General features: G+C 60.9%; 49 protein-coding genes (1 of these 49 running past the window's edge). 21 read left to right on the top strand and 28 right to left on the bottom strand.

Annotated elements, in window-relative coordinates; all coding sequences use genetic code 11:
• The 8 genes from QQL64_RS00870 to QQL64_RS00835 form a co-directional block, all read right to left on the bottom strand.
• Positions 1-2,168: the 5' portion of a TonB-dependent receptor gene (locus QQL64_RS00870; protein ID WP_284395126.1), read on the bottom strand. 856 nt of this gene lie to the left of the window's left edge; the window shows 2,168 of its 3,024 coding nt (coding positions 1-2,168); its start codon is at positions 2,166-2,168; the stop codon falls past the left edge of the window.
• Positions 2,169-2,496: 328 nt separating this feature from the next.
• Positions 2,497-5,088 (bottom strand): protease pro-enzyme activation domain-containing protein, encoded by a 2,592-nt coding sequence (locus QQL64_RS00865; RefSeq protein WP_284395125.1) that lies wholly within the window; start codon positions 5,086-5,088, stop codon positions 2,497-2,499.
• Between the two features lie 272 nt (positions 5,089-5,360).
• Entirely contained in the window at positions 5,361-6,368 is a 1,008-nt protein-coding gene (locus QQL64_RS00860) for a FecR family protein (RefSeq protein ID WP_284395124.1), read from the bottom strand.
• Between the two features lie 5 nt (positions 6,369-6,373).
• Positions 6,374-6,967 (bottom strand): RNA polymerase sigma factor, encoded by a 594-nt coding sequence (locus QQL64_RS00855; protein WP_284395123.1) that lies wholly within the window; start codon positions 6,965-6,967, stop codon positions 6,374-6,376.
• 217 nt (positions 6,968-7,184) lie between these two features.
• Positions 7,185-9,542 (bottom strand): isoamylase, encoded by a 2,358-nt coding sequence (locus QQL64_RS00850; RefSeq protein WP_284395122.1) that lies wholly within the window; start codon positions 9,540-9,542, stop codon positions 7,185-7,187.
• Between the two features lie 448 nt (positions 9,543-9,990).
• Complete coding sequence (locus QQL64_RS00845) at positions 9,991-10,626, bottom strand: DUF4142 domain-containing protein (protein ID WP_284395120.1); 636 nt, start codon at positions 10,624-10,626, stop codon at positions 9,991-9,993.
• Positions 10,627-10,893: 267 nt separating this feature from the next.
• Positions 10,894-12,513 carry an esterase/lipase family protein gene (locus tag QQL64_RS00840; RefSeq protein ID WP_284395119.1) on the bottom strand — a complete coding sequence of 540 codons (1,620 nt, stop codon included), beginning with the start codon at positions 12,511-12,513 and terminating at the stop codon, positions 10,894-10,896.
• A 324-nt stretch (positions 12,514-12,837) separates the two neighbouring features.
• The gene (locus QQL64_RS00835; RefSeq protein WP_284395118.1) at positions 12,838-14,262 is read right to left on the bottom strand and encodes an aldehyde dehydrogenase family protein; all 1,425 of its coding nucleotides are present in this window, start codon (positions 14,260-14,262) and stop codon (positions 12,838-12,840) included.
• A gap of 101 nt (positions 14,263-14,363) precedes the next feature.
• On the opposite strand from QQL64_RS00835, the gene QQL64_RS00830 reads away from it, so the two are divergent.
• Positions 14,364-15,257 carry a LysR family transcriptional regulator gene (locus tag QQL64_RS00830; protein WP_284395117.1) on the top strand — a complete coding sequence of 298 codons (894 nt, stop codon included), beginning with the start codon at positions 14,364-14,366 and terminating at the stop codon, positions 15,255-15,257.
• A 63-nt stretch (positions 15,258-15,320) separates the two neighbouring features.
• On the opposite strand, the gene QQL64_RS00825 is transcribed toward QQL64_RS00830, so the two are convergent.
• The 3 genes from QQL64_RS00825 to QQL64_RS00815 all read right to left on the bottom strand — a co-directional run bounded on the left by QQL64_RS00825 (position 15,321) and on the right by QQL64_RS00815 (position 17,621).
• Positions 15,321-15,974, bottom strand: coding sequence for a glutathione S-transferase family protein (locus QQL64_RS00825; protein ID WP_284395116.1), 654 nt, complete (start codon positions 15,972-15,974; stop codon positions 15,321-15,323).
• 251 nt (positions 15,975-16,225) lie between these two features.
• Positions 16,226-16,816, bottom strand: coding sequence for an NADPH-dependent F420 reductase (locus QQL64_RS00820; protein WP_284395114.1), 591 nt, complete (start codon positions 16,814-16,816; stop codon positions 16,226-16,228).
• Positions 16,817-16,886: 70 nt separating this feature from the next.
• Complete coding sequence (locus tag QQL64_RS00815) at positions 16,887-17,621, bottom strand: SDR family NAD(P)-dependent oxidoreductase (RefSeq protein ID WP_284395112.1); 735 nt, start codon at positions 17,619-17,621, stop codon at positions 16,887-16,889.
• A 153-nt stretch (positions 17,622-17,774) separates the two neighbouring features.
• On the opposite strand from QQL64_RS00815, the gene QQL64_RS00810 reads away from it, so the two are divergent.
• Positions 17,775-18,377 carry a TetR/AcrR family transcriptional regulator gene (locus QQL64_RS00810; RefSeq protein WP_284395111.1) on the top strand — a complete coding sequence of 201 codons (603 nt, stop codon included), beginning with the start codon at positions 17,775-17,777 and terminating at the stop codon, positions 18,375-18,377.
• 108 nt (positions 18,378-18,485) lie between these two features.
• On the opposite strand, the gene QQL64_RS00805 is transcribed toward QQL64_RS00810, so the two are convergent.
• Positions 18,486-18,935: a winged helix-turn-helix transcriptional regulator gene (locus tag QQL64_RS00805; protein ID WP_199535839.1), complete on the bottom strand. Its 450-nt coding sequence runs from the start codon at positions 18,933-18,935 to the stop codon at positions 18,486-18,488.
• Between the two features lie 161 nt (positions 18,936-19,096).
• Here QQL64_RS00805 and QQL64_RS00800 point away from each other — a divergent pair, with 161 nt between their 5' ends.
• From QQL64_RS00800 to QQL64_RS00785, 4 genes are all read left to right on the top strand, one after another.
• Entirely contained in the window at positions 19,097-20,398 is a 1,302-nt protein-coding gene (locus QQL64_RS00800) for a hypothetical protein (protein ID WP_284395108.1), read from the top strand.
• Positions 20,399-20,657: 259 nt separating this feature from the next.
• On the top strand, positions 20,658-21,698 hold the full coding sequence (locus QQL64_RS00795) for a two-component system sensor histidine kinase NtrB (RefSeq protein ID WP_284395106.1): 1,041 nt from the start codon (positions 20,658-20,660) through the stop codon (positions 21,696-21,698).
• The gene (gene ntrC / locus QQL64_RS00790; protein WP_284395105.1) at positions 21,691-23,085 is read left to right on the top strand and encodes a nitrogen regulation protein NR(I); all 1,395 of its coding nucleotides are present in this window, start codon (positions 21,691-21,693) and stop codon (positions 23,083-23,085) included. Before QQL64_RS00795 ends, ntrC begins: the two co-directional genes overlap by 8 nt.
• Positions 23,086-23,176: 91 nt before the next feature.
• Positions 23,177-23,560: a GNAT family N-acetyltransferase gene (locus QQL64_RS00785; protein WP_404600972.1), complete on the top strand. Its 384-nt coding sequence runs from the start codon at positions 23,177-23,179 to the stop codon at positions 23,558-23,560.
• Between the two features lie 4 nt (positions 23,561-23,564).
• Here QQL64_RS00785 and QQL64_RS00780 read toward each other — a convergent pair whose 3' ends face one another.
• Entirely contained in the window at positions 23,565-26,051 is a 2,487-nt protein-coding gene (locus QQL64_RS00780) for a sensor domain-containing protein (protein ID WP_284395103.1), read from the bottom strand.
• A 102-nt stretch (positions 26,052-26,153) separates the two neighbouring features.
• A complete protein-coding gene (locus tag QQL64_RS00775; protein WP_404600971.1) occupies positions 26,154-27,335 on the bottom strand; it encodes a hypothetical protein in 1,182 nt (393 codons plus the stop codon).
• A gap of 86 nt (positions 27,336-27,421) precedes the next feature.
• On the opposite strand from QQL64_RS00775, the gene QQL64_RS00770 reads away from it, so the two are divergent.
• Positions 27,422-28,705 (top strand): acetyl-CoA C-acetyltransferase, encoded by a 1,284-nt coding sequence (locus tag QQL64_RS00770; protein WP_284395099.1) that lies wholly within the window; start codon positions 27,422-27,424, stop codon positions 28,703-28,705.
• A gap of 3 nt (positions 28,706-28,708) precedes the next feature.
• On the opposite strand, the gene QQL64_RS00765 is transcribed toward QQL64_RS00770, so the two are convergent.
• The 5 genes from QQL64_RS00765 to QQL64_RS00745 form a co-directional block, all read right to left on the bottom strand.
• The gene (locus QQL64_RS00765) at positions 28,709-30,604 is read right to left on the bottom strand and encodes a phospholipase D-like domain-containing protein (protein ID WP_284395305.1); all 1,896 of its coding nucleotides are present in this window, start codon (positions 30,602-30,604) and stop codon (positions 28,709-28,711) included.
• Positions 30,605-30,624: 20 nt separating this feature from the next.
• Complete coding sequence (locus QQL64_RS00760; protein WP_284395097.1) at positions 30,625-31,188, bottom strand: YceI family protein; 564 nt, start codon at positions 31,186-31,188, stop codon at positions 30,625-30,627.
• Positions 31,185-31,658 (bottom strand): SixA phosphatase family protein, encoded by a 474-nt coding sequence (locus tag QQL64_RS00755; RefSeq protein WP_284395095.1) that lies wholly within the window; start codon positions 31,656-31,658, stop codon positions 31,185-31,187. The genes QQL64_RS00760 and QQL64_RS00755 overlap by 4 nt, the downstream gene beginning before the upstream one ends.
• An 8-nt stretch (positions 31,659-31,666) precedes the next feature.
• Complete coding sequence (locus tag QQL64_RS00750) at positions 31,667-32,299, bottom strand: nucleotide-binding protein (protein ID WP_284395093.1); 633 nt, start codon at positions 32,297-32,299, stop codon at positions 31,667-31,669.
• 94 nt (positions 32,300-32,393) lie between these two features.
• Positions 32,394-33,419, bottom strand: a complete 1,026-nt coding sequence (locus QQL64_RS00745; protein WP_284395091.1) for a hypothetical protein — start codon at positions 33,417-33,419, stop codon at positions 32,394-32,396.
• A 163-nt stretch (positions 33,420-33,582) separates the two neighbouring features.
• On the opposite strand from QQL64_RS00745, the gene QQL64_RS00740 reads away from it, so the two are divergent.
• Positions 33,583-33,765: an antitermination protein NusB gene (locus QQL64_RS00740; protein ID WP_284395303.1), complete on the top strand. Its 183-nt coding sequence runs from the start codon at positions 33,583-33,585 to the stop codon at positions 33,763-33,765.
• 30 nt (positions 33,766-33,795) lie between these two features.
• Here QQL64_RS00740 and speE read toward each other — a convergent pair whose 3' ends face one another.
• Positions 33,796-34,647 carry a polyamine aminopropyltransferase gene (gene speE / locus QQL64_RS00735; protein WP_284395089.1) on the bottom strand — a complete coding sequence of 284 codons (852 nt, stop codon included), beginning with the start codon at positions 34,645-34,647 and terminating at the stop codon, positions 33,796-33,798.
• Positions 34,648-34,929: 282 nt separating this feature from the next.
• Here speE and speA point away from each other — a divergent pair, with 282 nt between their 5' ends.
• From speA to QQL64_RS00705, 6 genes are all read left to right on the top strand, one after another.
• The gene (gene speA / locus QQL64_RS00730; RefSeq protein ID WP_284395087.1) at positions 34,930-36,819 is read left to right on the top strand and encodes a biosynthetic arginine decarboxylase; all 1,890 of its coding nucleotides are present in this window, start codon (positions 34,930-34,932) and stop codon (positions 36,817-36,819) included.
• Between the two features lie 101 nt (positions 36,820-36,920).
• Complete coding sequence (locus tag QQL64_RS00725) at positions 36,921-37,721, top strand: 3-hydroxybutyrate dehydrogenase (protein ID WP_284395085.1); 801 nt, start codon at positions 36,921-36,923, stop codon at positions 37,719-37,721.
• Between the two features lie 77 nt (positions 37,722-37,798).
• Positions 37,799-38,545, top strand: coding sequence for an acetoacetate decarboxylase (locus QQL64_RS00720; RefSeq protein WP_284395083.1), 747 nt, complete (start codon positions 37,799-37,801; stop codon positions 38,543-38,545).
• A 9-nt stretch (positions 38,546-38,554) separates the two neighbouring features.
• Positions 38,555-39,772 (top strand): DUF3734 domain-containing protein, encoded by a 1,218-nt coding sequence (locus QQL64_RS00715; RefSeq protein ID WP_284395081.1) that lies wholly within the window; start codon positions 38,555-38,557, stop codon positions 39,770-39,772.
• A complete protein-coding gene (locus tag QQL64_RS00710; protein WP_284395079.1) occupies positions 39,769-40,647 on the top strand; it encodes an NAD(P)-dependent oxidoreductase in 879 nt (292 codons plus the stop codon). Before QQL64_RS00715 ends, QQL64_RS00710 begins: the two co-directional genes overlap by 4 nt.
• Before the next feature lie 136 nt (positions 40,648-40,783).
• Positions 40,784-41,101, top strand: a complete 318-nt coding sequence (locus QQL64_RS00705) for a hypothetical protein (protein WP_284395076.1) — start codon at positions 40,784-40,786, stop codon at positions 41,099-41,101.
• An 84-nt stretch (positions 41,102-41,185) separates the two neighbouring features.
• Here the strand turns inward: QQL64_RS00705 and QQL64_RS00700 are convergent, their stop codons facing one another.
• From QQL64_RS00700 to radC, 3 genes are all read right to left on the bottom strand, one after another.
• Complete coding sequence (locus QQL64_RS00700; protein WP_284395074.1) at positions 41,186-41,899, bottom strand: SPOR domain-containing protein; 714 nt, start codon at positions 41,897-41,899, stop codon at positions 41,186-41,188.
• On the bottom strand, positions 41,900-43,591 hold the full coding sequence (argS, locus tag QQL64_RS00695) for an arginine--tRNA ligase (RefSeq protein WP_284395073.1): 1,692 nt from the start codon (positions 43,589-43,591) through the stop codon (positions 41,900-41,902).
• Between the two features lie 497 nt (positions 43,592-44,088).
• Positions 44,089-44,760, bottom strand: a complete 672-nt coding sequence (gene radC, locus QQL64_RS00690; RefSeq protein ID WP_284395072.1) for a RadC family protein — start codon at positions 44,758-44,760, stop codon at positions 44,089-44,091.
• A gap of 100 nt (positions 44,761-44,860) precedes the next feature.
• On the opposite strand from radC, the gene coaBC reads away from it, so the two are divergent.
• The 3 genes from coaBC to QQL64_RS00675 are packed head-to-tail and all read left to right on the top strand — an operon-like array spanning position 44,861 to position 48,871.
• The gene (gene coaBC, locus QQL64_RS00685; RefSeq protein ID WP_284395070.1) at positions 44,861-46,066 is read left to right on the top strand and encodes a bifunctional phosphopantothenoylcysteine decarboxylase/phosphopantothenate--cysteine ligase CoaBC; all 1,206 of its coding nucleotides are present in this window, start codon (positions 44,861-44,863) and stop codon (positions 46,064-46,066) included.
• The gene (dut, locus tag QQL64_RS00680; RefSeq protein WP_284395069.1) at positions 46,063-46,518 is read left to right on the top strand and encodes a dUTP diphosphatase; all 456 of its coding nucleotides are present in this window, start codon (positions 46,063-46,065) and stop codon (positions 46,516-46,518) included. The genes coaBC and dut overlap by 4 nt, the downstream gene beginning before the upstream one ends.
• A gap of 19 nt (positions 46,519-46,537) precedes the next feature.
• On the top strand, positions 46,538-48,871 hold the full coding sequence (locus QQL64_RS00675; protein ID WP_284395068.1) for a phosphomannomutase/phosphoglucomutase: 2,334 nt from the start codon (positions 46,538-46,540) through the stop codon (positions 48,869-48,871).
• A gap of 24 nt (positions 48,872-48,895) precedes the next feature.
• Here the strand turns inward: QQL64_RS00675 and QQL64_RS00670 are convergent, their stop codons facing one another.
• From QQL64_RS00670 to QQL64_RS00660, 3 genes are all read right to left on the bottom strand, one after another.
• Complete coding sequence (locus QQL64_RS00670) at positions 48,896-49,549, bottom strand: DUF4124 domain-containing protein (protein ID WP_284395066.1); 654 nt, start codon at positions 49,547-49,549, stop codon at positions 48,896-48,898.
• Between the two features lie 96 nt (positions 49,550-49,645).
• Positions 49,646-50,293 (bottom strand): orotate phosphoribosyltransferase, encoded by a 648-nt coding sequence (gene pyrE, locus QQL64_RS00665; RefSeq protein WP_284395064.1) that lies wholly within the window; start codon positions 50,291-50,293, stop codon positions 49,646-49,648.
• 25 nt (positions 50,294-50,318) lie between these two features.
• Entirely contained in the window at positions 50,319-50,813 is a 495-nt protein-coding gene (locus tag QQL64_RS00660; RefSeq protein ID WP_284395062.1) for a GNAT family N-acetyltransferase, read from the bottom strand.
• A gap of 54 nt (positions 50,814-50,867) precedes the next feature.
• On the opposite strand from QQL64_RS00660, the gene QQL64_RS00655 reads away from it, so the two are divergent.
• From QQL64_RS00655 to QQL64_RS00645, 3 genes are all read left to right on the top strand, one after another.
• Positions 50,868-51,638, top strand: a complete 771-nt coding sequence (locus tag QQL64_RS00655) for an exodeoxyribonuclease III (RefSeq protein ID WP_284395060.1) — start codon at positions 50,868-50,870, stop codon at positions 51,636-51,638.
• Positions 51,628-52,923 carry an AmpG family muropeptide MFS transporter gene (locus QQL64_RS00650; RefSeq protein WP_284395059.1) on the top strand — a complete coding sequence of 432 codons (1,296 nt, stop codon included), beginning with the start codon at positions 51,628-51,630 and terminating at the stop codon, positions 52,921-52,923. The genes QQL64_RS00655 and QQL64_RS00650 overlap by 11 nt, the downstream gene beginning before the upstream one ends.
• A gap of 139 nt (positions 52,924-53,062) precedes the next feature.
• Positions 53,063-53,398 carry a hypothetical protein gene (locus QQL64_RS00645; protein ID WP_284395058.1) on the top strand — a complete coding sequence of 112 codons (336 nt, stop codon included), beginning with the start codon at positions 53,063-53,065 and terminating at the stop codon, positions 53,396-53,398.
• Here the strand turns inward: QQL64_RS00645 and QQL64_RS00640 are convergent.
• Both QQL64_RS00640 and QQL64_RS00635 read right to left on the bottom strand, forming a co-directional pair.
• Positions 53,371-54,498, bottom strand: coding sequence for an anhydro-N-acetylmuramic acid kinase (locus QQL64_RS00640; RefSeq protein WP_284395057.1), 1,128 nt, complete (start codon positions 54,496-54,498; stop codon positions 53,371-53,373). The two genes, QQL64_RS00645 and QQL64_RS00640, sit on opposite strands and share 28 nt — an antisense overlap.
• A gap of 8 nt (positions 54,499-54,506) precedes the next feature.
• Positions 54,507-55,952 carry an OapA family protein gene (locus QQL64_RS00635; protein WP_284395055.1) on the bottom strand — a complete coding sequence of 482 codons (1,446 nt, stop codon included), beginning with the start codon at positions 55,950-55,952 and terminating at the stop codon, positions 54,507-54,509.
• A gap of 210 nt (positions 55,953-56,162) precedes the next feature.
• Here QQL64_RS00635 and tyrS point away from each other — a divergent pair, with 210 nt between their 5' ends.
• Positions 56,163-57,374, top strand: a complete 1,212-nt coding sequence (gene tyrS / locus QQL64_RS00630) for a tyrosine--tRNA ligase (protein ID WP_284395054.1) — start codon at positions 56,163-56,165, stop codon at positions 57,372-57,374.
• Positions 57,375-57,671 lie beyond the last annotated feature (297 nt).

Here is a 57,671-nt window from a genome sequence, read left to right as displayed (position 1 = left end):
CCGCAGTTGGTGCTATGCGCCAGTGCGCACTGGTAGTAGTCGGTGATGGTGGTGTAGTAGTCGGTAGGCCCAAGAAATATGGACGACAGATCCGGCGCCTTGAACGCCGTAGTGCTGTTGCCGCGTAACAACAAGCTATCGATCGGTCGGTATTCGATGCCAGCCTTATAAGTGAACTTGTGATTGTTGCTGCCTTCATCCAATGCGTAATGGTCGTAGCGGCCGGATAGATCGATCGTCAGCAGCTTGAACAGCGGCAGGTTTAGTTCGAACGCCGAGGCAACATGTGAACGTTGCCCGCCGCCGCCGGTTTCGGCGTGCTCGAACACATCGCCTTGCGTAAATAGCGGATTGACCGGCTCGTACCATGCTTCGTTGCCTCCCTCGACCAGCGCGGCGACGCCGGCTTCGCCTCCGGGCAGATCAAACAGCGCCGCGTTGCTAACCGTGGCGCGGGTGTTGTTGATCCAGGTATTGCTAAATTCACCGACGCCTTGCGTGAAACTCGCATATTGCGCGGGCGTAATCGGCTGGAAGAACGCTTTGTAATTGGGGTTGTAAAGGTTGAGCTGGGTGGCGGGATCGACACCGACTACCGGTCCCAGCATGCCGTTGAAGAAATTGTCGATATTCGCCTTGATCGATAGCGGTTCCACCACTTTGGTGCGATCGCCGGAGCGCAGGTAATAGAGATCCCAGTTCCAACCCGAATCGCCCCATTGACCATTTGCGCCCACATCGACCTGATACAACAGGTCGTCCTGCCTGTACATCTGGCCCGCGGCACCGCCAGGCATTTCTTCGGGCGCAAAGAACTTTTCCGGATAAAGGAAATGGCCGGTACTGGCATCCTCGATCGCGCCTTGCGGCAAATCATCGGGAAACCACGCGGGAACGCCGGGAAACCATCGCTGCTGTTGCCAGTTCAGCAACGCATCGCTGTAGAGCCGGACATGTTCGTTGAACCTGTAGTCGAGCTTCAGCATGCCGTCGTAGTTGCGAGCCTGATTGCTGTACGTCGTATAGCCGTCCAGTTTGCGCGAGCCGCAGTACTGACCCGGCTGGCTCGGGTTTCCGCTTGTGGCCAGCGCGGTGCTGCCTCCAAAAAGGTTGCCGGCGCAGCCGGCGGGTGGATCGACATAACCCAACGGGTTGCCGGTATATGTCGTGATCGTGCCGTAATCGACAATGCCGGTTTGAACGCTCGGCGCTCCAACGCCACCGGGACCCGAGTTGCTGCCGACCGTCAATGGCCGCTGGTAGCCCCAGATCGGCGATGCGTTATCGAACTCGCCCGCAGCCAACACGTTCAGCCTGCCGAAGTCGTGACCGTACGCAAAGCTCACACGCTGGTTGGCACCGCCGCCGTCCGAAAAATGGCCGGTACGCACCGATACGTCGCCACCATCCATGTGCGACTTGGTAACGATATTGATGACACCGCCGATGGCCTGCGAGCCGTAGATCGACGAGGCGCCGCCCGGCATGACATCGATATGATCGATCATGGCGATCGGAATATTGGAGACACTGGTGAAATTGATGGTGCCGTTATATAGCCGTCCAAAATTGGCGACTGGCTTGCCATCCACCAGAATAAGAGTGAATTGCGGACCCAGACCGAACAGACTGACCGGCTGAGCTCCCTGGGTAAACGAGCCAGCCTCTTGTGGACCCTGTACGGATCCGGTTGCAAGCACGGAGTTCTGTAGGACCTCGGCGACGCTGTTGAAGCCGCGTTCTTTGATGTCCACAGCCGTGAGGGTGTACGTGGGCGTTGCAGTCTGAATGGCGGCATTGCCGATCAGCGAGCCACTGACATTGACTACATTAAGTGTCTTCGGGGTCTCTGAAACGTTTCTCGTCGCTGGCTCGACTGCGGCTTGATGAAAGACCGCCGACAACACCAGCACGAACGTCGAGTCATTCACGGTCTTCCACGTCAAACCCGTACCGACGAGCAGTTGTTTCAACGCGTCCGTAGGCGTGAAACGTCCGGATACCCCCTGGGTGGTCTTGCCGGCGGCCAGCTCCGGCGAATAGACGATTTGCACATCGCTCTGTGCGGCGAGCGCATCCAAGGCATTGCGAAGATTGCCAGCCCCAATCGCGTATAGCTGAGCTTTCGCGGTGGTCTCATCGGCACGTGCAGCGGGAAGACTGAGCATCAAGCCTGCGCCGCAAAATGCGATCGTCAGGGTATGTGCGCATGCCATGGCGTGGCGAAGCAGGAATCCTCGCACTCTGGAATCGCGCGCAGCATTGCGGCGCAAAGAAATCTGCGCAACCCATGCCGTTGAACGCCCCTGCATTCCTATCTTCCACCCCCATCTTTCTCTCGAACGTGTGGATCGCGGGTCAACCCGCATCCGGCACCTCGATCATAGGGCAAGGTGCGGTTTCAGAAAGCCCATAAAAAAAGCCCGGCCATAGAAAGCCGGGCTTTTGCCTTCCTTGGCACGCGTCCCTGCGCGCCGACAAACACGGGATACAGGCTTAGAAGGTCAGGCTCCAGTTGTTGAGCGTGCCGTAGTCGCCGTAGTACTGAGGATCGTTGTCGATGACCTTCAGTTTCCAGGTACCGTTGGCCGTCACCGAGGATGCATTGACCGTCCAGGTGGTGTTGATGTTGCCGTCATCGCCGTAATCGGGGTTCTGGAGCACGGCATAGGCACCGTTTGGCGCGACGATCTCGATCGTCAGGTCACCCGACCAGTTGTGCGTGATGTTGGCGTGCACCTTCAAGGTCGAGGGTGCGTTGCCCGGCTCGCCGGTCACCGCGATGCTGCTGGTGATGGTGGCGTTGTCGTTGATCACCACGGCCTTGTTGTTGCTGAATACGCCACCACCACCGCTGCTCGTCACTGTGACCGACGCCGTTTTGGTGTTGGTCGCACCGGTGTTGTCCGTCACCTTCAGCGATACCGTATAGGTACCGGCCGCCGCATAGGTGTGGCTGGGGCTGGCCGAGGTGGACGTGCTGCCGTCACCGAAGTTCCACGCGTCCGAGCTGATCGTGCCGCCCGTATCGGTGGAGCTGTTGGTGAAGTTCGCCGTCAGGCCGCTTACCGTGTCACCGAAATTGGCAACCGGATGACCCGATGGTGTGGGCGTCGGTGTTGGCGTTGGCGTTGGCGTCGGTGTTGGGGTGGGTGTCGGAGTAGGCGTGGGCGTTGGCGTGGGCGTCGGTGTTGGCGTGGGCGTCGGTGTTGGTGTTGGGGTTGGTGTCGGCGTCGGCGCACCACCCCAATACTTGGTGACATAGGCGTTGAACTTGCTGATGTCCAAGCTGCCCCAGCCCGTGGTGTTGTCGTAACCGGCGCCAGCGTTATAGCCGTAGCCGTTGTAACCGTTGTTGCCCGAGGTTACGTCATGCAGCGGCGACGCGTCCGTGGGGAAATATTTGTACATGTTCTGCGTCGGCAGACCCAACGAGTTGCTGTTGGCCGATTCGATACGCGCCCAGATGCCGACGAAGATCGGTGAGGCAAGGCTGGTACCGCCGTACTGCTGACCGGTCTGGCCATTGGCAACGATGATGGCGCCCGTCGACGAAGCCGCGTCGAATGCCACGTCAGGCAATTCGCGCTTGGTTACCGACGCACCGAGTGCCGTGGTCTGCCATGCCGGTGCCGCCTCGAACAGGCTGATGCCGCCGCCGGTGGCCCACAAACGTTCGTTGTTGTCGTTGTTGTTGGGATCGACGGCCGCCAGGCCTTCGTTCCACACCGTTTCGCCGGCCCACGTGGTGGTACCCGTGGTGCTAAGTGTGGTGCCACCCACGGCGACGACATTCGGCGACGTGGCCGGCTCGCTCACGCCGTAATGGCTCAGGTCGATCTGCACCGTGCCGCTGGAATTGGCGATGTAGCCGGGTGCACCTTCGGTCGGATCGCTCGACCACTGATACACGCCCGCGTCGCCGGCAGCGACCGAGAACGTCTGGCCTTGCGCAACCGCCTGAGCGAATACCTTGTCATCCGCCGCTTGGGTGCCGGAGCTGTTGGCCGCTGTTTCGTCTTCGCCCAGCGATACGTTGATGACCTTGGCGACATTGTCGGTCACCGCTTTGTTGTAGGCGGCGGTGATGGTGGCGTCCGTCAGCTGGCTGTCCTGGCTGTCGCCGTTGATGGCGGCGTAGAAAATCAGCTGCTTCACGCCACCGGAAACGGCGGTGATGTCCTGGCTGTCCAGCGCCCATTCGCCATCGTCGCCGTCACTGGCCAGTGTGCCGCTACCGCCTGCCACCGTTGCCGTATTGACCGTGGCCAGACCGGCATTCTTGGTGAAGGTATTCAAGTCCGCAATCGTCTGGGTCATATCGCCCCAGGTGATGATGCCGACCGTGGTGTTGGAAGCACTAGGCGTGCTGCCGACGTCGTAGATCTTCGGGAAATCCGTGGGCTGGTGTCCGACATTGCTGCCCGCCGCCTGCGGCTTGGCAACGTCGCTACTGATCTTGTGCGACATCACGTGCGGTTTGACGTAATCCTGCAGGCCGAGCACGCCGTCCACGATGCCGCCCAGTGCTGCTGGCACGGTGACATCGGAGGCATTGGCGAAGTGCTGCTTGCCCTTGAAACTGAAGGTCTTCATGTTGGCGTTGAACGCGGCATTGGCGTGAGCGGCATTGCCGTCAGCCGACACCAACATGTTGTTCGGCGCCACTTTGATGTTGGTGAAGCCGTTTGCTTTCAGATGCGCGACCACGGCCTGTACTTGCGCATCGGTCGGCGCGTACTGCGCCTTGAATTGAGCGGGCGTCAGGAAACGGTGATAGTTCGCGCTGCCCGGCTGATTCACTGCCTGCAGAAAGCTCTGCAACTGATCGACATTACGCAGATTCAAGCTGACTTCGATATGCAGCGGCTTGCTCTGTTCCAGCGGCATGATCTGCGAGGCATCGATCGACGGATGTCCCGTCATCACCAGCGTGGAAACATGCGCACTGCTGGTCTGAATGCCCGCATGCGTGCGCGTCGATACCCAGGTATTGCCGGCTTGCGCCGACATGGACGACAACGCCAGCGACAAAGCAGCTGGCAGCAGCAATTTACGACTCCCCGAAAAACGAATACTGCTCGACATTAGTGAACTCCCGTAAATTTGGGACAGACGACACCGATGCGGCCGTCTAAGCCCCATGTAGTAGTTATCACCGCACCCTCGTACGGCGTCTCGACTCACCAGGAATGTCTAGCGGCCCCCGAAGCTCCTCAGAGATTGACGCCCCCAACTGTCCCTGTACGTCAACCATGCTGCAGCGCCGCCATGCCATAAGACGGGTGCAGGCACAAAAACCCTACCCACGGGCGGTGTGAGGTGTCTTCTTTGCGTCGTGGTTGGCGAAATGCCGACAGCTAGCGATTGCGCAGCAACACAATCTGCGTGGCACTGAGGCGCTTGGCGTGGATCGGCCAGCCTTGCTGCAAAAGCTGCAGAAAGACCTGCTGATTGTTGGTGCGGAAGATGCCGCTGATGCGAATGTCTTGCAGCGACGGATCACCGATCTGTAGTTTGGTAGCGCTGTAGCGGTTCATCTCAGCGAGCAGATCGGGTAAGCGCCAATCGTGAATAAACAACTTGCCTTGCGTCCAGCCGCCCGCCATCTGCAGATCGATCGAATGCAGTGGCGAGATGCGACCCGTCTCGTCATACGCCAGACCTTGCCCGCCAATCAGCGATGCATTCTGCGGCGTGCCATGGGGTGATTCCGTGGCGATGGCGAGCTTGCCTTTAAGCAACGCGACGTCGGTACAGCCGTCGTTGATGCGTACCTGGAATTGCGTGCCGACGGCGGTCACCGTGCCATGCTGGGCATGCACGACAAATGGCCACGCGTGATTGCCTTGCACGGTAAATTGCGCTTGGCCGTGCAATAGATCCACGCGGCGCGTGCGCGCACTGTAGCGAACCACCACTTCGGTGTCGGTATCCAGCATGATGGTGGAACCGTCGTTCAGCGCTACGGTTTGTTGCTGGCCGGGCGTGGTGGTGTAGGTCATGCCGGCGGGATCGGCTGAGGTTCCCAGCCAGCGCGGTAAAACAATCACGGCGACCAGGATGGCCAAGCCCGCCGCCATCGCCGGCAAAAACCAGTATCGCCGCGCACGCGTTTCAGGCTCACGGCGCAGCGCCCGACTCGCGGCGGCCACGATGGCGGGGTTCTTTACCGCTTCCTTGCTCTGTCTCCACAGCAATTCGATTTCGCGATAAGCCGCCGCGTGGGCCGGGTCGGCGGCGCGCCAGCGTTCGAATTCGGCGCGTTCGTCGGCTGAACAACCGGATTCCAGAAGGTGCACAAACCAGTGCTCGGCCTCGTCATACGAGCCTAGCTTGGCGTTCTCGTCGGTGTTCCGCCTGTCCATGTTCATTAAAACGTGCCCGCCGACGATTCGCCTACCTTGTGCCGTAACTGGGCGAGGGCGGTAGCTAGGTGTTTCTCGACGGTCTTCACCGAAATGCCGCAGCGCTCGGCGATCTGCGCGTGGCTCATGTCGTGCACCCGCTTCAGCAGGTAGACGCGTTGGCACTTGGGCGGTAGTTCCAGGATGGCCCTGGTCAGGTGCGCTACCTGTTGCTCATACACCGCGCGCTGCTCCGGCGAGTGCCCTGTCGCGGCGATGTCCAACCCGTCGAGGGCAACGTGTTCTTTGCTGTGGTGGGTCAAGGCGACTCGAAACTGATCGTTCGCCACATTTACCGCAATCCGATAAAGCAGCTGTTTCCAAGCCGAAGGTGGCTCCGATTCGCGATAACGGAGCAGCTTGGTCATGCTCTCCTGCGCCGCGTCTTCGGCATCCTGCTCGGTGACCGTTCGCGCGCGCAGAAACTGCAGCAAACCGCGAAACTGGCTGCGAATAAAGGCATCGAAACTGTGCGTATTGGTGCGTACGTCGATGGCCGGGGTCTCCGGCAACGAAACGATCGACACACCCTCCCGCTTGTTCTCCATCCCCGATTTCACGCTGCCTAACCCTACGTCTGGCCGAATGTGGACCAAAAAGTCCCGGGGTGCAATCGTCTGGCATAGGCGAATGCCCCGTTTTGCAAGTCATTTGCGGGCAGAAAAGTCACTTGCGCCTTGCTGATGTCAGTTTGGCGCAAGCTAATTTGTCGGTTCGGATCAAGGAGGCGGAAATAGTTAAGCGATGAGACCCAACTACTTCCGCCGTCCATATTTGTCACTTCGAGATAAGCAGTAACAACGACTGTCCGCACTGGCCATACGTGGTGCCACCGCCACCAATCAACGTCTCGTTGCCCGGCGTAACAAAGGTATTGGCGCCGTCGTTCCAATTGCAGGTATCCGTAACGCGATACCAGTTTGTGCCGGTGGGCGGCGGCGGCAGGGTGAAGGTGACGCTACCGGACCAGCCGTTATAGGCGATGTACATCGAATTGGCGTCACCGAACGATGCACCATCGACGGTGTAGGCAATGGCGTAGTTGCTGGTGTTGTTCCAATAGCTGCTGGTAGCGACAGCGCCGCTGGGTTCGTACCAGACGACCTGGCTGGAGGTGTACCAGGTGACCGGACGCAATGCAGGGTGCGCAAGGCGGAATGCGATCAAGCGCTGTGCAAAGTTATAGAAGTTCGTCTGGTTGGTGTTCCAGCTGTAGTTCAACCAGTTGGCGGTGGAGTCGAGGTTGTACGCGTTGTTGTTGCATTGAAGCGTGCGCAAGTGTTCGTCGCCGCCCTGCATCATCGGCGTGCCTGCGGACAACATCACGAACGCCAGGCCGGTGCGCGCGGCGCGGCGCTGATCGTAAGCACTGCCCGTACCGGCCGACACGCCCTGATCCCAGCTGTAGTTGTTGCTGATGCCACCGTCGGACGGACCGTAAGGCCATGCCTGGCTGTTGTTGGAGCCGTTGCAGGAATAGACGTCGTTGAGCGTCAGGCCATCGTGGATGTCGATGAAGTTGGTGGAGTTCCACGGCGAGCGACCGCTGGCCTGGAAAAAGTTGGATGAGCCGGAGAAATCGTTCGCATCCTGACCGATGGAGATGGTCATGTTGCCGAGCTCATTCTGCGCCTGGCGCAAACTGTCGCGGAAGGTGCCGTTCCATTCGGACCAACCGGCGGGGAAGCCGCCCTGTTGGTAGTTGCCGGTGCCGCTCGCGGCCCACGGTTCGGCATAGAGGTCTACCCCGCTGCCGCCTGCAGCCGGACGCACGGTGAATTCATGGAGGATGCGATTGATCGCGACGTTCGAATCCGACGCGTCGAAGTTGAAGCCGCCGTTGGGACAGTTCGGTGCCGCGGCTTTCGCAGCGCCATTCAAGCAACTGTTGCCCAAGATGGGGCCTTCGTCGAAGCGAAAACCATCGACGCCCATCGTATTGTTCCAATAGGCGAGCGAATCGACGATCAGGTTCTGGGCGACGGTGTTGTATGTGTTGTAGTTGGCGCCGATGCCGGTGTTGTCGTAAAAGAGCTGATTGGTCGAGTCGAGCTCGTAGTAGGTCGCGTTGTCCAGGCCGCGCCAGGAAATCAGGGTCGCCGTGGTGGGGTCGGAACTGGTCCACAAACCACCTTCGGCAGTGTGGTTGTAGACCACATCCATGTACACCTTGATGCCGGCATTGTGGAAAGCCTGCACCATCGCCTGGAACTCGGCGGTCGGGCCGCCCGGCGCTTTGTTGTAGGCATAGTGGCGATCCGGCGCCAAGAAGTCTTCGGTCATGTAGCCCCAGTAATTCTGGTTGGCATCCGAATTCGGAACGACGTCGTTCGCGTCGTTCTGCGTTTCCTGGATAGGCAGAAATTCGACGGCGGTAACGCCAAGGCTTGCGAGATAACTCGCCTTGAGTCCGGCGCCGTAATAAGTGCCCTGATACTGCGTAGCAATGCTCGGGTCCTGTTTGGTGAAGCCGCGAACATTCACTTCGTAAATGACATCATCCTTCTGCGCGCGAGTCGGCTTGGTGCCGGTGCTTTGCCCGCTAGGCGCCAAGACGATGCCCTTAGGTGCATAAGTGCCACTATCGATCAACCGGTAAGCCTTTCCAAAAGCGGAGTCGACGGTGGCGCCTGTCGCAAAGATAGCGTTGTCCTGATTCTGGGTATTGAGCGGGTCCTGGCTGATTTCCAGCGCGTAAGGGTCGATCAACAGCTTGTTCGGATTGAAGCGATTGCCGTTGGCATCGACATCCGAAATGAAGCCGACGGAAGAGCCCTTTGTCCAGCTCGCGCTGTACGTCCAGTTCGGACCCCACGCGCGATAACCGTAGTAGACCGTGCCGGTAATGCCTGCCCCTTGAATGGCTGATACGGGAACGACCACTTGCCAGACACCGTTGCCGACCGAACTCAGCGTGTAGGTCGCAGATTCCTGCGCGCCGTAACCGGCGTTGTACAGGTACAACATCATGTTAGTGGCGTTGGCGGAATAGACCCGAAAGGTAATCTGGGTCTTTTGCGCGTTATAGCTGGCGCCAAGGCTCATGCTGTCGATCGATGCATGAGCGGGCATGATCGGTGCACCGGCAAGACCGGCGCAGATCAGCAACGCGGCGAAAATCTTCGGACACTTCATTAGGGTTTGCCTCCATCTTGCTTGGTGGAAGAAGAGGTGCAACAGCGGGGTGTGCTTCTTCCATGAAGCCGTGCATGGCAGGCGTAACAACCTGCGCTATCGCCGTTGTTTGGAAGGCCAAATCGATCCCCATGGAAGCTGCGTCACGGACGCAGTATTGGCTGTTCGGCGGCTAGTGCGGCGCATAGTAGAAAGCATCGCAGTGCAGCAACCAGCGTATGCATACGTATTCATTGGAAGAAAATGCACGCACATCACGCATGCGCATGATGCGGTGCAGTGACGATGTCGACGAACGCGTTTATTGCCTGTGCGGATCTCACGCAGAGGCGTTCAGTTCGTCAGGGCGACGAACTCACAGGTAGTAAGAAGGTTCGATATAGGCGCTTGCCGGAGCAATGCAGGCTTGTGCCTATCGCGCGATGATCGATGTGTCAGTCGAGCCGCTTTACCACGGCGCCGTGACGATCGAAATGGGTTCCCAGTAGGCCGGCATCTTCGACGAATGCTCATCGGCGCTCGTCAACGCTTCCTGATGAGACACCGGCTTCCAGCTTCCGGATCTCAGGACAGCAAGCGCTATCGTCAGATTGCCCTGCAGTGCCGGCACCGCGTTGTGTGCCATGGCTTTGAGTGTTTCGTGGGTCGAGGTGACCTTCATCGCTTCGTAGGCGGAAATGATCTCGCAATGATCCCGCACCAGCAGACCGGTGAAGGTTTTGTCGAAGGCATCGCCATTCAAAGACTGCAAGGCAGCTATCCGGTGATTGTCGGCCGCATCACGCTGCAAGGCAGTTTTATCGATCGAACCGGAGGCAAGCGCTACCAGCTCCTGATCGAGAGCCAGCCGCTCGTTGACGATGGCATTGGCCAACTCGATGATCTGGGGATTCTTCGATTTCGCCAGCGCCAGTTTGGCCATCGCCAACTGAACGGCGTTGTCCGACATGGCCCGGGTCAGGAACGCTTGCTCTTCAGCGTTCAGTGGATCGCTATCGGATGCGTGAGTAACACCGGAAGCCAGCGTCAGCCACATCATCGCTAACGAAACCACCACGAAACTGATTGAATGAGCAATGCGCATGAACGTACCCCGGTCTATCGCATGAGCTGTTGAAGCTCCCCTGGCACCAATGTGGACCTTGATAAGTTCACAGAACGTTTAGATTTCGTCAGTCTCTTATGGTTGCGCCTCACGGCCGGTTTGCATCGGCAACTTCCGCCTGACCAGTATGACGATCGGTACCAGCCTACTTACTACCTATCAGAGCCATGCTGGCGGGCCCGGGCTCGTCCAGGCCTTTGCGACGCGGACACACAGAACTGCAGCAACGCCTTGCACTACTAAACGCTAAGGCGGTGCACTGCTCAACGCATCGTGGGTCGCGTCGTGCTCACGCAGGATTTTCAACGCATCTGCGATTGCCTCGGGCTTCATCGGCACCTGGTGGTTGGAGTGAATAATCAATGTCGTGGTGGAACCGGGCAGCAGCGCGCTGCTTAATGGCACGTAGCCGTCTCCCGGCGGCTTTACGCCCGGAAGAACGCCGGCAATCGTGTCGTAGCGCACGCCGGCCGCGGGCATCAGCTTTTCGTCCGCAAGCGTGACGGGCTCGTCGGGTCGCAGGCTAGTGATGCTTGTGATGCGGCCCGTTTGGAGCATGGATAGAACCACGGGCTGAATGGCTTTCGGATTCTCGACGGCGATGCGGGCGAATCCCGCCAGTTCCTCGATGTTTCGCCACGCCAGCAGCCCCACCAAACGCCCCAGCAATCCTTCTGCAGACGGGCTTCCGCGCTGTGGCGCGGCCATGAAGATGATCTCATCGACGCCGGGGTAGGGCTTGAACTGGAAAACTCTGCGGAGCGCGGTCAGATCGGTCGCATCGGCATGCAGATTTTCAACAGGCACGGAAAACGCCGCATCCCACACGGCTGGCGTGCTTTGCGCGCACAGCAAACGCGCAATCACACCACCCATGCTGTGCCCGATCAGCACGACACCTTGCCTTGCGTGTGCATGACCGTCCGGATCGAGGATGGCCCAGGCTCCATCGATGTAGTGCTGGACGCGATAACGCTCCACCAGCAACGGCGCGTTGGACTGATAGACGATGTGCCAGATCTGGTAGCGCCGATGAAGTTCCGGGTCGCCCATGATCGCGTTGCTCAACCGCGCCCAGATCACCGGACTGCTGCCGAGGCCATGAATCATGATGATGGGCGTCTTGTTCGGATCGTAGTCGTCCAACAGAAACAAACCTGATCGCTTGCCCAGTTCCGCTCCGCCGATCATGCCCCACCACGCCAATCGCTTTAGTCGCGATCGCTCCAGCAGCTGCGCATAAGGGGCCGACCGATCTTCGGCAAGCGCATAGTGGTTGCTGCCCGCGACGTGTTCGGGTTGAAGCACGGTGTTCTGCAGCACCAGAACGGGTGTGTCGTCGTGATGCTTGGGATCAGCTGGCGCCTCCAGCCACATGGTCACTGGCCGAAACACGCCCTCCGGCGGATAAAGATGGCAGATGGGTCGATCGGAACAAGGCAGTGCGAACGCGACAAGCGCCACACCGAACCCGGAATGCTGATAGCGAACGCCATTCAAAGCTTCCATCGGCACCTGGTCGGCAGGCTCCAGGTAGACGCTGTTACCGAGGCTATCGGGCACGCCTCGGAATTCGACGTGGATCGCGACGCCTCCCGGTGACGACGGCCCTACTGTCACGCCGATAGGGCCGCCTTGCGCCACAAGATCGAAGTAGGCGCGACTGCATTGCGTGGCAAGCAGCGCGGCCGCTGTTTGCGTCGTCGCCTTTTCGGCAGCCATGGCGTCATGCGCCAGCGTTGCGCAATGTATCCATGCCTCCGCTTGAGTCCGCGCAGATTGGCCCCGGATGGCCTGCGCCTGCCAGGTGTGCGCCTTCTCGAGCAATGCGTCGGCAGAGCGTTGGGAAACGCGCCCGCCGCTCATCGATGCGCAACCGGGCAAGCAGCCCAAGCACGCGGCGCATGCCAAGCACGCTAGAACCCTCACGACCGAAACGTAACGCGACATGCGGACATGCTCCGTACGATCCGTCATCACCCGACCTTCTTCGCGCTCGAAGAGAGCCCCTCCACGACATGCGACCGTCGAACGCCACGCGATGACGTCTCACCGTGCACGATCCGAACTGCGCAGCACAACCAGTCTACTCTGGGCTGCATGGGCAGGTTGGGTCGAAAGCGAACAGGAGCGGCAAGCCGTGTAGACACGGATGGAAATGAGCACAGGCCGTACCGAATAGGATGCCGACTACTGATGAAGGCCCAATACCGATTTGGGTTCCAGGAATGCCTCCAGCCCGAAGCTGCCGTATTCACGACCTATCCCCGATTGTTTGAAGCCACCAAACGGTGCCTTCGGTTCGTGGGTCAGGGTGTTTATCAGCACGCGCCCGGCATCGATACGCGATGCGATGGCACTGGCCCTCGCCGAATCACGCGACATGACATAAGCCTGCAGACCGTAAGGCGTGTCGTTAGCGATAGCGACGGCATCTTCCTCATCGCGATACGCAATGACCGACAGCACCGGGCCAAAAATTTCCTCGCGCGCAATCGCCATGCTGTTTCGCACATCGCTGAAAATCGTGGGCTTCACAAACCAGCCTTCGCTCACGTTATCGGGCAAACCTTCTCCGCCCGCCAGCAGACGCGCGCCTTCGTCGATGCCGAGCCGGATGTAGCGCTGTACACGATCCCATTGTTTCTGGCTGACCATCGGACCGACATCGGTTTTCGCATCGCGCGGATTACCCGCAATCGTTTGCGCAACGATCTGTTTGGCGACCGCTTCAAATTCGGACATCCGACTTTCCGGCACCAGAATGCGCGTTCCGGCAATACATGCCTGACCGCTATTCATGAAGCCCGCCTGGATCGCCATCGGTACGGCCTGTGCAAAGTCGGCATCGTCAAGAATCACTACGGGCGACTTGCCACCGAGCTCCAGCGTCACGCGCTTCAGCGTTTCCGCACCCGCACGCACAATCGCCTTGCCGACGGCGGTAGAGCCCGTGAATGAGATCTTTGCGACATCCGGGTGTCCGACGATTTCTGCGCCGACGGTTTCACCGCGTCCGGTGACGATGTTGAATACACCGGCAGGCGCGCCGGCTTCATGCAGGGCTTCCATGACGATGCGCGTCTGTAGCGCGCTCATCTCGCTGGGTTTGATCACCGCTGTGCAGCCGGCGGCAATGGCTGCTGCGAGCTTGCCGCAGATGAAACCGGCGTTGCTGTTCCATGGCGTGATCAGACCCGCCACGCCTAGCGGCTGCATCACTACCTCGGCGCTACCCATGCGACGTTCAAACGAATAGTCCTCCAGAGTGATCGCTGCATCGAGCAAGACACTCGATGCGTGCTTGGCCATCCAGCGGCCGCGCGAAACGGGCGCGCCGTATTCCTCGATGATGGCCTCATTGAGGTCGTCTTCGCGCGCCTCGATAGCGGCGTGCATGCGCCGAAGCAGGGCGACGCGTTCGGCCTTGCTGGTGCGCGAGAACGTGACGAAGGCGCGCTTCGCTGCCTCGATGGCCAGCTTTGCGTCGCGTGCGTCGGCCAGCCTTACGGTGCCTATGACCTTGCCCGTGGCGGGATTGAACAGATCGAATCGCTCTTCACCCTCCGGGGTTACGAAAGCGCCGTCGATGTAAATGTGTTCTATGTGATGCATATGGGGGTCTCATGGGGTGGTGTGTGCTTTCCAAGATGCGCCCAACAGACTAATCTGATAAGACATATAAAAAGGGATGACTTATCCCGGTAATCAGGACAATGCGCTCAGGCCTGACCGAACTCGAAGCGATACTGGCGGTGGCAAGGCATCGGAGTTTCCGCGCGGCTGCCGCGGATCTTGAAATGTCGACCTCGGCGCTCAGTCAGGCCGTGGCTGCGCTGGAGTCGCGCATCGGCGCGCGACTATTCAATCGAACGACCCGCAGCGTGTCGCTGTCCGAAGCGGGTGAGCGGTTTGTCGCGGAGATCGCGCCGGCACTGGAGGCCATCGGCAACGCGATTGACCACGCCGGAAACCAACAGAACGAACTGAGCGGCACGTTGCGGATCAATACGTCGGTCGGTGCGGCGCGACAAATCATGGCTCCGTTGTTGATCGCTTTTCTGCAGCGCCATCCGCAAATGAAGCTGGATCTGGTGACTGAAGGCCGCATGGTCGATATCGTCGGCGATGGTTTTGATGCAGGCGTGCGTCTCGCCGAAAACGTGCCGCAGGATATGATCTCCGTGCCACTGCGCATGCCTCAACGGTTTGCTGTGGTGGGTTCCCCGTCGTACTTCGCCAATCATCCGGTGCCGCGACATCCTGCCGATCTCGCCGATCACGTCTGCATCCGCAGTCGACTGCCGAGCGGTGGCATCTATCACTGGGAGTTTGAACGCGGCGGTCACGCCGTGCGTGTTGATGTACGTGGCGCGCTGACGTTGGACGAACCCAACCTCATGTTGGAAGCAGCTCGCGCCGGCCTCGGGCTTGCTTATCTCACCGAGTGGAACGTCGCAGCCGACCTTGCCTCCGGCGCACTCCTTCGCGTTCTCAAACCATGGACACCAGCGTTCGAAGGCCTGTGTCTTTACTACCCCGGCCGGCGACATGTGCCGGCCGGATTGCGCGCCTTGATCGAACTGATCCGCGAGAAGCGATCGAGCTAGGGTCAGGGCTCATAAACCGAACGAAAACTCGGGTGACGGCATTGAGCTCGGGACGAAACTCAATCAGCCGGCTGGCGCCTTATCGGTGTTAAAGGCCAATTGAGCGGCGAAAGCTCGCTGGTATGCGGGGCGCGCTTCGCCGCGGGCAACGTAGGCGGCCAGGCTGGGAAATTCATTCAGAATGCCCGATCGTCTCGTCCTAAGCAGCACCGACACCATGACCAGGTCGCCCGCGCTGAACGCGCCATCCAGCCATTCGGCATCACCCATGCGCGCGGAGAGTTGACCCAGCCGATGGCGGACGCGATCGGCGACCACCGGCAGGCGGTCCTTAGCCCAGGGTTGATCGCTCTCCGCAATCTTGGCGTTGGATAAATCAAGGATCGGCGGCTCCACCGAGTTGAGCGCCGCAAACATCCATGTGATCGCGCGCGCCCGGGCGTTTGCGTCCTGCGGCAACAAACCCGGATGGCGCGAGGCGATATGGAAAATGATCGCGCCTGACTCGAACAGCACTAGATCGCCTTCCTCATAGGTTGGAATCTGGCCGAAGGGATGGAGGGCCAGATGTGCTGGCTCCTTCATCGCGGAGAATGAAACGGGACGAACCTCGTAGGGTAGGCCTGCTTCTTCGAGCACCCAGCGAACGCGCGTATCGCGCGCCAGCCCCATGCCGCCATCGGGTGACCGTTCAAAGGCAGTAATGGTGATAGTCATCGGGGTCTCCTGATGATTGTGATTGCACGCCGCCATCCCCGGTAGCCATGGCACCGACGATTGGTTTCAACATGGGTCGCTTTTCTTGCCCTGTTTGAAATGACGACGAACCGCCCGTTGTCGGATCGACATGCCTCACTTTGAGCGCTTAGCCACGTTAGCAACCGACCGAACGTACCGGAACCTGGATCAGTACCAACCAGCGACGATGACTTATAAGACCGAAATTCGCACGATGGAATGGGATTCGGTCACTGCCCTTTCTTGAACAGGTCCTGGAAGATCAGGGGGCCCCAGATCCCGTTCCGCGCCTGCACGAGCTGACCGCCTTCCGCGATCTTGCCGAGACTGACCGGCGCATAGCCGAGTTGCTCGACCAGGGCGGCGACCGTTGCGGTCGCGCTTTCATCGTCGCTCGACAGGAATACAACCCGTCGTCCGCCGTTGATGGCCGGGTCTTCCGCGAGCACGCGGGCAGGCAGATGGTTAAACGCTTTGACCAATTGCGCGCCGGGCAGGGCTCGGGCTATGACCGAAGAGGAAGGAACGCCGCCCAAATCGTCGAGACTGTTCGTCACATCGATCACGATCTTGCCCTTCCAGCTTGCCCGAGCCTTCGCGACCTCTCGGTGCTGCTCGTACAGGACAGCCAGCATCACGATGTCGGCCTCGAGCGCGTCCTTCAAGGTCTTGGGAATGATCGTCGGGCCGATCGCGTTTGCTTGCGGCACGAGCGCTTCAGGCGGGTGCCTGCTTGCTACCGCCACGTCGATGCTCTTGCGGGCGAACATGCGGGCCAGCGCCTGGCCGACCGCGCCGAAACCTACGATTGCGTAGCTCATGTTGTCGTTCCGATCGGTGTTGAAGTGGGTTGCCCGGAGTGCCGGCGCTCGCATGCTTTTCGGCGCGATGTCAGATGGCCGAGAAGCCGCCGTCGACAGACAAGTCCACGCCATTTACGAAGCTCGAATCGTCTGAAGCGAGAAACAGCGCGGCCGTCGCGATTTCCTCAGGACGCCCCATCTTTCCCCGCGGGATCAGGGATTCGAACATCTGCTTCGCCTCCTCGGTGAGAACTTGGTCCTGCATCGGTGTGGCGATCGGCCCGGGGCTCAGCACGTTTACCCGGATATTTCTGCCCTTCAGTTCGTTGAGCCAGGTGCGTGCGAATGAGCGCAACGCCGCCTTGCTCGCCGCATACACGCCGTAACCAGGAAAACCTTTCACCGAAGCAACCGACCCGGTCATGAAGATCGATCCGCCATCGTTGAGCAGCGGCAACGCCTTCTGAACCGTAAACAGCGTGCCGCGTGTATTCAGGTCGAAGGCCGCATCGAAATGCTGCTCGGTAATCTCGCCCAGCGGGACGGCTTCGCCGATGCCGGCGCTCGCGTACAGGACGTCGATCCTGCCCTTTTCACGCTTGACCGTATCGAACAGACGGTCGAGGTCGTCGAGATTGGCCGCGTCGCCGCGCACGCCAGTCACGTTCCGCCCAATCAGTTTGACGGCCTCATCGAGCGCCTCCTGCCTCCGGCCCGTGATGAAAACGTAGGCACCTTCTTCGACGAACCGCTTGGCGCTCGCCAGCGCCATGCCGCTCGAACCGCCCGTGATGACTGCAACCTTACCTTCAAGCTTTCCCATGACTTTTCACCTTTCGTCGCGTCGGACAGCGGCTCTGTTCCCATGGGGACAAGGGCGCTGTATCTTGTGGATCACCGATCCAGATCCCAATTCAAGGTATTCGGATCACTGATCCGAATATATGGATCAGTGATCCGTTTGTCAAGGCAGCCCATGCGAGCCGACGCCAGAAAAAATTACAGCCACCTACTTGCAGTCGCGCGCGACGTCGTCGCGGAGGATGGTGTCGATGCGTCCATGCGAGATATCGCCCGCCGGGCCGACGTCGGGCTGGCCACACTGCTTCGTCATTTCCCGACGCGAGAAGCTTTGTTCGAAGCGTTGATGTGCAGAAATCTGGACGCACTGACGCGCATGGCAGGCGAACTCGAAACGTCGAGTCCCCCTGACGAAGCGCTCGTGTCCTGGTTTCGCGAAGGGGTGGCGTTCGTCCAAAGCTATCGCGGCGTTGTCGACTTGATGGCGAGCGCCCACGCGGACCCGGACTCCGCGCTTTACGTTTCATGCGCAGCGGTGCACGCAGTGGGCGCGCGACTACTGCTCCGCGCTCAAGCCGAGGGAACGGCACGCGCCGATATGGATGGGGACGACCTGTTCGCACTGATGTCGTCGCTCGGCTGGCTCGCCGGCCAACCCGCATTCGCGCCGCGGGCCGATCATCTCTTTCACATTATCGCGAGCGCCATCCTGACAAACCCGTCGAGCAAGGATGACAAGAAGGCCACTGGACAGAACGCCAAAGTCTCTACGTTTTAGCACCCACCCACTTGCGCAGCACGTTGGCGTGAATCCCCACGTCTTGTTATGCCTGCGCCCCATCACACCTGAACTCGGTGTCTGTGAAGCCGGCAGTAGCTCAGCAGCTCATGCTGATGCCGGAAGATGTGTTTTCCGAAGTTCATCCATAAATTCTGCGCGCAGTTCAGGCCCACCTTCTTTCAAGGTGCGAGCCAGACCCTGCAACTTGGAAGTGGGCAAATACTCGTCTCCCCATGCAGCCATTTCCAACAGAAGAGGAACCAGCGCGATGCCTTTCTCCGTAAGGCTATAAATCGCTTTCTGTTTATGGGTCGGGTCATCGGACTTGGTAATGATCCCTTGTTCGACAAGCTTTCGAAGTCGGTCGGCAAGGATATTCGATGCGATGCCCTCCAAAGATTGGGTCAGGAGTTCGCGGAAATGCCTTCGATTGACGAAAACGATGTCGCGGATGACGAGCAACGTCCATTGATCGCCAAGCACTTCGACCGTTTGGTTGATGACGCATTCGGATCTATGACTCGTGCGCACGCTGCTTCCAACTTGAATGGACATTCCAGCCCCATTCTACGACTTTAAAACCAGTTGCATAATATAACCAGTTGTATCAGTGTACTGGTTGTTATGAGCGAGATCCGTCCAGCTGGCGCTCGCGTGTAACGCTGCGTTGTCAGGAACCTGGGGGCTGGGACTGAAACTTCGTGGGAGGCAAAAATATGAACATGTTCAAGCAGCTACGCAATCTCTGGATGCCGTGCGCTACGATTTTTGCTCTGACTTGCTTTGGCAATGCCTTCGCTCAGGTGAGCTACCAAGTGACCGATCTGGGCGTTCCGAAGAATGACAATTATTCGATGATCATGTCCGTCAACGATGAGGGCTGGTCGGAGATCATGGCTGGGAACTTTCTACCGGGGCAGGGCGATTCGTTATCCGGGGTACCTCTAAACGGACGCGCACTGATAAACGTCGACGGATACTACGTCGATCTCGGCACGCTCGGCGGACCGAACAGTTGGATGAACTTTGGCGAGATCAACGACTTCGCACAGGTAGTGGGTGATTCCGAAACGGCTGTCCCAGACCCGAACGGCGAAGACATTTGCGGATTCGGCACTCACCTTACGTGTCTTCCGTTTCTTTGGCAGCCCTTCCATATGAGCGCCCTCCCAACACTAGGCGGAAATAACGGGGAGGCGAGCGCGATCAATAACCTTGGACAAATCGTTGGCATGGCGGAAAACGGTGCCGTGGACCCCTCATGTCAGGCGGGCACCATCAATAATCGGGTTCAATTGCCGGTGTTGTGGGAAAACGGCAACGTCCACGCTCTGCCTACGGTAGATCATGATCCAGACGGGTTCGCATTTTGGATCAACGATCGTGGCCAGGCCGTCGGCTACTCGGGAAACTGCAGCGGACCCATTCACGGCATATTGTGGGAAAACCGCACTGCGTCTGCGCTTGCGGACCTCGGAACCGGCGGCTTCGCTGAGAACATCAACGACGAAGGCCAAATTGTTGGAACAGTCGGTAGTGCTGACGGAACGACCCAAACTGGCGCGATTTGGCAGATTGTCAAAGGCACAGGCACCACCAAACTCACCACAGTGCTCGGACTGCTGCCGGGAGATGCCGCGGGCCTAGCTTTCGGCAACAACAACCAGGGCCAGGTAGTGGGGGGTGAGTGGAACGCCAACTTCTTCTGGTCTCATGCCTTCATCTGGCAGAACGGCGTAATGACCGACCTCAACACGCTGTTCCCTGCCAGTTCCAACCTGTTCGCGACCTTCGCCGCCAAGATCAACAACCGCGGACAAATCGGAGGCATGGCAATCGTATGCAGCGGGCCGCACCAGGGCGAGATGCACGCCTTTCTAGCAACCCCTGTGAAGCAAAGCGCGGGTGAATCGATTGCACAGGCCGCACCTAATTGCCTGCAATCCAATTTCCCCGCAGCGGACGCTGTCAATCGACTTTTGAAGAAATCCGGACCCGGCGGCCGATTCGTGCGTTAACGAGCGTTTTCGAAGCGTCATTGAACCGCACTCAAACAACGTGGACGCATGCAGTCAGCGCGAAAGGTGGCGCTGACTGCATGCGCGAGTTGGAGCTCATTGTTTCGGCAAGCTTTGCCTTCAGAAAATCCGCACTTGGCTGCAATGCTGGCTCATAGACACATACAAACTTTGGTGTTCTGCCCACCCAAGTGATTTGACGCGCGAGTCTCATCACGTCCCATTTGCACCAAACGAGCGCATTGCCCATGATGGTGCAATGAGCGAGCAGTCGTTCCAAAGCTGGGCGGAGCAGATGGCGACCGGATTGGCGGTGGTCGACGGGCATTTGCGGGTGCAGTGGATCAATGCTGCGCTGGCGGAGTTGCTGGGCCTGGGGTTGCGGCATGCGCAGGGGCAGGCGCTAGCGGCGCTGTTGCAGGATCCGGGAGTGGCGGAGCAGGCAGCGCGCAGTCTGGTGGAGCAGCGTTCGGTGCAATGCAGGGGCGTGGCCTTGTCGGGGGCGCACGGTGGCAGGCAGCGGGTGGATGTGTCGTTGCAGCCGCTGGATGAGAACAGCTTGTTGGTGGAAGTGCATGCCTTGGCCGAGTCGTCGCCGACCGTGTCGCCGTTGTCGGCGACACTGCGTGGCTTTGCACATGAGGTGAAGAACCCGCTGGCCGGTTTGCGCGGGGCGGCGCAGTTGCTGCAGCGCCGGCTGGACGATGCGGATATGCAGGCGCTGGCGGGTTTGGTCATTGCAGAGGCGGATCGGTTGGCCACCTTGGCGAATCGTCTGCTGCATCACGATGGCGCCCCGCGCTGGGGTGAAGTGAATCTGCATCAGTTGCTCGAGCGTTTGAGCGAGTTGATCCAGGCCGAACCGTCGCCACCGCGTCTGCGTCATGACTACGATCCGAGCTTGCCGGATGTGCATGGCGATGCCGATCGTCTGCAGCAAGTGATGCTCAATCTTGCACGCAACGCGATCGAGGCGGGTGCGCAAACGTTGATCTTACGCAGTCGCGTCGAACATGGCGTGCGTGTGGGCGACCGTATGTTTCGCAGTGCGTTGCGGTTGGATGTGATCGACGATGGTCCGGGCGTGCCCGCGAGTTTGCGCGATACCTTATTCGAGCCATTGGTATCGGGGCGCGCTGACGGTACGGGTTTGGGTTTGGCCTTGTCTCGGGAAATCGCCTACGAGCATGGCGGCGAATTGCGGTTTGTAAGCCGACCGGGCGAAACGATGTTCTCTCTCTACCTACCCTTGCCGCCGCGCGTCGGCGCGGCAGTGACTGCTGGACGTTCCGATGGCTAAACACTCCGATACTTCCGGCATCTGGATCGTCGACGACGATCGCGGCGTGCGCTTCGTGTTGGCTGAGGCTTTGCGTGATGCAGGGCTCGCCGTACGCGAGTTCGGCGACGCGCAGAGCGTACGCGCCGCGCTGCGTGACGCCACACCGGCGTTGCTGATTACCGATGTGCGTATGCCTGGCGAAAGCGGACTGGCACTGCTGGACGAGTTGCGCGCCAGGCAGATAGGGCCGGTGATCGTGATGAGTGCGTATACCGATGTCGCCACCACAGCGGCAGCGTATCGCGCCGGTGCAGTGGATTACCTCGCCAAGCCGTTTGATCTGGATCAGGCGCTTGCAGCCGTGCAGCGTGCGTTGGCCGATGTGCCGCATGCCGACGTAGTCGCCGAGATGCCGAGCGTGCCATCGCATGCATTGCTCGGTGAAAGCGCGCCGATGCGCGAGGTGTTCCGATTGATCGGTCGTGTCGCGGCCAGCGATCTGAATGTGCTCGTCACCGGTGAAACCGGCACAGGCAAGGAATTGGTAGCGCGCGCGTTGCACGAGGAAAGCGCGCGTCGCAGTAAGCCGTTCGTGGCACTCAATACCGCGGCGATTCCTAGTGAGTTGTTGGAAAGCGAATTGTTCGGTCACGAAGCGGGTGCATTTACCGGCGCAACGCGACGTGTGGCGGGGCGCTTCGAGCAGGCCGAGGGCGGCACGCTGTTTCTCGATGAAATCGGCGATATGCCGCTGATCTTGCAGACGCGGCTGTTGCGCGTGCTGGCGGGTGGCGAGTTCTATCGTGTCGGTGGGCGCGAGCTTATTCGCTGCAACGTACGCATCGTCGCCGCTACGCATCAGGATCTGGACGCACGTGTCACCGCGGGGCAATTCCGCGCCGACCTCAAGCATCGACTGGATGTAGTGCGTATTGAATTACCTCCGCTGAGGCAGCGGCGCAGCGATATTCCCTTGCTCGCGCAACACTTCCTCGCCAGCGCTGCGCAGGAGTTGAAACTTCCGCCCAAACGTTTCTCCAAAGCGGCGCTGAAGTCGATCGCGCAACGTGATTTTCCCGGCAATGTGCGCGAGCTGGAAAATCTTTGCAGGCGTCTGGCGGTCATTGCGTCGGGTACGGAGATCTTGCCTGCCGATCTGGGAAAATCCGCGGAAGCGCCACGCGGCGACTGGACGGACGCATTGCGCGACTGGGCCGAACGGGCGCTTGCGCACGGCGAGGCGGATATCCATACGCGCGCACGCGAGGCACTCGATCGTGTCTTGCTCGAAGCGGCGCTGGTCGCCAGTGACGGTCATCGCCAACACGCGGCGACTGCATTGGGCGTTGGACGTAACACGCTGACGCGAAAGCTGGGTGCGTCGCGCACACGGCGCAAGTCATGAAGATCCGAGAGGAGTTTTGAAGGTGTCGACATTGAAGATTCGTCATACCGAGCGCAGCGACATCGCGGCGCTGGTCGAATGGAACGCAGCGATGGCGTGGGAAACCGAGCAGAAGCGGCTCGACACGCAAGTGTTGATGCGTGGCGTGACGGCGGTGTTCGACGAGCCGCGCCGCGGGTTTTATTTGATGGCTGAGCGTGACGGCCAGGCAGTGGGTTGCCTGTTGGTGACGTTTGAATGGAGCGACTGGCGCAACGGCGATTTCTGGTGGATCCAGAGTGTCTACGTCGTGCCGGAAGCGCGTCGAGGCGGCGTGTTCCGTGCGCTACATGCCGAAGTCGCGCGGCGCGCGTCAGATGCGGGCGCGGTAGGTTTGCGACTGTATGTGGAAACGGAGAATCGGCGCGCGCAGAGTACGTATCGGGAGCTTGGCATGGCGGAGTGCCATTACCTGATGTACGAACAAATGATCTGACGGCTCAGACAAGCTGCTCGGCAAGGCGCTTTTCAAGAATTTCAGCGGGCATGGGTGCACCGAACAGGAACCCTTGCAATTGCGAACATCCTGCCTCGCGCAAAAAGGCACTTTGCGCTTCGGTCTCCACCCCTTCGGCAATCACGTCTTTGTTGAGACTGCGCGCCATCGCGATGATGGCGCTGGTGATCGCGGCGGTCTCCGCATCCTGGGTGATGTCGCGCACGAAGGCCCGGTCGATCTTCAGCGCATCGACCGGGAAGTGTTTGAGGTAGGAAAGGCTGCTGTAACCGGTGCCGAAATCGTCCAGCGACAGGCGCACGCCGCGATGACGAATGCGGCGGAGCAGGCGGATGGTGCCGTCACCGCCGGACATCATCGTGCGTTCGGTCAGCTCCAGCTCAAGCAGGCTGGGATCGAGACCGGTTTCGTTGAGGATGCCATCGAGTCGTTCGTAGAAGCCTGCGTACTGAAATTGCAGCGGCGAGACATTGACCGAGACCGGAATCGGCCACCCTTCGCGTTGCCAGATGCGCGCTTGAAGACAGGCCTCGCGTAATGCCCACTTGCCGATCGAGACAATCAAGCCGGTGTCTTCCGCCACGGGGATGAACTGGTCCGGTACAAACAGATCCTCGCCGTCCACCTGAAGGCGCAGCAGTGCTTCCGCCCCCACGATATGGCCGAGCACGGCATCGACCTTGGGTTGGTATAGCAGCGAAAGCTCGCCGTGCGCCAAGGCGTGGCGCAGCACGTCTTCGATGCGCTGGCTGGCGGCGGAGCGCTGGCTCATCTCCGGCGCGTAGAAGCGGTAGCCGTGGCGGCCCTGGGTTTTCACTTCGTACATCGCGGCATCGGCAGCGCGCACTAGCGCATCTGGTTCGATGGCATCCTGCGGAAACAGGCTGATGCCGATGCTGACCCGAATGTCGAGCGGGGGCAGGGTCGTTATACGTGTTTGCGCGCAAGCATCGACCAGTTTCTGGGCGAAACTGGCGGCCTCGTCCGCATCGTCCACGCGCGGAAGCAGTATCACGAATTCGTCACCTGTGTAGCGGAAGGCCAGATCTTCGCTATCACGCAATGTGCCGCGAATCTGATGGGCGACGGCTTGCAGTACCTGATCACCGACGCCGTTGCCAAGGGTGTCGTTGATGCGCCGGAAATGATCCAGATCCAGGTAGAGCAATGCGCATTGGCGGTGTCGCTGCGTCGCCATCGCCGTGGCCTGTTCAATGCGCGCATTCAGCAGGCTGCGATTGGGTAATCCGGTGAGGGTGTCGTGTTGGGCGAGCTGGATCAGCTTCAGCGCCAGCGTGCGATTCTCGCTGATGTCGTGGCACACGAGTACGCCGCCGGTGACGTTGCCCGCATGATCGTGGATCAGTGCGGCTGAATTTTCGATCGGCGTTTCGAAGCCGTTGCGGTGAAGCAGGATCGCGCGGCCGCTGAAATCGACGCTGGCGTTGCGACGCATGGCCTGCCGTAATGGATTGTCCAAGGGCTGCCGGTTGTTGATATCGCGCAAGCGGAATACGTCATCCAGCGGGCTGCCTTTCGCGTCGGTGCTCGACCAGCCGGTCATGGCTTCGGCGATCGGGTTGAGCGATGTGACGTTGAGGGCGAGGTCGGTGGTGATGACCGCGTCGCCGATCGAGTTCAACGTTACTTCGGCGAGTTGGCGCTCGCGGAACAGCGCTTCTTCGTATTGCTTGCGCTTGGTGATGTCCTGGACCTGGCTCACCACATAATTCAGTTGGCCGGATTCGCTGCGCACTTGCGACACACTGAGCAACACATGCACGACATGTCCATCGCGATGAATGTAGCGTTTCTCGGTCTGGAAGGCCTCGCGCTTGCCGTTGGTGATCTGCGCGGCCAGCGCCTCGCTCAAGGCCACGTCATCGGGATGGGTGACGTCTTGCCAGGTCAGCGCGCGCATCTCCGCTTCGCTGTAGCCGAGCATGCCGCATAGTGCGGCGTTGACGCGCTGGTAGCGGCCGTCGGGAAGAATCAGTGCCATGCCGACCGCCGCATGCTGGAATGCTTGCGAAAAGCGCTGCTCACTCTCGCGCAGTTGCTCTTCCAGTGCATGGCGTTCGGTAATGTCAGTAAAGACGGTGAGCACCCCACGCAGCGCGCCATGTTCGTCCAGGTCGGGCGTGAAGCTGCCGTGGACGTAACGACGGGCCGGCCCGCTGAACAGCTCGCCTTCGTAAGTGGAAGCGTGACCGCCCAATGCTTGCAACAGCGCGGCGCGGGCGCGCAGGTAACTTTCCGGGTCCATCACCTCGCTGACCGGTCGGCCCATGATCTTGTGCGGATCGATCTCGAACCATTGGCGATGCGCTTCGTTGGCGAATACGAAGCGTTCGTCCGGATCGATATAGGTGATCAGCGCGGGGACGCTCTGCACGACATGCGCAAGCAGGTCCGGCCCCGGTTGCAGGGGCGTCGGATCGGCCTCGATGGGGTGCGTCACCTTCGGCATGGAGGTTCGCCGTCTCAATCGGTCATGGCTCGTGTTCGCACATCATGCGCCGGACCGAGTGCGGTTTGCACCATGCGCGTGTGCGCTAGGGTCGTCGAGTGGTCAGTGCAAGGCGGTGGCGGGTGCGCCGAGTAGGCCATGTTCGTCCAGCTGGATGCTGCCGAGCGCATGCAGGTCGCTGGCGGTGCCGAAGCGATCGGCGAGCAAGGTGACCAGCGGGCCCAGTGCCGCCGGTTGTAGCGGATAAGTATGGGCCAGCGCCCGCGCGCGGCCGCCCGGACCGCGTTGTGCGACGGTAACCGCCACGACGCCGAGTCCGGCAGCTTCGTGGGCGAAAAGGGCGGGCGCATCGTAGGCAGGGTCGGCGGAGGCCACCGTTTCCCCGAGCCAGCCGTTGCCCAGCTCCGCGTGGCCGCCGGGCGGGACATCGAGATGCAGCGAAAGGCCATGCGCCTGCAGGAGGGCGGCATATTGGCGCAACTCGAAAACGATGCCGGCGAAGGCATGGCGACGCTCGGCGATATCGCCGGTTTGAGTGGCCAGCCACTGCGTGGGCGATTGTGCCCACACCTTGCCGTCGGCGTAGCGCAACGCCAAGCCGCGCGCGCTGAGCGTGGTTTCGGCGCGATAGGGCGTCAGCATGGCCGCTTCGAGCAGCTGCCAGAGTGGGGCGAGATTGACGTGTTCGTACTGCACACAGGTCAGTGCGAGCAGATCGTTGCGACTGAGATAACGCACGTGCTCGAGCCGGATGCCGAACGTGCGCATCAACCAGTCGGCGGTGCGCGTGCCGGCTTCGCCGCGGCCGACCAGTTCCACTTCCAGGCGTTCGGACAGTTCGCTGGCCAGCGCCTCGGGGGCCAACAGGCTCAACGGCAGCAGACGCATGGGGCCGTCGGCGTAAGAGGGATCCGGTTCCAGCGGTTGCGCCGGCATCCGGCCTTCGTGGCTGCCGAACGCGACGACGTTCTCCAGCTGACCGCGCGGAATGCGCCGTGCGAGTTCGTCCAACGTGGACCACGCGGGAAAGCCGGGGCGCAGCAATTCGACGGCATCGAACAGCGCGCCGGCCAGCGCCAGCCGCGCTTGCTCCACTTGAGGTACCAGTGCGTGCAGGTCTAGCGCCACCAGCGCAGCCAGCTCAGCGGCCTCATCGCGGTCCAGACTCAGGCGTCGCGGATGCTCGCCCGGGGACAGTTCCAGCGCCAGAACGGCGGGCAAGGCTTGCAGCGGGCCGGCTTCCACGCGGGTATTCCGTATGACAAAGAGCAGCAATTCTAACATTCACGCGTTGGGCGCCGTTTCGGGCTTTCGCCAAGGCGCCGAGCGGGTTAGCCTTGCCGGATCAGGCGTATTTGGACAGTCAGGCTATGGAAAACACGCAGCAGCGCGTCGGTGTGATCGGCGGTGTGCGCATCCCGTTCTGTCGCAACAATACGGCGTATGCGGACGTGGGCAACTTCGGTATGTCGGTGAAGGTGCTGGGTGCGTTGGTCGAGCGTTTCGGCTTGCACGGCGTGGAATTGGGCGAAGTGGCGATGGGCGCGGTGATCAAGCACTCGTCCGAGTGGAATCTGGCCCGTGAAGCGCTGCTCAGCTCCGGTCTGGCGCCGACTACGCCGGGCATCACCACCGCGAGGGCCTGCGGCACCTCGCTGGATAACGCCATCATCATCGCCAACAAGATCGCCGCCGGACAGATCGAAGCCGGCATTGCCGGCGGTTCGGACACCACCAGCGATGTGCCGATTGTCTACAGCCAGCGCCTGCGCAAGCGTCTGCTGGCCGTCAATCGCGCCAAGACGCCGATGGAGAAACTGAAAACCGCGGTGCGCGGCTTCGCCTTCAGCGAGCTGAAGCCGTCGTTCCCCGGCGTGGCCGAACCGCGCACGGGCATGTCGATGGGCGATCACTGCGAAAAGATGGCACGCGAGTGGCACGTCGGGCGTGAGGATCAAGATCGTCTCGCGCTGGAAAGCCATCGCAAACTGGCTGCGGCCTATGACGGGGGCTTTTTCGAGGATCTGGTTGTGCCGTTTCGCGGTTTGAAGCGCGATGGTTTCCTGCGTCCCGACACCACGATGGAAAAACTGGCCGGATTGAAGCCGGCGTTCGACAAGACATCCGGGCTAGGCACGCTCACTGCCGGCAATTCCACGGGCTTGTCCGATGGCGCCGCCGCAGTGCTGCTGGCGAACGAAGCGTGGGCCGCCAAGCGCGGTCTGAAAATCCAGGCCTATGTGCGTGATGCCGAAGTTGCCGCGGTGGATTTTGTGCATGGCGAAGGCTTGCTGATGGCGCCCACGGTGGCCGTGCCGCGTATGCTCGCCCGTCATGGTTTAACGCTGCAGGATTTCGATTTCTATGAAATCCACGAAGCCTTTGCCGCGCAGGTGCTATGCACGCTGCGTGCGTGGGAATCGGCCGATTACTGCAAGAATCGGCTTGGTCGCGATGCGCCGCTGGGCAGCATCGATCCGGCCAAGCTCAATGTGCACGGTTCCAGTCTGGCGGTGGGGCATCCGTTTGCCGCCACCGGTGCGCGCATCGTCGCCACGCTGGCCAAGTTGCTGGAACAGAAAGGTTCGGGTCGCGGATTGATTTCCATCTGTACCGCCGGCGGTATGGGTGTGACGGCGATACTCGAAAGATAATTTCTAGAGAACGTTTTGCCCGCTTGCGCCGAACGCAATGATCAGGCGCGTGTAGAGCAGCTTGGGTGATATATCGACGTCGGGGAAATCGCCGGCGGGTGCGTAGCAGCGGCTGAAATCCGGATCGGTCGGCAGCAGCGGACCGCAGCCAGGTTTGATGTCGTAGCTGGTGGCGTAGCGAAACGGCCAGATGTCGAACAGCGGAAGCTTTGCCGAGAGATCGCCGATGGCCTGACTGATTTGGCCGAGCACCGGAATAGTCGGCTTGCGTGGCGCGATGATCCAGGCATTCTGAGGCTCGGTGGCCTGCATGATCGAAGCGCGCAGCTGGCTGGCGAAACGCTGGTCGTAAATGATCACGCCGGCTTCGGTGTTGTAGTGGTCCGAGCGCGGATCGAAATTGTGCGAGCCGACCATGGCCAGGCTGTCGTCGACGACTAGCGATTTAGCGTGCAAGCCAAAACGGCGTCCCGAGCTGACCAGCGGTGCGGGCCGATTGCGACGGCCGTTGCTGCCGAACAGGCCTGGCCGGCGGTCGGTGCCCGGAAAGCGTTTGTGCTTGGCACCTGCCATCCCCGGGACTGCCGGCGTTGTTTCGTCGCCATCTTCGTCGTCGACATTGGCCTGCAAGTAGGCGTCGTCGGCGAATTCGGCATGCGGCTTCATTTCGTAGATATCGAAACCGTACCGGGTGAGGTAAATCTTGCGACGCTTGTAAGACACGGCATACACCGCGAACGCATCGGTGGAAGCCAGCGAATTGGTGGAGACAATGATCTGTGGCGGCGGAACTTGTCGGCGCAGATTTTTGAAGATCTTTTGCGCACGCCGGCTCATCACCAGATAGGGCGTTTGCATCACCACCTCGTGTTGCGCACCGCTGAGCAAATGCATCAGGTGCGTGGTGAATTCCTGCGCATCGCGCTTGGTCGGTTGGTCGGTTTTGGCCGGTCGATCGCTGAAGAATTCGACCTTGCCGGTATGCAGACTGGTATCGACCAGATGTTGGGCGAGCCAGTCCGGATCCTCCGCTTCGGCTTGCGCATCGGCCACCCGGTCGGGATCGGTGTAGTGCGGCGCAGGCCAGGGTGGCGGTGCGGGATCGCGGCGAATCAGCCGATTGACATCACGCAGACGGATGAGCGGCACCGAGCGCCGATGATTCCAGAACAGCTTGAAACTGCTGGCCATGTCGCGCGCAGCAGGGCCGCCGACCATCACGTCGCGATCGACGTAATTGAAATCGTTGTCCCAGTTGAAGTAACGGTTCTGGTAATTACGGCCGCCGGTAATGCCGATACTGTCGTCCACCAGCAGCAGTTTATTGTGCATGCGCTGGTTGAACTTCATGAAACAGCAGAGGACGCCTGCTGCAAATTCCAGCGGCGGTGTACGGGAATTCTGGAAAGTCGGGTTATACAGGCGTATCTGCAAGTTGGGGCTGACGCGCGCGAGTCGCTCCAGCAACGCCGGGTCCTCGAATGAGAACAGTTGGTCGGCAAGGATGCGTACGTCAATGCCGCGTCGTGCGGCGTCGATCAGCTCGTTCAATACCAGTTGACCGGTATCGTCCTCATCCCAGATATACGTTTGTACGTCGATCGATTGGCGTGCGGCGCGAATCAGGTTGATGCGAGCGACCAGCGCGGCTTCACTGTCGTCGAGCAGGGTGACCACGTGCTGCGGCTCGCTCGATGTGGAATCGGCCAATGCTTTGTTCGCCGCATCGAGTAGCGGTGATGGAATGGCGCAGTGGTCGGCGCGGTCGCACGTGGTTTGGCGATCGACGCTGGTAGCGACGATGGCATCGGCTTGGCGAATCTGCGCGCGAGTGAGCGTACAGCCCTGCAAAAGGGCGGCCAACAATACTGTGATAAGAAGACCGCAGCGCAATCGCATAGCCACATGATAACGGCCGCCTAGCGACTTTCGCGTTGCAGCGTGATGCTCAGGTTCAGCTCGACGCTATCGGACAGCGCCAGGCGGTCGCTGGTCATGCCAAACGTGCTGCGCTGCAGATTGCCGTGCAGCAGAATCGTGCACGGTTCGCTGGCCAGCCGTTCGCAATGCGTGGGCTGCACCGCGAAGTGTATCGGTGCGGTCACGCCGCGCATGGTGAGATAGCCGGAGAGCATGCCGCCGTGGTCCAGCTCCGCTTGCGCGAAAGGATCGGATACGAAGTGAATGACCGGATGATGTCCGGCATCGAAAAAGGACGGTGCCAGCACCCATTGACGTATGCGCGACGAGGACATCGCAACGCTGTCCACCGCGATAGTGGCATCGACTACCCAGCTATCGGCGCGCGGGCCCGGCAGAACATCGCCCACGACCTGCGTGAAGTGTCCATTGATGCTATCGACCCAGAACAGGCGAACCTCGAAGGTAGCCTGCGATGTGGTCGGATCGATGCGGTAATCGGTTTCGATGGCGGCCGCGAGGGCCGGTAATAAAAGAAACAGTAGGCTTGCGCACCACCTCACGGCGACCAGAACGCATCCAGCCGTGCGTTCCCCGGTTCTAGCGGGCCGTCAAGATGAAGCACCGCCAGGCCGGCCGGCGGCATGCCACGAAAATCGTCCGAGCGGCCTTCCACCAGCAAGGCCACCAGCCGCTCGATGCCCGGATTGTGGCCGACCAGCATCAGTGTGTTGGCATCGCCGTGCTGATCGAGCAGGGCGAGCAGTTCGCCGGGCGTTGCGTTGTAGATCTCTGTCGCGACCTGCATGGTCGGCACGCGAGCCAGCGAGGCAAGCGCGAGATTGGCCGTGGCGCAGGTACGCTCGGAGGGCGAGCACAGCACGCGATCCACGCGTACGCCGTGTGACTTGAGCCAGGCGCCGGCGGCGCGCGCTTCCTGTTCGCCGCGGCCGCTGAGTCGTCGAATGGCGTCGTCGCCGCCCGGCGATGCGGGTTGGGCTTCGGCATGTCTTAGCAGGATCAGTTCATGCATATAAATCCTTAGTGCTGGCGCTTGATCCAGCGCAGCAACGGCGTCCAGTCCTGCTGATGTCCGCGCACCTGCTCGGATCCGTAGTCGAAGATGCCTTTGCCGAGCGAGGTCAACAGAACGTAGGCCTGAGTGTCGCGCAATTGCGCCACGACCGGGAATGGAGCCTGTTCGGCCAATTGTGCGATGGCATCCTGGCTGGCGTGCGTCCATGGCTTGAGCCGGTTGCCGACCAGCGCCACCGGCAACTTGCCGCGTTTGATCCGGCTGATGCTGCGCAGATGCTGCAGGAAGCCCAGCGTGGCGTGCAGGTCAAACGAGGAGGGAAGCGCCGGCACGAGCACCATGTCGGCCTGTTCCAGATAGGGCTCGAGTTCGCGTTCGTGTGAGCCGGCGGCGGTGTCGATCAGTACGCGTTCGGTGTCGGCGGGTACCTTGTCCAGCGCCTTGCGGCCGCCTTCCAGCGCCAATACGCCGGGAACGTTATCCGGCCTTAGGCTGGCCCAGCGGTAACTGGAGCCTTGCGGGTCGCTATCGACGATCGCGGTGCGCTTGCCGTCCTGCGCCCAGTGCGAAGCCAGCTGAGTGACCAGCGTGCTTTTACCGCAACCGCCCTTGCTGCTTGCTACCAGCACCGTAAGCATTGGCTACCCCGAGTGGTGTGAGCTGGGACCAAGGGTAGCGGGGGAATGGGGAGCAAGGGAACAGGGAATCCTGTGACGCATGCTCCCGTCATCGTCATTGAGCCTTCTGCGGTTGCCAGTCTGCTGGCGCGTCGGTCGGAATCCCGTCATCGCGAAGAGCAGCCAGCACCAAGCTCATTTGCGTGCCGCCGGTGCGTGCCAGCGCCAGCAAGTGTTGCGACTGAGCTTTGTCGTTTTGCGCGCGCCAAGACAGCTCGGCGAAGTTCTGTACCTGCCAGACCAGGTTGCGCCGGGCAGCCTGGGCATCCTGCTGTTGGGCAGGATCGGGACTGAGCACTTCGCGCAAATGCAGGCCCAACGAGCGGGCCAGGGGGCTGGAGCCCCATTCCAGCAGCTTGCCGAGTTTCAGGCAGTCGTTCTTGATCGAATCGTCGTCGGACGCGTGGCTTTCGCAATAGGTGGCCGTGTCGTGCAAGGCCGGCTGAGGCATGCCGGCGGCCGAGCCGAAGACGATAAACACCTGCACACCATTGCCGCCCGCGTTCGAGTTCGGGTCGATAGTGGCGTTCGGAGGCGGCAGCGTGCTGACCGTACCGGCCAATGCCTTCAGGCCGATGCCTGAGTAATCGTCATACAACTTGGCGGAAGCCGCGTTCGCCAGGTCCTGGCGCGCGTCCTGCTTCTTCATGGTGTTGACGTCCTGGCTCAGTTTAAGCAGCCAGACTGCCGCGTTATCCGGCGCCTGCTGCACGAGCTGCGTCAAGGCATCGCTGTTGGGACAGCCTTGGGCCTTGGCGTCGCAATCGGCCAGGCGTGCCCAGTTCTCGGCGGGGCCGGCGTCGTCCGCCAGTGCGGCGCGTTCGATCAGCGCATGGAAGCTATTGGATTTGGTCTGGCTGGGCAGCGGGCGAGCCAGCAGGGCGGCGGCCAGCAAGCGCTCGGCATCCGCGCTGGGGGCCAGCACACTGACCAGGTCGCCTTGAAAGGCGAGCAGGGCTTTGTTGCGGGCAGCCGCCGCTTTCGTGGCGCCGGGTGCTGCCGCTTGCGGGGGCGCGGCTACGGTCGCCGAGGCGGCGAGTGCACAGGCTAAAGCGAGGGTCAGGGGACGCCATCCACGCATCAAAGTGCTCCGATATTCATAAAGCGGCCAGCATAACGGGCGTCTATTGAGAAAGTTCTGAACAACAGCCCGCTTGACCGCGGTGACCCATGCCTCACCCGCTCTTGCTAGCATGGCCGCTTGCCATTGCGGTACACGGGAGAATGCTGTGGATTCGTTTTCGATGCTGGCCGACGCGCGTGCCCCGTGGTTTGTCGGGTGGGGCACCTTGGCCTTGATCAACGCCGGACTGGCGCAGGGCAAGAACCGCAATGGACTTTTGTGGTTCTTGCTGTCGTTGCTGCTCGGACCGATCGCTACCCTGGTGCTGGTGCTGTTGCCGAAGGTGCGTAGCCGGTTGTTTTGAGCGATGCCCGCCGTTAAGCGGGCATACCTCTTATTCGCCCAGCGCTTCGCGCATGAACTCAGGCAGCGCCAGCGCACCTTTGTGCACATCGGCGTTGTAGTAGTGGGTAGTGAAGTTTTTGCTGATGGCGCCGCGCTCGCGGAAGCCGGCTAGATCACCACCCTTGCGCGCCATCGTGCAGCTCCACCAACCGGTGGGATAGCACGGCTGCGGGAACGGCAGCGTGCGCACCGCGGTGAAGCCGGCCGTGCGCATGGCCGAGCGCATCGACTTGATCAGCTCCAGGTGGGCCAGCGGCGATTCGCTTTGCTGCACCAGGATGCCACCATGACGCAGCGCCTTGTGGCAGCTGGCATAGAAGGCGGCATTGAACAGGCCTTCGGCCGGACCTACCGGATCGGTCGAGTCGACGATGATCAGATCCAGCGAATCGGGCTCGGCGTCGGCCATGAATTTGATGCCGTCGATAAACAGCAGCTCGGCGCGCGGATCGTTGTTGGATTCGCATAGCTCCGGGAAATACTGCTCGGCGAGGCGCGTCACGCGTTCGTCGATTTCCACCTGCGCGGCGTGTTCCACTTCTTCGTGCTTGAGCACTTCGCGCAGCGTGCCGCAGTCGCCGCCGCCGATGATCACCACGCGCTTGGCACGTGCGTGGGTGAACAGCGCGGGGTGGGTCATCATCTCGTGATAGAGGAAATTGTCGCGGCCAGTCAGCATCACGCAGCCGTCGATCACCATCAGGTTGCCCCAATCGGTGGTCTGGTAGATCTCGATGGTTTGGAACGGGGTTTTCTCGGCATGAAGCGGTTTCTCCAAGCGGTAACCGATGGAGGATCCGGAAGCCTGGTGCGCTTCGGTAAACCAGGAGGGTTGCGACATGACGTGAAGATCCTGTGGAACGGAGTTAAAGAGCGCTAATTGTAGCGGCAAGTGCCATCGCTTGGCTGACCTCAAATTGTCGCGGCTGGCTATTACAATAGGCGTTCGGGTGACGGCGCCATGTGTGCTGCCGCCCGCCTAGCCCTTCCGGCCCCGCGGCGTGCGAGGCTTCCGGCCGGTGGGCTTTGTTGCTCTTAGTCGAGCAAGCTCGTCAAGGCTCGCCGCTGCGACGATGTCATCCCCCGGGTCAATCAAGCGACCCGCACAAGGAGATACCGTCACATGGCGAATTCCTGGAATACCGACACCGCGCGACACACTTACGCCGTTCCCTATTGGGGTGATGGCTACGTCGACGTCAACCACGCTGGCGATATGGTCATGCGACCGCATGGCCCGAACGGCCCCGGATTTTCGTTGCCTGAGATCGTCGAGCGCGCGCGTGCCGAAGGGCTGCGCCTGCCTTTGCTGGTGCGCTTTCCGGACATTCTTGCCGATCGGCTCTCGCGCCTGCAGGGTGCGTTCGCCAAGGCGATCGGCGAGTGGAACTACGCGGGCGGTTATACGGCCGTCTATCCGATCAAAGTGAATCAGCAACGCGGCGTGGTTGCGGAACTGGTAGCGGCTGGTGAGTATGGCTTTGGACTGGAAGCGGGCTCCAAGCCGGAATTGATGGCCGTGCTGGCGATGGCGCGACCGGGCTCCGTCGTTATCTGCAACGGCTACAAGGATCGCGAATACATTCGTCTCGCTTTGATCGGACGCAAGCTGGGCTTGCGCATCCATATCGTGATCGAGAAGCCTTCCGAGCTGGAGCATGTGATCGCCGAAGCGAAGGCGCTACAGGTGGAGCCGTTGCTTGGCGTGCGCGTTCGCCTCGCTTCGATAGGAGCCGGCAAATGGCAGAACACCGGCGGCGACAAAGGCAAGTTCGGCCTTTCGCCGGCGCAAGTGCTGGGTCTGGTCGAGCGCCTCGATAAGGCGGGCCTGAAGCACACGCTGAAGCTGCAGCATTTCCACATGGGCTCGCAGATTTCCAATGTGCGCGATATCGCCAACGGCATGCGCGAAGCGACGCGTTATTTCGTGGAGCTGACGCGTCTTGGCGTGCCGCTGGAGATCGTCGACGTGGGCGGCGGCCTGGGTGTGGATTACGAAGGTTCGCGTTCGCGCAGCCACAATTCGATCAACTACTCGCTGGAGCAATACGCCGCCACCATCGTGCAGTCGCTGGCCGAGGCGGTGGAAACAGAAGGACTGAAGGCACCACACATCATTACCGAGGCAGGGCGCGCGATGACCGCGCATCACGCGGTCATGGTGATCAACGTGAGCGAAGTCGAATCCGTGCCGGCCGGCAGCCTGCCGCCGGTCGATGGCGACGAACCCGTCGTGCTGCGGCATCTGCGCGAAGTGCACGACGAACTGGATGCACGCCCGCCGCTGGAGTTGTTTCACGAAGCGCAGCATCACTTGCAGGAAGGTCAGACGCTGTACGCACTCGGCCAATTGTCGTTGGCCGATCGCGCACGTCTGGACGAGTTGTACTACGCGATCGCCAATGCTGTGCGCGCGCGTCTGCTGCCGGCCGAGCGCGCACATCGTCAGGCGCTGGACGAGCTGGACGAAAAGCTGGTCGACAAATACTTCGTCAATTTTTCGGTGTTTGAATCGGTACCGGATGTGTGGGCGATCGATCAGATTTTTCCGATTGCGCCGATCTCCCGCTTGAACGAACAGCCGACACGCCGTGGCGTGCTGGTCGACCTAACTTGCGATTCGGACGGTCGTATCGATCACTACGTCGATGCCGATGGCGTGGATGTGAGCCTTCCGCTGCATGCATTGAAAGACGGCGAGCCCTATCGTCTAGGCATTTTCATGGTCGGCGCCTATCAGGAGACGCTGGGCGATATCCACAACCTGTTCGGCGATACCGATGCGGTGAATGTCCGCGTCGATGGCGGCAACTACGTCTTCGCTCACAAGCGTCGCGGCGACACCACCGACCTCATGCTGGATTACGTCGGCTACGACCTGGAGGCGTTGCGCCGCAGTTATCGCGAGCGTATCGCCACCGCAGGCGTCGTTGGCGAGCAGGCCGAATATTTGTTTGTAACGTTGAATGAAGGTCTGACCGGCTATACGTACCTATCCGAGGGCGTGCGTTAGCTACATGGCCCGGGGTGCCTCGACACTTGTCGAGGTGCCCTGTGGCCGTACCGGCGTGCCGCCCACTCACCTTCCCCTTTCCCCATCCGAAGGAGTGGCACATGGCAAGTCTCGACGGCAAAGTTGCATTGATCACGGGCGCAGCAAGCGGCATTGGCAAGGCGATCGCCGAGCTTTATGCAAAGAACGGCGCAGCAGTGGCGATTGCCGATATCAACCAGCAGGCTGCCGATGCGGCAGCGGCAGAGATCAAGGCAGCCGGCGGCAAGGCCATTGGTATCGAAATGGACGTCACCAGCGAGGCGGCGGTGAATGCCGGCACCGACAAGGCAGTCGCCGCGTTCGGTAGCCTGGACATTCTTATTTCCAACGCGGGCGTGCAGATCATCAATCCGATCGACGAGTTTGCCTTCGCCGACTGGAAGAAAATGCTGGCGATCCATCTCGACGGCGGTTTCCTTACCACCAAGGCCGCGCTCAAGCACATGTACAAGGACGACGGCACCGGTAAGAGCCGTGGCGGCACCGTGATCTACATGGGTTCGGTGCATTCGCACGAGGCGTCCAAGCTGAAGTCGGCCTACGTCACCGCCAAGCACGGCCTGCTGGGCCTGGCGCGCACGTTGGCGAAGGAAGGCGCGGCACACAACGTGCGCTCGCACGTGATCTGCCCTGGCTTCGTGCGCACACCGCTGGTGGAGAAACAGATTCCCGAGCAGGCCAAAGAGCTGGGCATCAGCGAAGCGGACGTGATCAAGAACGTGATGCTGAAGGACACCGTCGACGGCGTGTTCACCACCGTCGAGGACATTGCGGAGACGGCACTGTATCTGGCGGCATTCCCGAGTGCGGCTTTGACCGGTCAAAGCTTCGTGGTCAGCCACGGCTGGTACATGCAGTAACGGGTTATCCCTTATGCATTGCTGGTGGCGCGCACATGTTTGGCGCGCCACGTCGTGTCGCTCACGAGGAGAGTTTCATGAAGATCGCCGATGTCAAAGCCAACGCCTTTGCCATGCCGCTGAGCAGCCCCGCTTTTCCGCGCGGGCCGTATCGTTTCGTCAATCGCGAATTCCTGGTCATCACCTATCGCACGGATATGGATGCGCTGCGTGCGGTAGTGCCCGAGCCGCTCGAAGTCACCGAGCCGCTGGTGAAGTACGAATTCATTCGCATGCCTGACTCCACCGGTTTCGGCGACTACACCGAATCGGGCCAGGTCATTCCGGTGAGTTTTCGCGGGCAACACGGCGGCTATGTTCATGCGATGTATCTCAACGACCATCCGCCGATTGCCGGCGGCCGCGAGTTGTGGGGCTTCCCGAAGAAGCTCGCTACCCCGGTGCTGGATACCGAGATCGATACCCTGGTCGGCACGCTCGACTACGGCAAAGTGCGTGTGGCCAAGGCCACCATGGGCTTCAAGCACAGCGAAGCGGATCACGCCGCCATCCTGGCTGGCCTCGCTGCGCCGAACTTCTTGCTGAAGATCATCCCGCATGTGGACGGCACGCCGCGCATTTGCGAACTGGTGCGTTACTTCACCACCAACGTCACGCTGAAAGGTGCCTGGACGGGACCGGCCTCGCTGGAACTCCATCCGCACGCGCTGGCGCCGGTGGCCGACTTGCCGGTGCTCAAGGTGGAATCGGCAGCGCACTACATCACCGACCTTACGCTCGACCTGGGCACGGTGGTGTACGACTATCTCGACGAAAACGCCTAGGAGACTGGCATGGCCGCACATAAGACGCCATCGTCAAAAACCACCGCGCATCATTCTGCGCAAGATGCCTACAAGGTCACCGCCCTGGTTTTACAGGGCGGCGGTGCGCTTGGTGCGTATCAGGCGGGTGTTTATCAGGCGCTCGACGAGGCCGGTTTGCGCCCCAACTGGATTGCAGGTATTTCGATCGGTGCGTTGAATGCGGCGATCATCGCCGGCAACGCGCCCGAACAACGGGTCGAGCGACTGACCGAATTCTGGGAAACGATCTGCAAGTCGGCCTTGTGGCCGGGCGGATCGACCGCGCTTTCGCCGGACAACATGGCATGGCCGCAGATATTTCGCGATGGTGCGAATGCGCTGGCGGCCTTGCGGGCGTTGACGGAAGGCCAGGCCGGCTTCTTCCAGCCACGCATGCCGCCGCCCTTGCTGCAATGGCATGGCACGCCAGCCACCAGCAGCTGGTACGACACGGCGCCGTTGCGCGAAACGCTGGAACGTCTCGCCGATTTCGATCGCATCAACGATGCCCGCAGCCTGCGCGTCTCGGTGGGTGCCGTGAATGTACGCACCGGCAATTTCGCGTACTTCGACAATCGCACCGAGAAGCTCCGTCCCGAACACTTCATGGCGTCGGGAGCACTGCCGCCGGGTTTCCCTGCAGTGGAAATCGATGGCGAGTATTACTGGGACGGCGGCATAGTCTCCAATACGCCGCTGTACAAAGTGCTGACCGAGCGGCCGCATCACGACACACTGATTTTCCAGGTCGACCTATGGAGCGCGTGCGGTGCCTTACCGCGCGATATGGGCAGCGTGGCAGAGCGCACGAAAGACATTCAGTTCTCCAGCCGCACGCGCCTGGTGACCGAGTACATGCATCAAAGTCGCGAGCAGCAGCGCTTGCTGCACGAGTTGATGGCGCTAGTGCCTGAGGCCAAACGCAGCGATCCGGCTTTCCGCCGCGCGGAACGTTACGCCAACGGCGCACTGACCAATCTCATCCATCTCATCTACCGCGACAAGCCCTATGAAGGGCACTATAAGGATTACGAATTCAGCACCACCACGATGCATGAACATTGGCAGAGTGGCTTGACTGATATGCGGCATACGTTGACGCGACCGCACTGGCTCGATCCACCTACACCCGAAAACCCGTTTGTGACGCACGATGTGCATCGCGCGCTCGGCAACGATTCGACCTCTTCAAAGGAACGCGCGTGAAAGAAGCAGGCATGACCCTCAAGGCAGCATTCATCGGTTTGGGCGCGATGGGCGCCCCGATGGCCGGACATCTGAAACAGCATGGGTTGTTGCGCGCCGTTGCCAATCGTACGCATGCCAAAGCCGAAGCGCTGGCGCGTGACTTGAATGTTGCAGCACCTGCCACGCTCGCCGAGCTTGCTGCACAAAGCGATGTGATTGCGTTGTGTGTCACCGCCGATGCGGACGTGCTCAACACCATCGATGCGCTTGCTCCGCATCTGCGGCCCGGCACGATCGTGATCGATCATTCCACCGTGGCGCCCGATACCGCCCAGCAGGCTGCCGCACGCTTGCACACGGTGGGCGCGCACTTCCTCGATGCACCGGTATCCGGTGGCGTGGAGGGGGCGAAGAACGGCAAGCTCTCGATCATGGTGGGTGGCGACGCGTCGGTACTTGAGCGCGCTCGCCCGGTGTTGGAGGCGTATGCCTTGCGCATTACTCATCTCGGTGATGTGGGTGCGGGGCAGGCGACCAAAGCGGTCAATCAGGTGCTGGTGGCGGGTATTGCGCAGGCGGTATGCGAAGGACTGGCGTTGGGCGAAGCGCTCGGTCTCGATCCGGAGCGCCTGATTCCAACCTTGGGTGCGGGTGCCGCGGGCAACTGGTTTCTCGAGAAACGCGGCGCCACCATGTTGAAGAACGAGTTCAGCGTCGGCTTCAAACTCGCGCTGTTGCACAAGGATTTGGGCATTGTGCGCGGCATTGCCGAGAAAGCCGGCACGTCGCGCACGGTGATCGAAAGTTCGCTCGCCGATTACGCCGAGTTAATGCGTCAAGGTTACGGTGATGACGATATTTCAGGGTTGATCCGCCTCAAGCGTCGTCAATGATCCGTGACGGATCAATGCAACGACGAACGAAGTTGCGGTGATGGTTGCCCAGGTATATACAGGCGAGGCCTGGCGTGATCGCTGATGTAGCCAGGACACGAAACCCGTCACCACTACTTAAGTGAAAGGGGAATTCATGAACATCGTCAGCTTGATCATTCAACTGGTTACCGGTGCCATCGGCGGCAATGTTGCCGGCGCCGCGCTCAAGAACTACAACCTCGGTACGCTTGGCAATTCACTGGCAGGTATCGTCGGCGGCGGCATCGGCGGACAGATTTTGTCGGCAGTGCTGGGTGGCGGCGCAGGAGCAGCAGTTGCCGGAGCGGCCAACGGTGGTATGGATATGTCTTCTATCCTGGGCAACGTCGCGGGCGGCGGCGTGGGTGGTGCCGTCCTGATGATTATCATCGGGCTGATCAAATCCAAGATGGGCGGCGGATCCAGCAGTTGAGTTCAGCTCAGCCGTTGAGGCACGCAAAACAGACAAGGGCGCCGAGGGCGCCCTTGTCATATCTGTCGCATGCCATGCGCGCGACTACATACCCGCTTTCAGCGCGATAGCGGGAATGCCTGCCGAGGCGAGCCGCTGCTTGGTCGATTCCAGGTCAGTGGCCGAATGGAAGGGCCCGAGGCGAACGCGGTGATACGTCTGACCGCCGACACTGACCGACTGCACGTTGGCGACGAAACCCTGTAGCGCAAGCTTGGCTTTCAGCGTCTCTGCGTCCGCGGCGTTCGGAAACGCGCCCACCTGCAACAGATAACCGCTCTGGGCAGGGTTGGTCGAAGGCGGCGGGGTGACGGCCGAAGCAGGCGCTGCCGTGATGTTTTGGGTGATGGCTGCCGGCGCATTGGGCGGCAACTTAGGTGCCGTCGGAGTCGCGCTTTGCGTCTGCTGTTTCTGTTGTGCGGCGAGCTGCTGCTGTTGCTCGGCCTTGGCCTGCGCGCTGATCTCCGAGTCGGGGATGCGCACTTCTTTTTCCGACAGCACGGAATAGAAATCGTATTGCGGTTTTTTCGGCGCGGTCGTACCGCCAGCCGGCGTCAGGCCTTCGTCGCTACCAGGCTGCGCGGTGGCTTCGGGGTTGGGTTGCGGGCCCTTGGGCGCCATCGGTACCAGCGAGTGGCGCATCAGCACGACGACCACCAGCGCACCAATCAGTATGCCGATAAGGACGCCGGCCCAGGCCGGAAATCCGCCACTGCTATTGCGCACGGCCTGCCGGCCTTTACCCTTGCGTGGTGCCATTTACATCTTCTCCGGGGCACTGAGTCCCAGCAAATCCAAACCGTTACGTATGACCTGACGGGTGGCGACGGCAAGCGTGATGCGCGCGTTGCGCAGCTCGGCGTCGTCCACGATCCATTTGTGTTCGTGATAGTAGCTGTGAAGCGCACCGGCGAGTTCGCGCAGATATTGCGCGATCAGGTGCGGTTCCAGATTGTTGGCGGCCGCTTCGACGATTTCCGGGTAACGCGACAGCTCGGTCAGCAGGATCTGCTCATGCTCGCTATCCAACCGCGCCAGCTGTCCGAAGCCGGAATGTGTATCGACTGGAGGCAGGCCGCGTTCGGCCAGTTCTTCCAGCACGCGGCAGACGCGTGCATGCGCGTACTGGATGTAATAGACCGGATTGTCGTTGCTCTGCGAGCGGGCAAGGTCGATGTCGAACACCAGCTGCGAATCGGAGCGGCGTGCGATCAGGAAATAGCGCGTGGCGTCGCGGCCGGCTTCGTCGATCAGGTCGCGCAAGGTGAGGTAGCTGCCGGCGCGCTTGGAGATCTTCACCTCTTCGCCGCCGCGCATCACGGTAATCATCTGATACAGGACGTAATGCGGCCAATCCTTGGGAATGCCGGCGTCCAACGCCTGCAGACCCGCTTTCACGCGGGCCAGGGTGCCGTGGTGGTCTGCACCCAACACGGTCACGGCGTTTTCATAGCCGCGCTGCCATTTGCTCAGGTGATAAGCCACGTCGGGCACGAAGTAGGTGTAGGTGCCGTCGGACTTGCGCATCACGCGGTCCTTGTCGTCACCGAAATCGGTGGTACGCAACCACAGCGCACCGCCTTCTTCGTAGGTATGGCCGTGGGCGAGCAGCTCGCGCACGGTTTCTTCCACCTTGCCGTCGGTGTAGAGCGAGGACTCCAGGAAATACACGTCGAAATCGACGCCGAAGGCTTTCAGGTCGAGATCCTGCTCATGGCGCAGTGCGGCCACGGCAAAGCGGCGGATCGCGTCGAGATCCTCCGGATTCTTGGCGCCGGTAACGGTGTGGCCGTCAGCAGTGACCGATTCGCCGGCGAGATAGGATTTGGCGACTTCGGCGATGTAGTCGCCGCGGTAACCGTCTTCCGGCCAGCCGGTATCCCCGGGTGCGATGCCGCGCGCACGCGCCTGCACCGAGATCGCCAGGTTCTGGATCTGCACGCCGGCATCGTTGTAATAGAACTCGCGTTTGACGTTCCAGCCGGTGGCTTCGAACAGACGGCTCAGGCAGTCGCCGATGACTGCGTTGCGGCCGTGGCCCACGTGCAACGGACCGGTCGGATTGGCGGAGACGAATTCCACGCCCACCGTTTTCCCGGTGCCGCTTTTGTTGCGGCCATAGGTGCCGCCCTCGGCAAGCATGCTGCGCACTTCTGCGTGATAGGCGCCGGGCGCCAGGAAAAAGTTGATGAAGCCCGGGCCTGCGATATCCACCTTGCCGATCAGTGTGTTGGCAGGCAGGGCGGCGACCAGTTTCTCGGCGAGCTCGCGCGGTTTGGCACGTGCCGGCTTGGCCAGCAGCATGGCGGCATTGGTGGCGAAATCGCCGTGTTCGCGGCTACGCGCACGTTCGATCACGAAATTCGGCAAATCGATGCCGTTCGGTAGAGTGCCATCGCCTTGGAGGGTCCGGATGGCCTGAAGAACCAGGTCGCGCAGCGCTTCTTTCACGGGCGGGGATCGATCTTGATGGAACCGCGCATCCTAACAGACACGGTGCTGCAGACCGTCTTTCCTTATGGCTGGACCATGCGGACCCGTGTGGTGCCTGCATCTGCTGCGGTGCGGTGGATCGATTCTGTGGATAAGTCTGTGGGGAAAGTGAAGGCTACGTGGGAGCTACCACGGAGAACGCCGATGGAAACCCGTTTGTCATGCAGTTATTACATAGAAAATAAGCACTTAGAAGACCAACTTAATGTGCTCTTCAGTAATATGCCGGTAAGTGGCCCCGAGAGCGCTGTGTGCATAAGTCTTGCCACCCCCGCATCCAAAGGCATGCGCATTGCATGTCATACGGCAGTCATGACGCGCCGCGACAATAACTGGGTATCACCGGCGTCTCCCCCGTCGGATCGATACGGGACTGCCGCATCCCAATACCCTCCCCTCATGCGGCTCCCGGCGCGAACCTAGCGGTCGCGCCGTTTTTTTTGGATCGAGAGAACCTACAGCATGCCGCGTTCGGCCATGGACACGGCTTCGGCCTGGCCGATCACCAGGTGATCCAGCACCCGAACACCTACCAGCCGCAGCGCCTGGCCCAGCTCACGGGTGATCGCCTGGTCGGCGGGGCTGGGCTCGGCCACCCCGCTGGGATGATTGTGCGCAAAGATGACGGCGGCGGCGTTATGTCTGAGGCAGGCGCGGACCACTTCGCGCGGATGCACATTGGCGCCGTCCACGGTGCCTCGGAAAAGCTCTTCAAAGGCGAGTACGCGGTGACGATTATCGAGGTACAGGCAAGCGAAGACCTCGTACGGCAGATGACGCAGACGGGAGCTAAGGTAGTCGCCACTCTCTCGCGGATTGCCCAGAGCGGGACGTTCGGCCAACTGTTCGGCGAGGCTGCGGCGGGCGAGCTCCAATGCGGCAGCAATGCGTGCGCGCTTGGCCGGCCCCAGCCCGACGGCGCGGATGTCCTGGTCAGGCCGGCCGAGCAGGGCGCCGAGGCTGCCGGCGCGCATCAATAACTCGCGTCCCAGGGCGATTGCATCCTTGCCGCGCACGCCGCTGCCAAGCAATACGGCGAGCAATTCGGCATCCGACAATGAAGTGCTGCCGCGTGTCAGCAATTTCTCGCGGGGCCGCTCGCCTTCCGGCCACGTACGAATACTCATATCGCCAGCATCCATGATGCGGATGCGATCGAGGCAGCAGTTGCCATACATGAATCCGGTAAGCTAGCCGTCTACCAGTACGTCAGACCCTGCTTACACCATGAGCCTTGCCCAACGCCGCATATTGCTGGGAGTGTCGGGTGGCATTGCCGCCTACAAATCCTGCGAGCTGGTTCGCCGCTTGCGTGACCTCGGCGCGCACGTGCGCGTCGTCATGACCGAGAGCGCGACCCGCTTCGTCACTCCGACCACCTTCCAGGCCTTGTCGGGGGAGGCGGTGCGGGTGAGCTTATGGGACGAATCGGCCGAGGCGGCGATGGGACATATCGAGCTGGCGCGCTGGGCCGAACGTGTGCTGATCGCCCCGGCCAGTGCCGATCTGATGGCGCGCCTCGCGCATGGACATGCCAGTGACTTGTTGACCACGCTGTGTCTGGCGACGGCCGCACCGGTTTATGTGGCGCCGGCCATGAATCAGCAGATGTGGGCGCATGCCGCCGTGCAGGCGAACCTCGCTACTTTGCGCACGCGAGGTGTGCACATCCTCGGACCGGCCATAGGTGATCAGGCCTGCGGTGACGTTGGCTCGGGCCGCATGTTGGAGCCGCATGAATTGCGTGACGCGATCGTGGCTTCGTTCGGCGATCGCGTGCTGCACGGTAAAAAGGTCGTAGTCAGTGCGGGGCCGACGTATGAGGATATCGATCCGGTACGTTTCATCGGCAATCGAAGCTCCGGTCGAATGGGTTTCGCCGTGGCCGAAGCAGCAGCGCAAGCGGGCGCGCAGGTGACGCTCGTCGCCGGTCCGGTCGGCCTCGCCTCGCCGCCGAACATCGCAAAGCGCATCGATGTGCGCAGCGCGGCGCAAATGCATGCTGCGGTGACCGAAGCCGCTGCTGATGCCGACATTTACATTGGCGCAGCCGCTGTCGGCGACTATCGACCGAACACCATCGCTGCGCACAAGCTCAAAAAGCAGGCAGGCGCGGAACTCACGCTGCAGTTGGCGGAAAATCCGGACATACTCGCGAGCCTTTCGGCGCAGCGCGCGCATCCGTTCCTGGTCGGCTTTGCGGCGGAGACACAGAACGTGGAGAGCTATGCCCGCGACAAACTGCAACGCAAAGGATTGGACATGATTGCCGCTAACCAGGTTGGCGATGGCATGGGCTTCGAAACGGCCGACAACGCGATCACGCTCTACTGGGTCGACGGTTCGGCAGAGTTGCCGCGGGCCGACAAAGCCATCCTTGCACGCCAGCTGATCGAACACATCGCCAGCCGCTACAAGGCGGTGCGGGGATGATCGATGTCGAACTGAAGATTCTCGACCCGCGTCTGGGCGACAGTATTCCGCTACCGCAGGCAGCCACGTTGGGCAGCGCAGGGATGGACCTGCGCGCCGCGCTGCAAGAGCCGCTCACCCTGTCTCCGGGCGAAAGCGCGCTGGTGCCCAGCGGTATGGCCATCCATATCGGCGATCCGGGTTGGTGCGCGCTGATCGTGCCGCGCTCCGGACTGGGTCACAAACATGGATTGGTAATGGGCAATCTGGTGGGCGTGATCGATGCCGACTATCAGGGGCCGTTGATGATTTCATGCTGGAACCGCGGCACGCAGCCCTACACCATTGGGGTGGGTGAACGTATTGCGCAGCTGCTGCTGGTACCGGTCGGGCAGGCGCGATTGCGGGTCGTCGACGAATTCGTGCCGTCGCACAGGGGCGAGGGCGGGTTCGGATCAACGGGCAAGCATTGAGATACTTGGGGAACGGGGCATGGCGATGAGCAGCGCAAGAACGCGTTTGCCGGGTGTGCAGGTCAATTGGGGACGACTGTCGATGCTGGTCGGCGGCACCTTGCTGCTGGCGTTTGCCGCGTTCAGCGCCTGGCAAACGTCGTTGGTTGCCGATCAGGATGGCGCCATCAAGCAGGTTCATACAGCTCAAGATCAAGCCGTTCAGTCGCTGGCAGATGAAATCGCCACCCAGCGCAATCAAGTGACAAAGGCCCTATCGGGCGTGGATACGAGCGGGCTGCCCGCTGATCCCGCGCCAGTACTCGCTGCTCTGAAGCAGCGACTGCCGCAGGCTTTGAATGTGGAGCTCTACAGCGGCGGATTGGATGAAGTCCTGCACGCCAACTATCACGACTTTGGCTATGCCAAGGCGGCGCAATTGATGGAGGCGCCGGATGCCGAAGGTGCGCCGCCCGTGCAGTCGATGTTCAAGGGTATCGGCGATCGTCGCATGACGATGGTGGCGCCGCTGGGTCCGGAGCAAAAGCCGCTGGCCTGGGTCTGGATTGAACTCCCGTTTGCGCCGATCGCACAGCGCTTCAATGAAGCTCCAGTGGGTGGCGGCAGGTTGGAGCTGCATCAAAGCAGCGATCGCGGTGAGAATCTTGAATTGATGGCGCATGGCAGTGCTGCGTCGGTCGATCGGGAGCCGACTGGCAAGCCTGTGCCAGGCAGCAGCTTCAACATCATGGCCGTGTTGCCGGGCGCCTATATCGTGTTGCCCCAATCTTTACCGCTAGCTGCATTGTTGACCCTGGCTGGCTTGGTTGGGGGCGTGTATCTCTTCTGGTTGTTTGCGCATGCAGGCATGCGCCGCGCCGTTCCCATCGAGGAAGAAAGTTTGTCGGACATTGCAAAAGATCAGCCCGCGCCCGCGCCCGTCAAACCGGTCGTTCGCCCCGTAGCCAAACCTGCACCAGCACCGGCTCCGGTCACAGTCGATCCCACCATTTTTCGTGCTTATGACGTGCGCGGTGTGGTGGGTACGAGCTTGACGGCTGGAGTGGCGAAGCTGCTCGGCCAGTCGATCGGTACGCTAATGCGCGAGAAAGGGCTGCACGAAATCGTGGTGGGACGCGATGGGCGCCTTTCCGGTCCCGAGCTGGCTGGTGCTTTGTCCGACGGTCTGCGCGCGGCTGGCATCGATGTGATCGACATCGGCGCGGCACCGACGCCGGTGGTGTATTACGCGACCTACCGATTCAATACTGGTAGCGGTGTTGCGGTTACCGGTAGTCACAATCCGCCCGATTACAACGGCTTCAAGATCGTGGTTGGCGGCGAAACGCTGTCGGAAGGGGCGATCCAGGATCTCTACAATCGGATCGCCACGAATGCTCTCGAAAGCGACGGCAAGGGCAACCTGCGGCATGTCGACGTGGTGCCCGACTATATCGAGCGCATCACCTCCGATGTACAGACTGAGCGCCCGCTCAAAATCGTGGTCGACTGCGGCAACGGTATTCCCGGCGCGGTGGCGCCGCAGGTGCTCGAAGGCATCGGCTGCGAAGTCATTCCCTTGTATTGCGAAGTCGATGGCACCTTCCCCAACCATCATCCCGATCCGTCCGATCCGCACAATCTTGAGGACCTTATCCTTTCGGTGAAGCAGACCGGCGCCGATCTGGGTGTGGCTTTCGACGGCGATGGCGACCGCCTGGGTGTCGTGACGCGCAGCGGCGAAATCATTTTCCCCGATCGCACGCTGATGCTGTTCGCGCGCGATGTGCTGTCGCGACAGCCCGGCGCAACGATTATTTACGACGTCAAATGTACCGGTCATCTCCGGGGCCAGATACTCGATGCCGGCGGGAGCCCCTTGATGTGGCGCACCGGCCATTCGCTGATCAAGGCGAAAATGCGTGAAACGGGCGCGGAGCTGGCCGGCGAGATGAGCGGCCACTTCTTCTTCAAAGAGCGCTGGTACGGTTTCGACGACGGTATCTACGCAGGTGCTCGACTGCTAGAAATTCTGGCCGGAGATATCGAGGGTCGTACGCCGGAACAGATCTTCGAGACCTGCCCCAAGGGCGTTTCCACGCCGGAACTCAAGATCGAAATGGCCGAGGGTGCGCACTATCGCTTTATCGAGAAATTCCGCGAGAAGGCCAACTTCGGCGATGCCGCGCTGATCACCATCGACGGCGTGCGCGCCGACTGGCCGGATGGTTGGGGATTGGTGCGTCCCTCCAATACCACGCCGGTCCTGGTGCTGCGTTTCGATGCGGATAACGCGGAAGCACTCAAGCGCATCCAGGATACGTTCCGCAAGCAATTGCTGGCGGTCGATCCCACATTGAAGCTGCCGTTCTGAAGATGCGGGGCCGGCAATCAGTAGTCAGTAGCCCCGATCGGCCTTGGCAGCGGCTCTCAGATCGCGATAGCGCTGCAGCTCCTGCGCCTGCTGTTGCACCATGGCATCCCGATTTGCTTTCTGGCGCGCAAGCAGGGCGCGCTCACTGGCAACGACGTTGCGTTGCGCAGCAATCTGGTCGGTGAGGAATTTCGGTACCGGCTGCTTGGCGCGTTCGTTGTCGGCGGCGCGGTTGAGCAGGTCGGTCAGCGCTTCATCCTGGCTGTGCAGATTGACGCGCGTGGTATTCATTTGCTCGTCGAGGTTTTCCAGCACCTGTTGCTGTTCGAGCTTGAGTGCGTCCTCATCGGGATAGGCGTTCAGCAGCTGGATATCGGCGCGTTTTCGCTCATCGATGGAACGTTGCTGGGCGGCTTCTTCTGCCGCTTGTTTCTGCGCCGCCGCGCGTTCCGTGGGTGACAGTTGCCGCCCCACGTGTGCGATCACCATGCCATCGTTGTTGATCACCTCGTAGCCGTATTTCACGGCGTCATTGGTGAGGCTGTCGCTGTAATGCGGCAAGCCGCTGCCATCTACCCAGCGGTAGTGGACGCCGGTGCCGGCGCTGCTCTGGGCCGTCGCCGCTCCAGCGAGGCCGAGCGACAAGACAATGGACGCGGTAAAAACCAATCGACGCATGACCCCCTCCTCAGCCCAGTATAGCCGGGGGTTGTGACCAGCTGGATCGTAAGTATGTGCCAGCGTGACTGAATTCACTGCTACGAGGACAGAATCTTAATTCCGTACGCCGTAACGCTCTCGGTAGGTGAGCAAGCGCTGGTGTTCGGCGGCCAGATCCGGCCGTTCGCCGGCGTACGCCAGTACGTCGCTGAAGCCAGTGATGGCGACCACCGGGATGCCGTAATCGCGCTGCACTTCCTGCGCTGCGGAGAGTTCGCCCTGGCCGCGCTCTTGGCGATCCAGCGCAATCAGCACACCGGCGGGCGTGGCGCCTTGCGCACGGATGAGTGCGAGGGATTCACGCACGGCGGTGCCAGCCGTCATCACGTCGTCGACGATCAGCACGCGGCCCTTGAGCGGAGCTCCCACCAACACGCCGCCTTCACCGTGATCCTTCGCTTCTTTACGGTTGTAGGCCCACGGAAGGTCGCGGTCATGCTGCTCAGCCAGGGCGATGGCGGTAGCTGCGGCAAGCGCGATGCCTTTGTAGGCGGGGCCGAACAGCATGTCGACGTCCAGTCCCGAATTCACGACGGCGGCGGCGTAGGCACGACCAAGACGAGCCAGCGCAGCGCCGGAGTCGATGCGGCCCATGTTGAAGAAATAAGGACTCAGGCGGCCGGATTTGAGCGTGAATTCGCCAAAGCGCAGTACATCGCGCTGGAGAGTGAGTTCGATGAAGTCGCGTTGGTAATCGTGCACGGGTGGTTCTCGCGGTAGTTCAAAGTCAGGGTAGGGCACGCCACAGCAAGTGTTGCGGCCCGGAACGCCCGCCATGGTACAACTCACCGGTATCGACGAAGCCAGCGCGCAAATACAGTCGCAGCGCGGCAAGGTTGCGACAGTTCACCAGCAGCACCAGCAATCGGGCTTCGGGGTGGCGCGTGCCAAGGTCGGCGATCAACGCCGTGAGAGCTTGCGATGCCAGCCCTTGTCCCTGCCAGCGGCTGTCGATAAAGAACGATCGCAATCCCACGGAGGGCGGATCGAATTCGCGCCCTACGACGGTGCTTGCGCTAGCCTCGATGCGGTAATAACCCACCGGACTGCCGTCGCGAAGTATCGCCATAGGCGTGCTGCCCGGACAGCTTTCGGCGTCGGAGAGAGAGGGCGCGATATCGCTCACGAAATCGCGCTGTGGCAGCGACACTTGTAACTGCAGAAGGGACGGGCGCAATTCGGGCGTGACAGGCACAACGCGGATGGCAGGCAACTCGTACATGGTTGCTATCATGGCGCAATATCAGAGACCGTAACCGACTCTTAAGGAAGGCCCATGCGCATTATCAGCCTGAACGCCAATGGCATCCGTTCGGCCGCGAACAAAGGTGTGTTCGAGTGGTTACGCAAACAGCACGCCGACGTGGTTTGCCTGCAGGAAACCAAGGCGCAGGAGGACCAGCTTACCGATCCCATGTTTCGTCCCGACGGACACCATTGCTTTTATCGCGATGCCAGCAGCAAAAAGGGCTACAGCGGGGTAGCTATCTACGCCAAGCGCGAACCCGACAAAGTGCTGACCGAACTGGGCTGGGATGAGTTCGACAACGAAGGGCGCTACGTCGAAGCACGTTTCGGCAATCTCAGCGTCGTGTCGCTGTACGTACCCTCCGGATCGTCGGGCGACGAACGTCAGCAGTTCAAGTTCAAGGTGATGGAATGGATCACGCCGATCTTCGACAAGTGGCTCAAGAGCAAGCGCGATTACGTCATCTGCGGCGACTGGAACATTGTGCATACCAAGGACGACATCAAGAACTGGAGTTCCAACCAGAAGAATTCCGGCTGCCTGCCCGAAGAGCGCGCATGGCTCGATCTGCTGTTCAAGCAACGTGGATGGGTCGACAGTTTCCGCGCGCTGAAGCCGGACACGGTGGAGTACACATGGTGGTCCAATCGCGGGCGCGCTCGTGAGAACAATGTGGGATGGCGTATCGACTATCAGGTAGTGACGCCTTCGCTACGCGAGCGCCTCAAACACTGCTCGATCTATCGCGACGAACGCTTCTCCGACCACGCGCCGTATACGGTCGACTATGCGGACTGAGGTCGCCGCGCCGGCGCCGCGCAAGCCGTCGATGTGGCGGGCGTTCTCGCAACCGGCGGCTTGGACAATGTGCTTGCTGGGGTTCTCCTCCGGCCTCCCATTCCTGCTGGTATCCGTCACGCTGGCGCTCTGGCTGAAGGAAAGCGGTGTCGTGCTGAAGGACATCACGATGATCGCCAGCGCCGGCATGACCTACGCTTTCAAATTCGTGTGGGCACCGTTGCTCGACCACTGGCGGCTGCCCCTGTTTTCGCGACTGGGTCAGCGTCGAGGCTGGCTGCTTTTTGCACAGATGGGAGTGATCGCCGGGCTTTTGCTGATGGCGCTGCTCACGCCGCACCAGCTGGACTTGTTCGTGCCGGCGACTCTGCTGGTGGCCTTCATGGGCGCTACCCAAGACATCGCGGTGGACGCGTACCGCATCGAGATCGCCCCGCCCTCCGCGCAGGGTGCGCTGGTGGCAACCTATTCGCTTGGCTATCGGTTGGGCTTACTGGTGGCCGGCGCGCTGGCGCTGATCCTCGCCGATCACATCGCCTGGTCATGGGTGTACATGCTGATGGCCGCGGCGATGCTGTTGCCGGTTGTCACTACGCTGACGATGCCCGAGCCGGATGTGTATCGCGCTGCGCCGGCCAATTGGCGCGCGGCGATGCGCGAGAGCGTGATCGATCCATTCGCGGATTTTTTCCGCAGGTACGGCTGGGCCATAGCAGGACTGACGTTGTTGTTCATCCTGCTGTTCAAGTTGCCTGAACAGTCCATTGGCACCATCTTTAATCCGTTCATGCGCGACATGGGCTTCAGCAAGACTGAGATCGGTGCGGTCACCAAGATCTATGGGGTATGGATTGGCATTGTCGGCGCGTTTGTCGGCGGCGCGGCAGTAGCGCGCTGGGGCGCGTGGCGCACACTGGGCGTAGCGATCGTGCTAGAGAGTTGCAGCAACCTATTTTATCTGTTGTTACTGCATCACCACGGTAGTCTGCCGATGCTCACAGTAGCCATCTCCGGCCAGAACTTTGGCGAGGGCCTGCTCGGGCCTCCTACCGTGGCGTTCCTGTCGTTGTTGGTCAATCGGCAGCACACAGCAACGCAATACGCATTGCTGAGTTCGTTGGTAAACCTTCCTGGCAAAGCACTCGGGTTTTTCGCTGGCGGCATTGTTACCGTGCTCGGTTATGGCGGTTATTTCGCTATAACCGTGATATCGATACTGCCGGCGATGTTCTTGTTCGCTTGCTTGTGGCGGCGCTTTCGTTACGACGAGCCAGTGCCCGCTTAGAGTGGCCAAGGCGTGGCCGCAAACGCGTTCACATCCCGAATGCCAACTGGCCCACGGATCGCCGTGATGGCAATTGCCAGCCACCGCGCAGTTGGCGACGATCAGCCAACAGGGGCTACATGGCACGGAGCGACGCCATATGCCGGATATCATGATTCGTCACATCGATCGACTGATGGCGGAGCGCATCAAAGTGCTTGCCAAAGAGCGTCAATGGTCGACTAACGACGTAGTGCTGCAGGCGCTGCGGCACGGTCTGGGTGTGTCCGAAAGCAGCGGACTTTTGGCCGAAAACCTGCGTGAATCGAGAGACCTCACCGCGCCAGGCGGGCAATGGGATGCGAGCGAACAGGCCGCTTTCCAAGAGGCCATGCAGGCGCTTACGGTGGCGCGGTCCGAACAACTTGCGCCGGTCAACGGCGGCGTAGGCGAACTGTTCGATATTGATCAGCGTGATGTGCGCGGTGCTGCGTAAACAGCGCCCAACACGCGAGGTCCACGCGCACCGGTGACAGCAGGTAAGTTGCCGGGAAGTCCAAGCAAACGCTGCCGTGCGAGCCACGCAAACGCAGTGGCCTCCAAATAGTCCGGATCGATGCCTTGGGTACCGGTGCTGGTCAGCTCGCGCGGGTGGAGCAACTCGCGCAGCCGTTGCACCAATGCCCCGTTATGCACACCGCCGCCGCAAAGCAGCACGTCGGACGCATCGCCGGCATGTTCCGCAATCGCATTCGCAACGCTTTTCGCGGTGAGTTCGAGCAGTGTGGCCTGAACGTCCGCCGGGGAAAAGGTTGCCGATCCTAACCGTGCGTCCAGCCATCCGAGGTGAAAGTGTTCGCGCCCGGTGCTCTTGGGCGGCGGCAGCGCAAAGTACGGATCTTCGAGCAGGTTCGCCAGCAACGCTTCATCCATGCGTCCGCTTGCGGCGAATGCACCACCACGATCGAATGCCTCGCCGCGATGCCGTAGAGACCATGCATCGAGCAGACCGTTGGCAGGCCCGGTGTCGAATCCGGACACGTGGCCATTGGCCGACAACACCGTAATGTTGGCGATGCCGCCAAGATTAAGCACGACGCGCGTGTGGCCAGGTCGAGCCAGCAACATCGCATGCACGGCAGGCAGCAGCGGCGCACCTTGACCACCCGCGGCGACATCGGCGCGACGAAAATCCGCCACGACGTCGATGGTGCTGCGCTCGGCGATCACGCTCGAATCGCCAATCTGCAGCGTAAACGGATACTCGCCGGATGGCCTATGACGAATCGTCTGGCCATGCGAACCAATGGCACGCACGGATACCGCTGGTGTTCCGCTTTGGGTGAGAAGCTCTTTCACCGCGTCGGCAAACATTTGGCCGATGGCGACATCAAGCCGCCCGTAAGCATCGAGGTCGAGTTTCGTTTCGTCCTGCGCAACACGCAAGATCTGCTCGCGCATGGCTTCCGGCCAAGGATGAGTCAGTGCGTGAACCAGCTGCGGGCGGTCCTGCTCAAAGCTCACCAGTGCGGCGTCGATGCCGTCGACACTGGTGCCGGAGATCAGGCCGATATAGAGCGCCGAAACATCAGTCACACAATGGCTCAGTCGTCGCTACGCTTGGTGGATTCGGCGCGCGCGAGCTTGTAGTTGTTGTCGATTTCCATCAGGCGCGCCAGCTGTGGTTTCACCACTTTGCTCTGGAACTGCGCCATCTGCATTCCCGGCAGGGGTTCGGGTTTCGGCAGTGTGACTGTCTGCGGATTGCGCTGCACACCGTCCACGCGGAATTCGTAGTGCAGATGAGGGCCGGTGGCCAGGCCGGTCATGCCGACGTAGCCGATCACTTCACCCTGCCGCACATGTTGGCCTACGCGTTCGGTGGCGAAGCGGGACATGTGGCCATAAGCCGTGCTGATTTGCGCGTTGTGCTGGATGATCACGAAGTTGCCGTAACCATTCATCCAGCCGCGGAACTTGATGACGCCGTCACCCGCTGCGTGGATGGGCGTGCCGGTCGGTGCAGCGTAGTCCACGCCCTTGTGTGCGCGCATCAAGCCGAGAATCGGGTGCATGCGGGCCGCGCTGAAGGGCGAGGAGATGCGGGTGAAATCCACAGGAATGCGCAGGAAGGATTTTTGGATAGGACGGCCATCTTCGCTAAACCAACCATCGCTGCCGTCCGCGCGCTTGAAACGATAGGCGGTATAGCGATGCCCCTGATTGACGAATTCCGCTGCGACAATGTCGCCTTCGCGCAAATAGGCGCCGTCGCGATACACGTTGTCGTAAACCACGGTGAAGCTGTCGCCCACGCGCAGGTCTTGCACGAAGTCGACGTCGTACTTGAACAGATCGGCGAGCTTGATCACCATCGCATTGCTCATGCCGGCCTTGTTGGCGGCGGCGAACAACGAGTCCTGGATCACGCCATGTGCGACCTGTTCGCGCGTTTCCACAGTGCGAGCTACCGTTGTTGCACCTGGTGCGGCGCTGTCGAGGCGAATGATCGCGCGCGTGGCTTCGTCCTTGTCGAAGCGAATGCCTTCGAGTTTGCCATTGCGGCCGATCAGGAAATCGAATTCCTGGCCGGGGTGAATGTTGTGCAACGCCGTCTTCGCATCGCCGGCGTTGTCTACCACGTGCTGCAAGTCCGTAAGGCTCAGGCCCTGATCCTTGAAGATGTCCGAAAGTGTCTCGCCGGGGCGCACCTGCACGATGTGCCAGTCTTCAACGGCCGGCGCCTTGAGCGTGGGGGCTTCGATTTTCGGCAACGCGAGCGGTAGCAACGTGTGCTCCACCGGCTCGACCGTTGCAGGCTTCATCGCGGTGGCCCATGCGGGAATCAGGAAGCCGGAAAGCACCGTGATCAACAGTGCTGTCGCTGCTAGCATCCAACGTTCGCGATACCAATGGATAGGCTCGCCCTCACTGTGCCGATTGAACGACCAGTGAGAGCAGTGTTGGTAGAAGTGCGAGTGGCGATGTTGTGCCTTACGGCGGATGGCCAATTTGCGCGCCATGCGCGCGTCTTGTTTGCCGTCTGCCATCGCTAGTTGACCTGATTCTTATTATTCATCGCCCAGCCGCCCCTGCGGTACAAAGTATCAATTGCCGGTACCATAACGAGCTTGTGTAAAGGGCGTCAACGCCTTTTCCATCAAGGGTTTGCGCGAGATTTCCAGTTAACGCACAATTAACGCCATTAAGGGTGGCCGTCACTTTATTGGCTGCCTAAGCAACTAAATCACGAGGGTTTCATGAACGAGCTTGAGCAGGCGCTAGCCATCATTGCGCGCGGCGCCGACGAGATCATCAAGCAAGAGGAATTGGCCGAGCGCCTGAAGCTTGGGCGCCCTTTGCGGATCAAGGCCGGCTTCGATCCCACAGCGCCGGATCTGCACCTGGGCCACACCGTGTTGCTCAACAAAATGCGCCAGTTTCAGGATCTCGGGCATCAGGTGATTTTTCTGATCGGCGACTTCACGGGCATGATCGGCGATCCCACTGGCAAGAACGTCACGCGCAAGCCGCTGACTCGCGAGGATGTACAGGCGAATGCCGAGACCTACGCAGAGCAGGTTTATAAGGTGTTGGATCGCGAAAAGACCGAGCTGCGCTTCAACTCCGAATGGTTCGGCAAGATGACCGCAGCCGACATGATCAAGCTGGCGGCGCAGCATACGGTGGCGCGCATGCTCGAACGCGACGATTTCGCCAAGCGTTACGCGTCGCAGCAACCGATCGCCATTCACGAATTCCTCTATCCGCTGGTGCAGGGCTACGACTCGGTCGCGCTCAAGTGCGACGTCGAGCTCGGTGGTACCGACCAGAAGTTCAACTTGCTGATGGGGCGCGGGTTGCAGGAGCATCACGGCCAGCCGCCGCAGATCGTACTCACCATGCCGCTGCTCGAAGGTCTGGACGGCGTCAATAAGATGTCCAAGTCGTTGGGCAACTACATCGGCATTAATGAGCCGGCCATCGATATCGTCACCAAGACGCTGAAGATCGGCGATGAGCTGATGTGGCGCTGGTTCGAGCTGCTCAGCTTCGAGGTATCGATCGATGAGCTCGCGCGGATGAAGCACGACGTAGCCAGTGGTGCCCTCAATCCTCGCGATGCCAAGCTACGCCTTGCCCGCGAACTGGCTACGCGTTTCCACGACTCCGCTGCCGCAGATCAGGCGATTGCCGGTTGGCACGCGGTGGTGCGCGGCGAAGGTGATACCAGTCTGCTTCCGCTGACCGAGATCGCTGTTCCGGTCGACGGGCTGCGTCTGCCGGCACTGTTGACTGCGGCGGGCCTGACTGCCAGCAACTCCGAGGCGAACCGCAAGCTTAAGGAGCGTGCCGTACGTATCGACGCTGAAGTCGTCGAAGATGCGCAACGCATTTTCGCGCCCGGATTTGAAGCAGTGCTGCAAGTCGGCAAGCGCAACTTCGCGCGCGTGCTGTTGACTCAGGCGTGAGCCTTACGCGACGGCAGTGGTCGTCGCGTACACGCAAGCGTTTCACGAGATCCAGCGAGAACAAACGCTTAGCGTCAAGCTAGAAAAAAATTTAGAAAATCGCTTGCCAAAAAGGCAGGCTCTCCCTAGTATTCGCCACCCCGCCGCTGCACCCTCTCGCACGGCAACTCCCCGGCAAAAACACATCGCCGAAGGTGTTGACGGAAGGTGAAAGGGATGTAGAATGGGCGGCTCACCCGGGACGAAAGGTCTTCGGGGCGGTTCGAGAAACGGACTGCAAGTGGTTGATCTTTGACA

The organism is Dyella lipolytica, from assembly GCF_030160075.1.
Taxonomy (GTDB): Bacteria; Pseudomonadota; Gammaproteobacteria; order Xanthomonadales; family Rhodanobacteraceae; genus Dyella_B; species Dyella_B lipolytica.
Note: the sequence above shows the minus strand (reverse complement) of the source record. Positions and strands in the feature narration are given on the sequence as shown.

What these genes read in the sequence shown, in the direction of transcription:
- QQL64_RS00865 (WP_284395125.1), bottom strand. Translation starts at nt 5,088, where the DNA reads ATGTCGAGCAGTATTCGTTTTTCGGGGAGTCGTAAATTGCTGCTGCCA.
- QQL64_RS00860 (WP_284395124.1), bottom strand. Translation starts at nt 6,368, where the DNA reads ATGGACAGGCGGAACACCGACGAGAACGCCAAGCTAGGCTCGTATGAC.
- QQL64_RS00850 (WP_284395122.1), bottom strand. Translation starts at nt 9,542, where the DNA reads ATGAAGTGTCCGAAGATTTTCGCCGCGTTGCTGATCTGCGCCGGTCTT.
- QQL64_RS00845 (WP_284395120.1), bottom strand. Translation starts at nt 10,626, where the DNA reads ATGCGCATTGCTCATTCAATCAGTTTCGTGGTGGTTTCGTTAGCGATG.
- QQL64_RS00840 (WP_284395119.1), bottom strand. Translation starts at nt 12,513, where the DNA reads ATGAGCGGCGGGCGCGTTTCCCAACGCTCTGCCGACGCATTGCTCGAG.
- QQL64_RS00835 (WP_284395118.1), bottom strand. Translation starts at nt 14,262, where the DNA reads ATGCATCACATAGAACACATTTACATCGACGGCGCTTTCGTAACCCCG.
- QQL64_RS00830 (WP_284395117.1), top strand. Translation starts at nt 14,364, where the DNA reads ATGCGCTCAGGCCTGACCGAACTCGAAGCGATACTGGCGGTGGCAAGG.
- QQL64_RS00825 (WP_284395116.1), bottom strand. Translation starts at nt 15,974, where the DNA reads ATGACTATCACCATTACTGCCTTTGAACGGTCACCCGATGGCGGCATG.
- QQL64_RS00820 (WP_284395114.1), bottom strand. Translation starts at nt 16,816, where the DNA reads ATGAGCTACGCAATCGTAGGTTTCGGCGCGGTCGGCCAGGCGCTGGCC.
- QQL64_RS00815 (WP_284395112.1), bottom strand. Translation starts at nt 17,621, where the DNA reads ATGGGAAAGCTTGAAGGTAAGGTTGCAGTCATCACGGGCGGTTCGAGC.
- QQL64_RS00810 (WP_284395111.1), top strand. Translation starts at nt 17,775, where the DNA reads ATGCGAGCCGACGCCAGAAAAAATTACAGCCACCTACTTGCAGTCGCG.
- QQL64_RS00805 (WP_199535839.1), bottom strand. Translation starts at nt 18,935, where the DNA reads ATGTCCATTCAAGTTGGAAGCAGCGTGCGCACGAGTCATAGATCCGAA.
- QQL64_RS00800 (WP_284395108.1), top strand. Translation starts at nt 19,097, where the DNA reads ATGAACATGTTCAAGCAGCTACGCAATCTCTGGATGCCGTGCGCTACG.
- QQL64_RS00795 (WP_284395106.1), top strand. Translation starts at nt 20,658, where the DNA reads ATGAGCGAGCAGTCGTTCCAAAGCTGGGCGGAGCAGATGGCGACCGGA.
- ntrC (WP_284395105.1), top strand. Translation starts at nt 21,691, where the DNA reads ATGGCTAAACACTCCGATACTTCCGGCATCTGGATCGTCGACGACGAT.
- QQL64_RS00785 (WP_404600972.1), top strand. Translation starts at nt 23,177, where the DNA reads ATGGCGTGGGAAACCGAGCAGAAGCGGCTCGACACGCAAGTGTTGATG.
- QQL64_RS00780 (WP_284395103.1), bottom strand. Translation starts at nt 26,051, where the DNA reads ATGCCGAAGGTGACGCACCCCATCGAGGCCGATCCGACGCCCCTGCAA.
- QQL64_RS00775 (WP_404600971.1), bottom strand. Translation starts at nt 27,335, where the DNA reads ATGTTAGAATTGCTGCTCTTTGTCATACGGAATACCCGCGTGGAAGCC.
- QQL64_RS00770 (WP_284395099.1), top strand. Translation starts at nt 27,422, where the DNA reads ATGGAAAACACGCAGCAGCGCGTCGGTGTGATCGGCGGTGTGCGCATC.
- QQL64_RS00765 (WP_284395305.1), bottom strand. Translation starts at nt 30,604, where the DNA reads ATGCGATTGCGCTGCGGTCTTCTTATCACAGTATTGTTGGCCGCCCTT.
- QQL64_RS00755 (WP_284395095.1), bottom strand. Translation starts at nt 31,658, where the DNA reads ATGCATGAACTGATCCTGCTAAGACATGCCGAAGCCCAACCCGCATCG.
- QQL64_RS00750 (WP_284395093.1), bottom strand. Translation starts at nt 32,299, where the DNA reads ATGCTTACGGTGCTGGTAGCAAGCAGCAAGGGCGGTTGCGGTAAAAGC.
- QQL64_RS00745 (WP_284395091.1), bottom strand. Translation starts at nt 33,419, where the DNA reads ATGCGTGGATGGCGTCCCCTGACCCTCGCTTTAGCCTGTGCACTCGCC.
- QQL64_RS00740 (WP_284395303.1), top strand. Translation starts at nt 33,583, where the DNA reads ATGCTGGCCGACGCGCGTGCCCCGTGGTTTGTCGGGTGGGGCACCTTG.
- speE (WP_284395089.1), bottom strand. Translation starts at nt 34,647, where the DNA reads ATGTCGCAACCCTCCTGGTTTACCGAAGCGCACCAGGCTTCCGGATCC.
- speA (WP_284395087.1), top strand. Translation starts at nt 34,930, where the DNA reads ATGGCGAATTCCTGGAATACCGACACCGCGCGACACACTTACGCCGTT.
- QQL64_RS00725 (WP_284395085.1), top strand. Translation starts at nt 36,921, where the DNA reads ATGGCAAGTCTCGACGGCAAAGTTGCATTGATCACGGGCGCAGCAAGC.
- QQL64_RS00720 (WP_284395083.1), top strand. Translation starts at nt 37,799, where the DNA reads ATGAAGATCGCCGATGTCAAAGCCAACGCCTTTGCCATGCCGCTGAGC.
- QQL64_RS00715 (WP_284395081.1), top strand. Translation starts at nt 38,555, where the DNA reads ATGGCCGCACATAAGACGCCATCGTCAAAAACCACCGCGCATCATTCT.
- QQL64_RS00705 (WP_284395076.1), top strand. Translation starts at nt 40,784, where the DNA reads ATGAACATCGTCAGCTTGATCATTCAACTGGTTACCGGTGCCATCGGC.
- QQL64_RS00700 (WP_284395074.1), bottom strand. Translation starts at nt 41,899, where the DNA reads ATGGCACCACGCAAGGGTAAAGGCCGGCAGGCCGTGCGCAATAGCAGT.
- radC (WP_284395072.1), bottom strand. Translation starts at nt 44,760, where the DNA reads ATGAGTATTCGTACGTGGCCGGAAGGCGAGCGGCCCCGCGAGAAATTG.
- coaBC (WP_284395070.1), top strand. Translation starts at nt 44,861, where the DNA reads ATGAGCCTTGCCCAACGCCGCATATTGCTGGGAGTGTCGGGTGGCATT.
- dut (WP_284395069.1), top strand. Translation starts at nt 46,063, where the DNA reads ATGATCGATGTCGAACTGAAGATTCTCGACCCGCGTCTGGGCGACAGT.
- QQL64_RS00675 (WP_284395068.1), top strand. Translation starts at nt 46,538, where the DNA reads ATGGCGATGAGCAGCGCAAGAACGCGTTTGCCGGGTGTGCAGGTCAAT.
- QQL64_RS00670 (WP_284395066.1), bottom strand. Translation starts at nt 49,549, where the DNA reads ATGCGTCGATTGGTTTTTACCGCGTCCATTGTCTTGTCGCTCGGCCTC.
- QQL64_RS00660 (WP_284395062.1), bottom strand. Translation starts at nt 50,813, where the DNA reads ATGTACGAGTTGCCTGCCATCCGCGTTGTGCCTGTCACGCCCGAATTG.
- QQL64_RS00655 (WP_284395060.1), top strand. Translation starts at nt 50,868, where the DNA reads ATGCGCATTATCAGCCTGAACGCCAATGGCATCCGTTCGGCCGCGAAC.
- QQL64_RS00650 (WP_284395059.1), top strand. Translation starts at nt 51,628, where the DNA reads ATGCGGACTGAGGTCGCCGCGCCGGCGCCGCGCAAGCCGTCGATGTGG.
- QQL64_RS00645 (WP_284395058.1), top strand. Translation starts at nt 53,063, where the DNA reads ATGCCGGATATCATGATTCGTCACATCGATCGACTGATGGCGGAGCGC.
- QQL64_RS00635 (WP_284395055.1), bottom strand. Translation starts at nt 55,952, where the DNA reads ATGGCAGACGGCAAACAAGACGCGCGCATGGCGCGCAAATTGGCCATC.
- tyrS (WP_284395054.1), top strand. Translation starts at nt 56,163, where the DNA reads ATGAACGAGCTTGAGCAGGCGCTAGCCATCATTGCGCGCGGCGCCGAC.